This is a genomic window from Streptomyces sp. NPDC058665 (assembly GCF_042714995.1).
Taxonomy (GTDB): Bacteria; Actinomycetota; Actinomycetes; order Streptomycetales; family Streptomycetaceae; genus Streptomyces.
Window position 1 is genome coordinate 1 of the sequence record NZ_JBHXRX010000023.1, and the last position, 53,142, is coordinate 53,142.

At 70.0% G+C, this 53,142-nt stretch carries 59 protein-coding genes and 3 pseudogenes (1 of these 62 only partly in view); 27 read left to right on the top strand and 35 right to left on the bottom strand.

Features of this window, described 5'->3' with window-relative positions:
• Nucleotides 1-116 precede the first annotated feature (116 nt).
• Nucleotides 117-533 carry a MerR family transcriptional regulator gene (locus ACFWV8_RS16825; RefSeq protein WP_384202030.1) on the bottom strand — a complete coding sequence of 139 codons (417 nt, stop codon included), beginning with the start codon at nucleotides 531-533 and terminating at the stop codon, nucleotides 117-119.
• Nucleotides 534-615: 82 nt separating this feature from the next.
• Here ACFWV8_RS16825 and ACFWV8_RS16830 point away from each other — a divergent pair, with 82 nt between their 5' ends.
• Entirely contained in the window at nucleotides 616-1,716 is a 1,101-nt protein-coding gene (locus ACFWV8_RS16830) for an alkene reductase (protein WP_384202033.1), read from the top strand.
• An 18-nt stretch (nucleotides 1,717-1,734) separates the two neighbouring features.
• Here ACFWV8_RS16830 and ACFWV8_RS16835 read toward each other — a convergent pair whose 3' ends face one another.
• Nucleotides 1,735-2,973 (bottom strand): lactonase family protein, encoded by a 1,239-nt coding sequence (locus tag ACFWV8_RS16835; protein ID WP_384202036.1) that lies wholly within the window; start codon nucleotides 2,971-2,973, stop codon nucleotides 1,735-1,737.
• 104 nt (nucleotides 2,974-3,077) lie between these two features.
• Entirely contained in the window at nucleotides 3,078-3,995 is a 918-nt protein-coding gene (locus ACFWV8_RS16840; RefSeq protein ID WP_384202039.1) for a hypothetical protein, read from the bottom strand.
• A 473-nt stretch (nucleotides 3,996-4,468) separates the two neighbouring features.
• Between ACFWV8_RS16840 and ACFWV8_RS16845 the strand changes: the two genes are divergently transcribed.
• Both ACFWV8_RS16845 and ACFWV8_RS16850 read left to right on the top strand, forming a co-directional pair.
• Nucleotides 4,469-5,566: an N-acetylmuramoyl-L-alanine amidase gene (locus tag ACFWV8_RS16845; protein ID WP_384202041.1), complete on the top strand. Its 1,098-nt coding sequence runs from the start codon at nucleotides 4,469-4,471 to the stop codon at nucleotides 5,564-5,566.
• Nucleotides 5,567-5,820: 254 nt separating this feature from the next.
• Nucleotides 5,821-6,873 carry an aldo/keto reductase gene (locus ACFWV8_RS16850; RefSeq protein WP_384202044.1) on the top strand — a complete coding sequence of 351 codons (1,053 nt, stop codon included), beginning with the start codon at nucleotides 5,821-5,823 and terminating at the stop codon, nucleotides 6,871-6,873.
• A gap of 115 nt (nucleotides 6,874-6,988) precedes the next feature.
• On the opposite strand, the gene ACFWV8_RS16855 is transcribed toward ACFWV8_RS16850, so the two are convergent.
• A complete protein-coding gene (locus ACFWV8_RS16855; RefSeq protein WP_329377313.1) occupies nucleotides 6,989-7,555 on the bottom strand; it encodes an NAD(P)H-dependent oxidoreductase in 567 nt (188 codons plus the stop codon).
• A gap of 85 nt (nucleotides 7,556-7,640) precedes the next feature.
• Between ACFWV8_RS16855 and ACFWV8_RS16860 the strand changes: the two genes are divergently transcribed.
• From ACFWV8_RS16860 to ACFWV8_RS16885, 6 genes are all read left to right on the top strand, one after another.
• On the top strand, nucleotides 7,641-8,153 hold the full coding sequence (locus ACFWV8_RS16860; RefSeq protein ID WP_384202047.1) for a MarR family winged helix-turn-helix transcriptional regulator: 513 nt from the start codon (nucleotides 7,641-7,643) through the stop codon (nucleotides 8,151-8,153).
• A gap of 117 nt (nucleotides 8,154-8,270) precedes the next feature.
• Complete coding sequence (locus ACFWV8_RS16865) at nucleotides 8,271-9,122, top strand: aldo/keto reductase (RefSeq protein WP_384202049.1); 852 nt, start codon at nucleotides 8,271-8,273, stop codon at nucleotides 9,120-9,122.
• Nucleotides 9,123-9,207: 85 nt separating this feature from the next.
• Nucleotides 9,208-9,447 carry a DUF2630 family protein gene (locus tag ACFWV8_RS16870; RefSeq protein ID WP_384202051.1) on the top strand — a complete coding sequence of 80 codons (240 nt, stop codon included), beginning with the start codon at nucleotides 9,208-9,210 and terminating at the stop codon, nucleotides 9,445-9,447.
• A gap of 110 nt (nucleotides 9,448-9,557) precedes the next feature.
• Nucleotides 9,558-10,436 carry an amidohydrolase family protein gene (locus ACFWV8_RS16875; protein WP_384202054.1) on the top strand — a complete coding sequence of 293 codons (879 nt, stop codon included), beginning with the start codon at nucleotides 9,558-9,560 and terminating at the stop codon, nucleotides 10,434-10,436.
• Nucleotides 10,437-10,536: 100 nt separating this feature from the next.
• Nucleotides 10,537-11,754, top strand: a complete 1,218-nt coding sequence (locus ACFWV8_RS16880) for a cysteine desulfurase-like protein (RefSeq protein ID WP_384202057.1) — start codon at nucleotides 10,537-10,539, stop codon at nucleotides 11,752-11,754.
• Between the two features lie 28 nt (nucleotides 11,755-11,782).
• On the top strand, nucleotides 11,783-12,265 hold the full coding sequence (locus ACFWV8_RS16885) for an AAA family ATPase (RefSeq protein WP_384202059.1): 483 nt from the start codon (nucleotides 11,783-11,785) through the stop codon (nucleotides 12,263-12,265).
• Nucleotides 12,266-12,430: 165 nt separating this feature from the next.
• Here the strand turns inward: ACFWV8_RS16885 and ACFWV8_RS16890 are convergent, their stop codons facing one another.
• Nucleotides 12,431-13,003, bottom strand: a complete 573-nt coding sequence (locus ACFWV8_RS16890) for a CGNR zinc finger domain-containing protein (RefSeq protein ID WP_384202062.1) — start codon at nucleotides 13,001-13,003, stop codon at nucleotides 12,431-12,433.
• Between the two features lie 99 nt (nucleotides 13,004-13,102).
• Between ACFWV8_RS16890 and ACFWV8_RS16895 the strand changes: the two genes are divergently transcribed.
• From ACFWV8_RS16895 to ACFWV8_RS16905, 3 genes are read left to right on the top strand one after another with little or no spacing between them, the layout of a single operon-like run.
• Complete coding sequence (locus tag ACFWV8_RS16895; protein ID WP_384202065.1) at nucleotides 13,103-13,795, top strand: haloacid dehalogenase type II; 693 nt, start codon at nucleotides 13,103-13,105, stop codon at nucleotides 13,793-13,795.
• A 29-nt stretch (nucleotides 13,796-13,824) separates the two neighbouring features.
• Nucleotides 13,825-14,805 (top strand): aminoglycoside phosphotransferase family protein, encoded by a 981-nt coding sequence (locus ACFWV8_RS16900; protein WP_384202068.1) that lies wholly within the window; start codon nucleotides 13,825-13,827, stop codon nucleotides 14,803-14,805.
• Between the two features lie 50 nt (nucleotides 14,806-14,855).
• Nucleotides 14,856-15,998: an AI-2E family transporter gene (locus tag ACFWV8_RS16905; protein WP_384202070.1), complete on the top strand. Its 1,143-nt coding sequence runs from the start codon at nucleotides 14,856-14,858 to the stop codon at nucleotides 15,996-15,998.
• Nucleotides 15,999-16,202: 204 nt separating this feature from the next.
• Here ACFWV8_RS16905 and ACFWV8_RS16910 read toward each other — a convergent pair whose 3' ends face one another.
• A complete protein-coding gene (locus ACFWV8_RS16910; RefSeq protein ID WP_384202073.1) occupies nucleotides 16,203-16,820 on the bottom strand; it encodes a DUF998 domain-containing protein in 618 nt (205 codons plus the stop codon).
• 155 nt (nucleotides 16,821-16,975) lie between these two features.
• Here ACFWV8_RS16910 and ACFWV8_RS16915 point away from each other — a divergent pair, with 155 nt between their 5' ends.
• Both ACFWV8_RS16915 and ACFWV8_RS16920 read left to right on the top strand, forming a co-directional pair.
• Nucleotides 16,976-17,536: a DinB family protein gene (locus tag ACFWV8_RS16915; RefSeq protein WP_384202076.1), complete on the top strand. Its 561-nt coding sequence runs from the start codon at nucleotides 16,976-16,978 to the stop codon at nucleotides 17,534-17,536.
• Nucleotides 17,533-18,093 (top strand): exonuclease domain-containing protein, encoded by a 561-nt coding sequence (locus tag ACFWV8_RS16920; RefSeq protein ID WP_384202077.1) that lies wholly within the window; start codon nucleotides 17,533-17,535, stop codon nucleotides 18,091-18,093. The genes ACFWV8_RS16915 and ACFWV8_RS16920 overlap by 4 nt, the downstream gene beginning before the upstream one ends.
• 88 nt (nucleotides 18,094-18,181) lie before the next feature.
• On the opposite strand, the gene ACFWV8_RS16925 is transcribed toward ACFWV8_RS16920, so the two are convergent.
• A complete protein-coding gene (locus tag ACFWV8_RS16925) occupies nucleotides 18,182-19,111 on the bottom strand; it encodes a MerR family transcriptional regulator (RefSeq protein WP_384202327.1) in 930 nt (309 codons plus the stop codon).
• 349 nt (nucleotides 19,112-19,460) lie between these two features.
• Here ACFWV8_RS16925 and ACFWV8_RS16930 point away from each other — a divergent pair, with 349 nt between their 5' ends.
• Nucleotides 19,461-21,017, top strand: coding sequence for a carboxylesterase/lipase family protein (locus ACFWV8_RS16930; RefSeq protein WP_384202080.1), 1,557 nt, complete (start codon nucleotides 19,461-19,463; stop codon nucleotides 21,015-21,017).
• A 22-nt stretch (nucleotides 21,018-21,039) separates the two neighbouring features.
• On the top strand, nucleotides 21,040-21,879 hold the full coding sequence (locus ACFWV8_RS16935) for a tetratricopeptide repeat protein (protein ID WP_384202082.1): 840 nt from the start codon (nucleotides 21,040-21,042) through the stop codon (nucleotides 21,877-21,879).
• 42 nt (nucleotides 21,880-21,921) lie between these two features.
• Here ACFWV8_RS16935 and ACFWV8_RS16940 read toward each other — a convergent pair whose 3' ends face one another.
• Nucleotides 21,922-22,428 carry a DUF6624 domain-containing protein gene (locus ACFWV8_RS16940; protein WP_384202084.1) on the bottom strand — a complete coding sequence of 169 codons (507 nt, stop codon included), beginning with the start codon at nucleotides 22,426-22,428 and terminating at the stop codon, nucleotides 21,922-21,924.
• A gap of 425 nt (nucleotides 22,429-22,853) precedes the next feature.
• Between ACFWV8_RS16940 and ACFWV8_RS16945 the strand changes: the two genes are divergently transcribed.
• The 3 genes from ACFWV8_RS16945 to ACFWV8_RS16955 all read left to right on the top strand — a co-directional run bounded on the left by ACFWV8_RS16945 (nucleotide 22,854) and on the right by ACFWV8_RS16955 (nucleotide 25,128).
• Complete coding sequence (locus ACFWV8_RS16945) at nucleotides 22,854-23,378, top strand: hypothetical protein (RefSeq protein WP_384202087.1); 525 nt, start codon at nucleotides 22,854-22,856, stop codon at nucleotides 23,376-23,378.
• Nucleotides 23,379-23,458: 80 nt separating this feature from the next.
• Nucleotides 23,459-24,370 (top strand): hypothetical protein, encoded by a 912-nt coding sequence (locus tag ACFWV8_RS16950; RefSeq protein WP_384202090.1) that lies wholly within the window; start codon nucleotides 23,459-23,461, stop codon nucleotides 24,368-24,370.
• On the top strand, nucleotides 24,367-25,128 hold the full coding sequence (locus ACFWV8_RS16955) for a hypothetical protein (protein ID WP_384202093.1): 762 nt from the start codon (nucleotides 24,367-24,369) through the stop codon (nucleotides 25,126-25,128). The genes ACFWV8_RS16950 and ACFWV8_RS16955 overlap by 4 nt, the downstream gene beginning before the upstream one ends.
• Before the next feature lie 22 nt (nucleotides 25,129-25,150).
• On the opposite strand, the gene ACFWV8_RS16960 is transcribed toward ACFWV8_RS16955, so the two are convergent.
• On the bottom strand, nucleotides 25,151-25,522 hold the full coding sequence (locus ACFWV8_RS16960; protein ID WP_384202330.1) for a VOC family protein: 372 nt from the start codon (nucleotides 25,520-25,522) through the stop codon (nucleotides 25,151-25,153).
• Nucleotides 25,523-25,566: 44 nt separating this feature from the next.
• The gene (locus ACFWV8_RS16965; protein ID WP_384202096.1) at nucleotides 25,567-26,346 is read right to left on the bottom strand and encodes an oxidoreductase; all 780 of its coding nucleotides are present in this window, start codon (nucleotides 26,344-26,346) and stop codon (nucleotides 25,567-25,569) included.
• Nucleotides 26,347-26,427: 81 nt separating this feature from the next.
• On the opposite strand from ACFWV8_RS16965, the gene ACFWV8_RS16970 reads away from it, so the two are divergent.
• Nucleotides 26,428-27,015 carry a TetR/AcrR family transcriptional regulator gene (locus tag ACFWV8_RS16970; RefSeq protein WP_384202099.1) on the top strand — a complete coding sequence of 196 codons (588 nt, stop codon included), beginning with the start codon at nucleotides 26,428-26,430 and terminating at the stop codon, nucleotides 27,013-27,015.
• 211 nt (nucleotides 27,016-27,226) lie between these two features.
• Here the strand turns inward: ACFWV8_RS16970 and ACFWV8_RS16975 are convergent, their stop codons facing one another.
• From ACFWV8_RS16975 to ACFWV8_RS17000, 6 genes and pseudogenes are all read right to left on the bottom strand, one after another.
• Nucleotides 27,227-27,484, bottom strand: a complete 258-nt coding sequence (locus tag ACFWV8_RS16975; RefSeq protein ID WP_384202352.1) for a hypothetical protein — start codon at nucleotides 27,482-27,484, stop codon at nucleotides 27,227-27,229.
• Between the two features lie 246 nt (nucleotides 27,485-27,730).
• A pseudogene (locus ACFWV8_RS16980) lies at nucleotides 27,731-27,934 on the bottom strand (hypothetical protein); the annotation flags it as partial.
• A complete protein-coding gene (locus tag ACFWV8_RS16985) occupies nucleotides 27,874-28,230 on the bottom strand; it encodes a PadR family transcriptional regulator (protein WP_384202102.1) in 357 nt (118 codons plus the stop codon). The gene ACFWV8_RS16985 and the pseudogene ACFWV8_RS16980, both read right to left, overlap by 61 nt.
• 85 nt (nucleotides 28,231-28,315) lie before the next feature.
• A complete protein-coding gene (locus tag ACFWV8_RS16990) occupies nucleotides 28,316-28,789 on the bottom strand; it encodes a DinB family protein (protein WP_384202105.1) in 474 nt (157 codons plus the stop codon).
• Nucleotides 28,790-28,938: 149 nt separating this feature from the next.
• Nucleotides 28,939-29,529, bottom strand: a complete 591-nt coding sequence (locus ACFWV8_RS16995; RefSeq protein ID WP_384202108.1) for a TetR/AcrR family transcriptional regulator — start codon at nucleotides 29,527-29,529, stop codon at nucleotides 28,939-28,941.
• A gap of 131 nt (nucleotides 29,530-29,660) precedes the next feature.
• Nucleotides 29,661-30,524 (bottom strand): DMT family transporter, encoded by an 864-nt coding sequence (locus tag ACFWV8_RS17000; RefSeq protein WP_384202333.1) that lies wholly within the window; start codon nucleotides 30,522-30,524, stop codon nucleotides 29,661-29,663.
• A 240-nt stretch (nucleotides 30,525-30,764) separates the two neighbouring features.
• Here ACFWV8_RS17000 and ACFWV8_RS17005 point away from each other — a divergent pair, with 240 nt between their 5' ends.
• Complete coding sequence (locus tag ACFWV8_RS17005) at nucleotides 30,765-31,493, top strand: YoaK family protein (protein WP_384202111.1); 729 nt, start codon at nucleotides 30,765-30,767, stop codon at nucleotides 31,491-31,493.
• A 13-nt stretch (nucleotides 31,494-31,506) separates the two neighbouring features.
• Here the strand turns inward: ACFWV8_RS17005 and ACFWV8_RS17010 are convergent, their stop codons facing one another.
• A complete protein-coding gene (locus tag ACFWV8_RS17010; protein ID WP_384202114.1) occupies nucleotides 31,507-32,013 on the bottom strand; it encodes a Dps family protein in 507 nt (168 codons plus the stop codon).
• A 357-nt stretch (nucleotides 32,014-32,370) separates the two neighbouring features.
• Between ACFWV8_RS17010 and ACFWV8_RS17015 the strand changes: the two genes are divergently transcribed.
• A complete protein-coding gene (locus ACFWV8_RS17015) occupies nucleotides 32,371-33,432 on the top strand; it encodes a PP2C family protein-serine/threonine phosphatase (RefSeq protein ID WP_384202117.1) in 1,062 nt (353 codons plus the stop codon).
• Nucleotides 33,433-33,550: 118 nt separating this feature from the next.
• Here the strand turns inward: ACFWV8_RS17015 and ACFWV8_RS17020 are convergent, their stop codons facing one another.
• Nucleotides 33,551-34,243: a TetR/AcrR family transcriptional regulator gene (locus tag ACFWV8_RS17020; protein ID WP_384202120.1), complete on the bottom strand. Its 693-nt coding sequence runs from the start codon at nucleotides 34,241-34,243 to the stop codon at nucleotides 33,551-33,553.
• 86 nt (nucleotides 34,244-34,329) lie between these two features.
• On the opposite strand from ACFWV8_RS17020, the gene ACFWV8_RS17025 reads away from it, so the two are divergent.
• Nucleotides 34,330-35,457 carry an FAD-dependent oxidoreductase gene (locus ACFWV8_RS17025; RefSeq protein ID WP_384202335.1) on the top strand — a complete coding sequence of 376 codons (1,128 nt, stop codon included), beginning with the start codon at nucleotides 34,330-34,332 and terminating at the stop codon, nucleotides 35,455-35,457.
• A gap of 31 nt (nucleotides 35,458-35,488) precedes the next feature.
• Here the strand turns inward: ACFWV8_RS17025 and ACFWV8_RS17030 are convergent, their stop codons facing one another.
• Together ACFWV8_RS17030 and ACFWV8_RS17035 are read right to left on the bottom strand one after the other, a co-directional pair.
• Nucleotides 35,489-36,493, bottom strand: a complete 1,005-nt coding sequence (locus ACFWV8_RS17030; RefSeq protein WP_384202121.1) for a hypothetical protein — start codon at nucleotides 36,491-36,493, stop codon at nucleotides 35,489-35,491.
• Nucleotides 36,494-36,664: 171 nt separating this feature from the next.
• Nucleotides 36,665-37,378, bottom strand: a complete 714-nt coding sequence (locus ACFWV8_RS17035) for a type 1 glutamine amidotransferase domain-containing protein (RefSeq protein WP_384202123.1) — start codon at nucleotides 37,376-37,378, stop codon at nucleotides 36,665-36,667.
• Between the two features lie 211 nt (nucleotides 37,379-37,589).
• Here ACFWV8_RS17035 and ACFWV8_RS17040 point away from each other — a divergent pair, with 211 nt between their 5' ends.
• A complete protein-coding gene (locus ACFWV8_RS17040; RefSeq protein ID WP_384202126.1) occupies nucleotides 37,590-38,183 on the top strand; it encodes an ABATE domain-containing protein in 594 nt (197 codons plus the stop codon).
• Between the two features lie 8 nt (nucleotides 38,184-38,191).
• On the opposite strand, the pseudogene ACFWV8_RS17045 reads toward ACFWV8_RS17040, so the two are convergent.
• A pseudogene (locus tag ACFWV8_RS17045) lies at nucleotides 38,192-38,323 on the bottom strand (IS5/IS1182 family transposase); the annotation flags it as partial.
• A gap of 535 nt (nucleotides 38,324-38,858) precedes the next feature.
• Between ACFWV8_RS17045 and ACFWV8_RS17050 the strand changes: the two are divergent.
• Complete coding sequence (locus ACFWV8_RS17050) at nucleotides 38,859-40,067, top strand: S8 family peptidase (RefSeq protein WP_384202129.1); 1,209 nt, start codon at nucleotides 38,859-38,861, stop codon at nucleotides 40,065-40,067.
• Between the two features lie 242 nt (nucleotides 40,068-40,309).
• A complete protein-coding gene (locus tag ACFWV8_RS17055; RefSeq protein ID WP_384202132.1) occupies nucleotides 40,310-41,110 on the top strand; it encodes an NAD(P)H-dependent oxidoreductase in 801 nt (266 codons plus the stop codon).
• Nucleotides 41,111-41,153: 43 nt separating this feature from the next.
• On the opposite strand, the gene ACFWV8_RS17060 is transcribed toward ACFWV8_RS17055, so the two are convergent.
• From ACFWV8_RS17060 to ACFWV8_RS17125, 14 genes are all read right to left on the bottom strand, one after another.
• The gene (locus ACFWV8_RS17060) at nucleotides 41,154-41,912 is read right to left on the bottom strand and encodes a carboxymuconolactone decarboxylase family protein (protein ID WP_384202135.1); all 759 of its coding nucleotides are present in this window, start codon (nucleotides 41,910-41,912) and stop codon (nucleotides 41,154-41,156) included.
• A complete protein-coding gene (locus ACFWV8_RS17065; RefSeq protein WP_384202137.1) occupies nucleotides 41,909-42,889 on the bottom strand; it encodes an NAD(P)-dependent oxidoreductase in 981 nt (326 codons plus the stop codon). Before ACFWV8_RS17065 ends, ACFWV8_RS17060 begins: the two co-directional genes overlap by 4 nt.
• Nucleotides 42,876-43,265 (bottom strand): carboxymuconolactone decarboxylase family protein, encoded by a 390-nt coding sequence (locus ACFWV8_RS17070; protein ID WP_384202139.1) that lies wholly within the window; start codon nucleotides 43,263-43,265, stop codon nucleotides 42,876-42,878. Before ACFWV8_RS17070 ends, ACFWV8_RS17065 begins: the two co-directional genes overlap by 14 nt.
• The gene (locus ACFWV8_RS17075) at nucleotides 43,262-43,672 is read right to left on the bottom strand and encodes a cupin domain-containing protein (RefSeq protein ID WP_384202142.1); all 411 of its coding nucleotides are present in this window, start codon (nucleotides 43,670-43,672) and stop codon (nucleotides 43,262-43,264) included. Before ACFWV8_RS17075 ends, ACFWV8_RS17070 begins: the two co-directional genes overlap by 4 nt.
• Entirely contained in the window at nucleotides 43,669-44,649 is a 981-nt protein-coding gene (locus ACFWV8_RS17080; protein ID WP_384202145.1) for an NAD(P)-dependent oxidoreductase, read from the bottom strand. Before ACFWV8_RS17080 ends, ACFWV8_RS17075 begins: the two co-directional genes overlap by 4 nt.
• Nucleotides 44,646-45,506, bottom strand: a complete 861-nt coding sequence (locus ACFWV8_RS17085; RefSeq protein WP_384202148.1) for an SDR family NAD(P)-dependent oxidoreductase — start codon at nucleotides 45,504-45,506, stop codon at nucleotides 44,646-44,648. Before ACFWV8_RS17085 ends, ACFWV8_RS17080 begins: the two co-directional genes overlap by 4 nt.
• Nucleotides 45,507-45,585: 79 nt before the next feature.
• The gene (locus ACFWV8_RS17090; RefSeq protein ID WP_384202151.1) at nucleotides 45,586-46,404 is read right to left on the bottom strand and encodes an N-acyl homoserine lactonase family protein; all 819 of its coding nucleotides are present in this window, start codon (nucleotides 46,402-46,404) and stop codon (nucleotides 45,586-45,588) included.
• Nucleotides 46,401-47,342 (bottom strand): DUF6282 family protein, encoded by a 942-nt coding sequence (locus tag ACFWV8_RS17095; RefSeq protein WP_384202154.1) that lies wholly within the window; start codon nucleotides 47,340-47,342, stop codon nucleotides 46,401-46,403. The genes ACFWV8_RS17090 and ACFWV8_RS17095 overlap by 4 nt, the downstream gene beginning before the upstream one ends.
• 40 nt (nucleotides 47,343-47,382) lie before the next feature.
• The gene (locus ACFWV8_RS17100) at nucleotides 47,383-48,588 is read right to left on the bottom strand and encodes an ABC transporter ATP-binding protein (protein WP_384202157.1); all 1,206 of its coding nucleotides are present in this window, start codon (nucleotides 48,586-48,588) and stop codon (nucleotides 47,383-47,385) included.
• Nucleotides 48,585-50,297, bottom strand: coding sequence for an ABC transporter permease subunit (locus ACFWV8_RS17105; protein ID WP_384202160.1), 1,713 nt, complete (start codon nucleotides 50,295-50,297; stop codon nucleotides 48,585-48,587). Before ACFWV8_RS17105 ends, ACFWV8_RS17100 begins: the two co-directional genes overlap by 4 nt.
• Before the next feature lie 5 nt (nucleotides 50,298-50,302).
• Nucleotides 50,303-51,346 (bottom strand): extracellular solute-binding protein, encoded by a 1,044-nt coding sequence (locus tag ACFWV8_RS17110; protein WP_384202163.1) that lies wholly within the window; start codon nucleotides 51,344-51,346, stop codon nucleotides 50,303-50,305.
• A 290-nt stretch (nucleotides 51,347-51,636) separates the two neighbouring features.
• Complete coding sequence (locus ACFWV8_RS17115; protein ID WP_384202165.1) at nucleotides 51,637-51,963, bottom strand: DUF1048 domain-containing protein; 327 nt, start codon at nucleotides 51,961-51,963, stop codon at nucleotides 51,637-51,639.
• 1 nt (nucleotide 51,964) lies between these two features.
• Nucleotides 51,965-52,321 carry a DUF1048 domain-containing protein gene (locus ACFWV8_RS17120; protein WP_384202168.1) on the bottom strand — a complete coding sequence of 119 codons (357 nt, stop codon included), beginning with the start codon at nucleotides 52,319-52,321 and terminating at the stop codon, nucleotides 51,965-51,967.
• Complete coding sequence (locus tag ACFWV8_RS17125; RefSeq protein ID WP_384202170.1) at nucleotides 52,318-52,644, bottom strand: PadR family transcriptional regulator; 327 nt, start codon at nucleotides 52,642-52,644, stop codon at nucleotides 52,318-52,320. Before ACFWV8_RS17125 ends, ACFWV8_RS17120 begins: the two co-directional genes overlap by 4 nt.
• Before the next feature lie 145 nt (nucleotides 52,645-52,789).
• Between ACFWV8_RS17125 and ACFWV8_RS17130 the strand changes: the two are divergent.
• Nucleotides 52,790-53,142 (top strand): annotated as a pseudogene (locus ACFWV8_RS17130) (IS630 family transposase) (it continues 780 nt past the right edge of the window).

The window sequence follows — 53,142 nt, forward strand, 5'->3', positions numbered from 1 at the left end:
TGTCGGAGTCGTGCGAGTACGTCCAGTACGAGCACGATCCTCCGCCTTGCGATGCACCGCACCAGACGCCGCGGGCCCCGCCTTGCAGGCGGACGACGCTACTTCGAAGACAAGTCCTAGGCCCCACCCGATGACGGTGACGAACCGGACGTGACCGATGCCTCTGGCGTGACCGATGAGCCGGACGCGGCCACGATGACGTCGTCAAGGACCTCCCGCGTACGGACGAGTTCGGCGATCTGCGCGTCGATCCTGGCCCGCTGCCGCGTCAGGTCGGCGACGAGCCACGGCGTCGCCGCCTCCGACGGACCGCCGTCCTCGTCCCGCATGCACGGCAGCAGCTCGGCGATCTTCCCGCTGCACAGCCCGGCGGCGAACAGCTCCTGGATACGGATCACCCGGTCGACCGCCCGCTCCGGATACGTGCGATGGCCCGAGGGCGTACGGGCCGAGACGAGCAGGCCCTGCTCCTCGTAGTAGCGCAGCGAGCGTTCGCTGACGGCCGTCCGCCGCGCCAGTTCGCCGATCTTCACGCTTCCTCCCGGGGTCCGCACCGTCGCCGCGACGGTGGCAGGGATTGAACCTGACACCAGTGTGAGGTCCTACGGTCCCGCCATGACGAAAACGACGCTTCTCGCCCCGTATTCCCTCGGCCCCCTCCGCCTCCCCAACCGTATGGTGATGGCCCCCATGTCCCGCCATCGCGCGGCCGTGGACGGCACACCCCTGCCGGTCGTCGCCGACCACTACGCGCAGCGCGCCAGCGCGGGGTTCATCGTCACCGAAGGCATCTGGCCCAGCAGCCGGGGCCAGAGCGGCTGGCGGCTCCCCGGCCTGGAGACGGCGGCGCACATCGAGGGCTGGCGGGCCGTGACGCAGGCGGTGCACGCCGCAGGGGGCCGGATCATGGCCCAGCTGATGCACGGCGGCCGGCACGGACACCCGCTGTCCCGGATCGACGGTGACATACCGAGCGGCCCGTCCTCCGTACGGGTCCCGGGCCCCGTACATGTACGCGACGGCGGCAAGGCCGACCCCCTCCCGCCGCGCGAGATGACGCACGACGACATCCGGCAGGCCGTCGAGGACCACGCGCAGGCGGCCAGGAACGCGCTGGCGGCCGGCTTCGACGGGGTCGAACTGCACGGCGCCAACAGCTACTTGATCCACCAGTTCCTCGCCGACAACACCAATCTGCGTAACGACGGCTACGGCGGTACGGCCGAGGGCCGGATCCGCTTCCCCGTCGAACTGATCACCGCCGTCGCCGACGCGATCGGAGCCGGGCGGACGGCGCTGCGGCTCTCCCCGGGCAATCCCCAGTTCGGCATGGCCGAGGCCGACCCGGCCCCCGTCTACCACGCGCTCCTCGACGCCGTCGACGGCCTCGGTCTGCTCTACCTCCATCTCACCGACAACGACACCTACCCGGCGCTCGCCGATCTGCGCCCCCGGTGGCACGGACCGCTTGTCGCCAACATCGGTGAGAACCACGACCCGACCACCCGCGAAGGCGGCGAGGCGGTGCTCGCCGACGGGCTCGCCGACCTCGTCTCGTACGGCAGGTCCTTCATCGCCAATCCGGACCTTCCCGAGCGCTTCGCCGTCGGCGCACCTCTCAACACCGTCGACGAGCGGCACCTCTACACCCACGGGGCCGAGGGCTACACCGCCTACCCGGCGCTGTCGCAGGAGCTCTGCTCCGCCGGCAGCTGACGACGGCGGCCCCGTACCTCAGAGCGGCAGCACGCAGACGGCGACCGGAGACGCGAACGGGTCTCCCGCCGGGGCCAGTTGGCCGCTCGCCTGGTCGACGTGGAAGACCGAGACGGTGTTCGACCGCTGGTTGGCGGCGAACAACAGGGCCCCGTCGGGGGAGAGGGCGAGCTGCCTCGGATAGTCACCGCCGACAGGCACCGTGTCCAGCAGCCGCAGGCCGGCGCCGTTCTCCTCCACCGCGAAGCGGGACAGGCTGTTGTGACCACGGTTGGCGAGGAAGACGAACGCTCCGTCGGCCGTGATCACCGGCTGGGACGGGAAGCTGCTCCCCGCGCCGCCGGCGCCGGTGGGCAGCGGTTCGCCGGGAGTGAGGGTCCCGCTGTCCGCGTCGTAGCCGCAGACGGCGATCGTGTTGTTCAACTCGTTGGCCAGATAGGCGAATTGGCCCGACGGGTGGAAGACGAGATGCCGCGGCCCCGCGCCCGCGGGAAGCGTCGCGTAACTGACCTGGGTGAGCGTGCCCGCCGTCTCGTCGATGCGGTAGGTGTAGACGCTGTCGGTGCCGAGGTCGACGGCGAGCACGTGGCCGCCGTCCGGGGCGGTGACGATCTGGTGCGCGTGCGGGCCGTTCTGGCCGGGCCCCGGGGCCGGTTCGGAGTGGGTGACCAGATCGGTGCGCTCGCCCAGCGCGCCCGATGACTCAATGGGGTGGACGGCGACGCTGCCGGAGCCGTAGTTCGCGCTGAGGAGCCAGCGTCCGCCGGGGTGCACGGACAGATGGCAGGGCGAGGAGCCGCCGGTGCTACGGGTGCCGAGGACCGTGTGGCCGCCGTCCTCGCCCAGCGAGATCGCGGTGACGCCGCCGTCCTGGCGCTCGTTGACCGCGTACAGGGTCGTGCCGTCGGGGTGGACGGCGAGGTACGAGGGGTCGCCGACGCCCTGGAGGGTGCCGGTGGCGGTGATCTGCCCCGTACCCGTGTCGTACGAGGCGAGCCCGATGCCCGGACCGCCGCTGGAGGTGTACGTACCGATGAACAGCGGCCCCGTGGCGAGGGATCGCCGGGGGCGGGTCGCGGTCCGGCCCGGGGTCCGGCTGGTCGCGGTCGCCGTGGCGGCGGGCACCGAGACCGTCGCCACGGCCGCCGCCAGTATGCCGACGACCCGGCGGCGGCTCGGGCCGGCGGCCGGCTTCGCGGCCGGTGCGGTTCCTCCGGTCGCCGTCTCTGATTCTGTTCCTGTGCGGTCGTTTCTCATGCCGGGCACCTCGTGTGACTCGTGGGGGGTGGAGTGCTTGCCGGTGTTGTGGCAGACACCCTTCCGCCATCCGGCCCTCGTCGGCAAGAGCCCGATCGACGCCGTCAGTCGCGGAGCGCCAGGGCGTCGCCCATCACGATCACCGGCCGCTTCGCCGGGTCCAGCTTGCGCAGGAGGTCGACCATCCGCGTCCTCGACAGCGAGACGCAGGCCTGGGTGGGTCCCTCGTGGTCGACATGGATCCAGACGCCGCCGCCCTTGGTGGCCCCGAGGGGGCGGGTCTGGTCCAGCGGGGTGGTCCCCGATGCGCGGTTGTAGTCGATGGCGACGACGTAGTCGAAGGAGCCTTCCAGCGACTCGCCCAGGAACCCGGTGCCAGGGGACTCGAAGTACTCGCTCTCGTCGTACGGGAGCCTGGCCCCCGGGTCGGGGAGCCGGCCTCCTGCGTCGCCGAGCGTGAAGACGCCGATCGGCGAACGCAGGTCGTCCGCCTGGTGGTTGTGCGTCCAGCCGCGCAGCGCGTTGTGCGCCGGCCAGCGGTTGGTGACGGGCTCCCAGCCCGTGTCCGCGTCCCGCTCGTACAGTACGACGCCGGACTTCGGCGAGTTCCGGCCCTCGCCGCTGACCACGAGCGCCTGACGGCTGGCGACGGGGACGCGGGAGCGGGTGAGCGGGCCGAGACCGGGGATCTCACGGACCAGGGCCGCTTCCACGGGCTGCCCGGCGAGCCCGCGGGCCGCTTCGTTCGCCGAGCCCCGTCGCCCGGGGGCGCCCTCCAGGCGGCCCCCTTCGGCCGACTTGCTCTCCGTGGCCGGGCCCTCCTTGCTCCCGCCTTCCCTGGTCCCGTCCTCTTTCGTCCCGCTGTGGGAGGATCCCGCCCGCGCGGCCCGGCTCTCCGTACGCTGTTCGGCGCCGGGCGCGGGCCCCGGCTCGGCGCATCCGGCGATGACGAGACATGTGCAGAGCGAGGTGAGGGCCAGGGCGCCTCTCGCGAGATGGAGAGCGCGGGGGAGAAGGGGCATGGCGAGCCTTTCGTGGGTGCTTTCAGACGGTCCGTCCTCGTCCGACGCGTTTCTCCGCGCTATGAAACGCGATCATCGTCTGATCCGACCGCCCCACGATGCGCGATCAGACAGGGTTCCGAAGATTTCCCTCGTACTGCCTAACGGCCCGTCAGAAGTCATGAGCGGAAACGCGTCTTCGTGATTTCCGGCTCTCAGGGGCTTCCGTCATTGGTGCGAGCAAAGGTGGTCGAGGGTGATTGGTCACCTCGCGGGCGATTCGCGGACCCGCGTAGTTTCACGCGACGGAAAAGCCGCCGAATAGGTTGCCCGACGGGGTTGTCGGGGACATGGCGGGATTGCTTGTCTTGATGCGTCGAGGACAGTCGACGCGCGTCAACTCCGCCCCACCGGACTGGCGTAAGTCGGTTGCGCGACACGCCTGTTGTCGTTGAACCCGGGAGATCGTTCCCCCACTTCCCAAGGAGATCGACATGGTTGCCCAGTCAGAACCCGGCCGTCGAACGCTGCTGAGGGGCGGTCTGACCGCTACGGCCGTCAGCGCCCTCGGACTCGCCGCGAACGGACCGGCCCACGCGGCTCCGGTGCGCACGGACAGCCGTGCGAAGGCCGGTTCGCCGCTCGCCGCCCCCGAGCCGCGCGTCTACACCACCGCGGAATGGGGCGCGCGGCCCCCGAACCAGCAGATCGTCGTACTCGACCGGGTGCCGACGTACATCGTCGTGCACCACACCGCGGAGCCCGGCAACAGCGAGGACTACTCGCTGGAGCACGCGATGGCGATCTGCCGGTCTATCCAGAACTTCCATATGGACGGCCAGGGTTGGGGCGACTCCGGCCAGCAGTTCACCAACTCGCGCGGCGGGTACGTCCTCGAAGGCCGGCACCAGAGCCTCGACGTCGTACGCGGCGGTACGCAGCATGTGCAGGGCGCGAACGTGGGCGGCCGGAACAGCGAGGTCATCGGCATCGAGAACGAAGGCCTCTACACGGAGGTCGACGTACCGGCCGCGCTCTGGGACTCCCTCGTCCCACTCGTCGCGTGGATCGCCACCCAGTACGGGCGGCCGGTCACCGACATCATGGGCCACCGCGACTTCAACTCCACCGAATGCCCCGGCGGCGTGCTCTACGGCAGACTGCAGGAGCTGCGCGACGCGGTCGCGGGCGTGCTCGGTGTCGCACCGGCCGACCGGCCCTCCGTCTGGCCGCTGCTGCGCCCGGGATCCGCCGGCCCCCAGGTGCGCGCAGCGCAGTACCTTCTGCGTGGTCGCGGCTTCTCGGACGTACCGGTCGACGGGGTCTTCGGCGCCGCCACCAAGCGCGCGGTCGTCAAGCTGGCCGACGTGCACAACGTCGAGAGGCACACCTGCGCGGCCATGGTCCGGAGCGGCACGGACGAGACCGGCTACCTCGGCTCCGACATCTGGCCGCTGATCACCCCGAAGGTCAGGGCGGGAGAGAACGCGGACATCGCGAAGGCGGTGGCCACCCTGCACCGCGCGGGCGCGGACAGGGCTCACTCGGCCGGCGTACTCACCCCGACGGACTGGAAGCGGCTGCTGGCCTGATCGCCGGCGATCCATCGCCGGCTCGAACTGTCCGCATACCAGGGGCCCTTCGGCGGCAAGAGTCACTTCTTGCCGCCGAAGGGCCCCTTTCGGATGCGCCGGCAAGTGACGGGGCGTCAGATGTCTGTCTTGTTGCCGGCCCGGACAAACTCGCCGACGTTCGGCGGTCCGGGGGAGACTGTGCCCGCTGATCCGCATCACTGATCCGCATCAGTGATCGACTTCACTGATCGACTTCTGCCAGGGAGCGCACGATGACGGAGTACCGGAACCTCGGCCGCACGGGTGTGAAGGTCAGCCCTCTCTGCCTGGGCACGATGATGTTCGGGGCCCGAGGCAACACCGACCACGACGACAGCGTCCGGATCATCCACCGGGCGCTCGACTCGGGCATCAACTTCGTCGACACCGCCGACGTCTACTCGGCGGGCGAGTCGGAGACGATCGTAGGCAAGGCGCTGGCCGGCGGTCGCAGGGACGATGTCGTCCTCGCGACGAAGTTCCACGGCGCCCTCGGCGACGGCCCCAACGAGCGTGGCAACTCCCGGCGTTGGATCATCCAGGAGGTCGAGAACAGCCTGCGCAGGCTGAAGACCGACTGGATCGACCTCTACCAGGTGCACCGGCCCGAGCCGGACACCGACTTCGACGAGACGCTGGGCGCGCTCAGCGATCTCGTTCACCAGGGCAAGATCCGCCACATCGGCACCTCCACGTTCGAGCCGTCGGCGATCGTCGAGGGGCAGTGGATCGCGGAGCGGCGCGGCAGGGAACGGGTCGCGACCGAACAGCCCCCGTACTCCCTGCTCGCACGCGGCATCGAGCGCGAGATGCTGCCCGTGGCAGAGCGGTACGGACTCGGGGTGCTGTCCTGGGGTCCGCTGGCCGGTGGCTGGCTGTCCGGCCGCTTCCGCAAGGGCGTCGCACAGCCCGAGTCCAGTCGCTCGGCCCAGCAGACGGAGCGCTTCGACATCAACTCCGCAGAGAACGCGGCCAAGCTGGACGCGGCCGAGAGCCTCGCGCTGCTGGCTGAGGAGTCGGGGCTGACCCTGGTGGAACTGGCGGTGGCCTTCGTCATCGAACACCCGGCGGTCACCTCGGCGATCATCGGGCCCCGGACGTACGAGCAGTTGGAGAGCCAGTTGCGAGCGGACGAGGTACGCCTCAGCCGCGATGTGCTGGACCGCATCGACGAGATCGTGCCGCCGGGCACCAACCTCTCGGGACGGGACGCCGGTTACGTACCTCCGTCGATCGCCGACCCGTCCCGGCGCCGCAGGTCCGCAGCCCCGGCCCGGACCTACTGACCCGCCTCGGCACCGGCCGCCGGCGGCGTGACGAACGCCTGACGAGCGCCGCGGCAGCGATGAGTCCGGCAGATCACGAGGGCTGGTCCGCCGGACTTTCTCCCGAGCGGTGTCGTCAGGCGTCGGTACGGACCGTCTTGAGCGCCTTGGACCAGCTGACGAGCTGGTCGAGCGTGGTGTCCAGGGCCGCCTTCTGGTGGTCGCCGGGCTTGAACGTGGAGAAGTTCTCGAAGTCGCCGAAGAGCGAGAGCGCGACCTGCGCCCGCACGGTGGCCACCTGGAGCTCGGACATGATCAGACGCAGGTGCTCGACGGCGCGCGTACCGCCGACGCTGCCGTAGCTGACGAAACCGGCGGCCTTGTTGTTCCACTCGCCGTAGAGGAAGTCGATGGCGTTCTTCAGGGCGCCGGAGGTCGAGTGGTTGTACTCGGGAGTGACGAAGAGATAGCCGTCGAAGGAGGCGATCTTCTCGGCCCACGCGAGGGTGTGGGCGTTCGCGTACTGGCCCATGGACGGCGGGACGGCCTCGTCCAGGTGCGGCAGCTTGAAGTCGGCGATATCGACGAGTTCGAACTCCGCGTCGCCGCGCTGAACGGCGATCTCCTGCGCCCACTTGGCGACGGCCTCGCCATTACGGCCAGGACGGGTGCTGCCCAGAATGACCGCGATCTTCAACGTCATGGGGTGCTCCAAACTTGATACATCAACTGACGATGCCAATCCTGCTCACGCTTGAAGTCTCAAGTCAAGCGGCTACGATGCTCCCATGACTGATGAGCTCCCCCCGGCGGACGACACGCCGTGGCTCTCCGAGGCCGAGCGGGAGTCGTGGGTGCCGTTCAGCGGAATGCTCCTCGGTCTGGTCAGCGCGCTGGACGCACAGCTCCAGAGCGACGCCAGGATCAGTTTCTTCGGCTATCTGGTCCTGGCCGGCCTCTCTGAGGCCCCCGGGCGCACCCTGCCCATGAGCGACCTGTCCGTCCTGGCGCACGGCTCCCTGTCGCGGCTCTCCCACGCCGTGTCCACGCTGGAGAAGCGCGGCTGGGTCCGCCGCAGCCCCTCGCCGGAGAACGGCCGCGTCACGGTCGCGACCCTCACCGACGCCGGTTACGCCAAGGTCGTCGCCACCGCGCCCGCGCATGTGGAGGCCGTCCGCAGGCTCGTCCTCGACCCGATCGACGCGGACCAGCTCCGCGCGCTCGGCACGATCTCCACCGTCATCCGCGACTCGATGGGTTCGCCCTGCGACTGGCCGCCCCGCCCCCGCACCGCCGGGTGACCGGACGCTCCGTCGCGGTTGACAGGCGGCGCCCTGGTGAGAGCCTTGAAGGGGCACGGGACGACGACCGGTTCGCGTGGCCGTAAGGCGCGACGACTGCCCGAGGAGGGGAGCGCGATGGGACCGACACCGGGCGTCCGTTCCGTCCCGCTCCCCTCGGGAGAACACGTTCCCGTGCTCGGACAGGGCACCTGGGGCTGGGCACAGGACCCGGCGCGCCGCGCGTCCGAGAAGGAGTCCCTGCTGCTGGGACTCGACCTCGGCCTCACGCTGGTCGACACCGCCGAGATGTACGGGCAGGGCGCCGCGGAGGAACTGCTGGGCGAGACCCTCGCGGGCCGCCGCGACGAAGCCTTTCTGGTGAGCAAGGTGCTGCCGTACAACGCGAGCCGTACCGAGACCGCCGGCGCGTGTGAGCGCAGCCTGAAGCGCCTGCGCACCGATCGCATCGATCTCTATCTGCTCCACTGGCGGGGCTCCGTGCCGCTGGAGGAGACGATCGCCGCCTTCGAGGAACTACGGCAGGCGGGCAAGATCCACCACTGGGGAGTCAGCAACTTCGACCCGGCGGACCTGCGGGATCTCGCGGAGGTGACCGGCGGCGACGCGATGGCCACGAACCAGGTCCTCTACAACCTGACCCGGCGCGGAATCGAGTACGACCTGCTGCCCGGCTGCCAGGGAAGGGGCATCCCGGTCATGGCCTACTCGCCGGTCGAACAGGGACGGCTGCTGTCCGCCCCGGCGCTCGAAACCGTGGCCCACCGCCTCCGGGCCACACCGGCGCAGGTGGCCCTGGCCTGGGTCCTTCGCCGGAGTGACGTGATCGCGATCCCCCGGGCCGGCCGGCCGGATCACGTACGAGAGAACCACGCCGCGCTCGCACTTGACCTGACCGACGACGACCTGACCGAACTCGACGAGGCTTTCCCGCCGGCCCGGGGCCCGGTGCCGCTGGAGATGCTGTGAGCGGCGGCGGCCGGCAGGGCGGCGGACACCGAGGCGGCGGGCAATCCCGGCACCGGCGGAGGTCCGGACACCGACGGAGGTAGTGATGGCCGACGACATTCTGCGGACGATCGACACGCTGGTCGCGGAGGAACGCCAACTCCGTGACCGGGCCCCCGGCAAGGGCCTCGCCCCGGAGGAACGCGCACGGCTGAAGGTGCTTGAGGAGCGGCTGGACCAGTGCTGGGACCTGCTGCGGCGGCGGAGGGCCGGGGCGGATTCCGGCGAGGACCCGGAGCGGGTCGAACCCCGCCCGGTCGCCGAGGTCGAGTCGTACGAGCAATGAGCGCACCCGGGGAGACGGGTGCGGCGGCCGCAGGCCGGGGGAGAGGGGCCGCGGAACCGCCGATCGTCCGCCAGGCGCGGACGACGACATAAAGGAAAGGGCGGCCCGTCATGGCAGCCAGCACCCACGACCGGCCGGCCGGCAGCCCCCGGCTCGACACGCACCAATACTTCTGGAGCCTCGACCAGATCGCCCGGGGTCATTTCCCGTGGATGCCTGCGAGGGGTGTGCTGCGCGAGGACCACTCTCCCGAGCGTCTGGAACCTCATGTCAGGGCCACCGACGTGGGCGGCACGGTGGCCGTCCAGGCGGCGGCCAATCTCGAAGAGACCCTGGCCCTTCTCGACATCGCGCGGTCCACCCCCTTCGTACTCGGAGTGACGGGGTGGGCGGACCTCTCGCGGCCGGACGCCGCCGACACGCTCGAAAGCCTCGCCGCCGACGAGAACCTCCTCGCCCTGCGCCCGATGCTCCACGACATCGAGGACCCGAGGTGGGTCACCCGGCCGGAGGTCCGTACCAGCCTCGGCACACTGAGCAACCTCGGCCGCCGCTTCGAGGCGCTCACCCGCCCGAAACACCTGCCGGCCCTCTGCGAAGCCATCGACGCCGTCCCGGAACTGCCCGTCGTGATCGACCACCTCTCCAAGCCCCACTACGAGTGGGACGCGGACGAACCGTGGCGTACGTGGATGGCACGCTGCGCCGAACGCCCCGCCACCTACTGCAAGATCTCCGGCATGCTCACCGAGGTCGGTCCCGTCTGGCACGCCGACGACTTCCAGCCGTACGTCGACTTCCTCTTCGAGACGTTCGGGACGGACCGCGTGATGTTCGGGAGCGACTGGCCCGTCTCCCGCCAGCGCCTCGAATACCCGGACGTCGTGGACCTCACGGACCACCTCGTGTCAGGTCTCTCGCCTGAGGAGGCGGAGGCGTTCTGGCGGGGGAACGCGGAGAGGTTCTACGGAGTCGACCTGACGCCGTAGGCGTCGGGTCCGGGAGGCGGCTTTTCGGGAGGCGGTTGCGGGCGTGATGTCAGACGCGTCTGCGATGATCGGCCCGGAGCGCGAGCCCGGAGGGGGAGCAGTGAAGGATTCCGAGACGTACGACGTGGACGCGGTACGTGCCCGCTTCCCCGCCCTTCGAGCGGGAGTCGCGCACTTCGACGGCCCCGGCGGCACGCAGATGCCCGCGCCGGTCATCGAGGCGATCACCGGCGCGCTGAGCAACCCGCTGTCGGTCAGGGGCTCCGTGGCGCCGGGAGAGATCAACGCCGAGACGATCGTCCGCGAGTTCCGGCGGGCGATGGCCGACCTCTTGGGCGCGCGGGAGACGGGGATCGTCGTCGGGCGCAGCGCCACCCAGCTGACGTACGACTTCTCCCGGGTACTGGCCCGGAGTTGGGCGCCCGGCGACGAGGTGGTGGTGAGCCGGCTGGACCACGACTCCAACATCCGCCCCTGGGTACAGGCCGCCGACCGGGCCGGTGCGGTGGTGCGCTGGGCGGACTTCGATCCGGCCACGGGCGAGCTGCCCGTGGCGTCCGTGGGTGCCTTGCTGACCGATCGCACGCGGCTGGTCGCGGTGACCGCCGCGTCGAACCTGATCGGGACACGGCCGGACGTGGCGGCCATGGCCGAGCTGGTCCACCGGGCGGGCGCGCTGCTGTACGTCGACGGGGTGCACTTCGCCGCGCACGCCCTCGTGGACGTCGAGGCGCTCGGCGCGGACCTTTTCGTCTGCTCGCCGTACAAGTTCTTCGGCCCGCACCACGGCGTGCTCGCCGCTTCCCCGCACCTGCTGGAAACCCTGCGACCGGACAAACTGGCGCCGTCGGCCGACGCGATACCGGAGCGCTTCGAGCTCGGCACCCTCCCGTACGAGGCCCTCGCGGGCACCCGCGCCGCCGTGGACTTCCTCGCGGGTCTCGCCCCCGGCACGGCCGGAGACCGGCGGGAGCGTCTGCGGTCCGCCTACGCGGCGATCGAGGTTCACGAGACGGCGCTGGGCGAGAGGATGGAGGAGGCGCTGTCCCAACTCGGCGGCGTGACACGGCACTCCCGCGCGACGCTTCGAACCCCGACGACGCTGCTCACGTTCAACGACCGCAGCGCGTCCGACGCCTACCACTTCCTCGCCCGCTCCCAGGTCCACGCTTCCGCGGGCTCGTTCTACGCGCTGGAAGCATCCCGCCATCTCGGCCTGGGAGACACGGGCGGCCTGCGGGTGGGCCTGTCCCCGTACAACAACGCGGACGACGTCGACCGACTGATGACGGGCCTGTCGGCGTTCCTCCGCGCCTGAGCCGCTAGCGGGACGAGAGTGGAGAGCTGTGACTTCGGCCGAGCACCCGACGCTGATCCTTCTCTGCGGGCTGCCCGGCTCCGGAAAAACGACATCGGCCAAGCGCCTCGCCGAGATCGTTCCGGCGGTGCGGTTGTGTCCGGACGAGTGGATGACCGATCTCGGGCTGGACCTGTATGACGAACCGGCGCGGGATCGTCTGGAGAAACGCCTGTGGAGCCATGCTCAGGAACTGCTGGGGCTCGGCCGTAGCGTGATCCTGGAATACGGCTTCTGGGGGCGCAGGGAACGGGACGAGAAGCGCCTGGCCGCCCGTGAACTCGGCGTCCCGGTCGAGCTGCACTACCTCACGGCCTCGCTCGACGAGCTGAGTGAGCGGATTAAGTCGCGTACGGCAGAGGGAACGTGGGGAGCGGTCCCGGTCACCCGCGACATGCTCGAACAGTACGCGGAGCAGTTCGAGGCCCCGACGGACGACGAACTGGCCCTCTTCGACCGGCCTCCATCCTAGGGTCTGTCGTTTGGATCTTGCTGGGCTCGCGGTCCCTGGCACGCACGCTCGCCACGTTGTCGTCGGTCGCCATGGCTCCGCCATGTCTCCCTCCTTCGCCTTGCGATCGCACGCACCAGACCCCGCTCCCTGATCCGGCCTGATCCAAACGACAGACCCTGGCCGTCAGGCGGTTGAGCCGGGCGCGTGGACCTCGGCGGCTGTCGATGCGCGTCTGCGGGCTCGGTAGGCCGCCGCCTTCACTCGGTTGCCGCACTCGTCCATGCCGCACCAGGTGCGGCGGGCGCCGCGGGAGCGGTCGAGGTAGATGCGGGTGCAGACGGCGCGACCGCACTCCTTGAGGTGGGCGTCGGGGTCCGCGAGCAAGACCACAGCGCTTCTGGCGATGTGGGAGAGGACCGCGCGGAGGTCTCCCGACATACGCAGTCCCGTGTCGTCGAGCCTGATCGAGGGCACCGGTCCGGCGGCCATGTCGTTGACGGTCTTGAGGCCGCCCGGATCGAAGGACCGGCCGAGCACGCGGTCGAGAGCGAGCTGGTAAGCCGCTTCGCGTAGTGACAGCGCGGACTCGAAGGCCGCGGGGTCGGCGGTCACACGGTCCGGGAGCCCGTCGCATTCGGCCACCCACCGCTCAAGGTCCCCGGGCGCGGCCAAGCCGTCGAGGGGCATGTCCCGGCGAGAAACCACGGTGCCCGCCAGATCGAGGGCCGGGTCGCCGCTCACGTACGCGAAGTCCACGTCACCATCTTGACCGGTGACGCGACCGATGACAAGGTCGTCACCTGCTGAACCGGTAACGCAGGCCACTCATGACCCACGCCATGAACGGGAGACCGTATGACCGAGATCCGCGACATCGAGGTCGTCGTCTTCGACGTCCTCGGCACACTCGTCGATGAACCCGGCGGGCTTCGCGCCGAGATCCGCGAGGCGCTGCCCGCGGCCGACGATGCGGCCGTCGACGGGCTCCTCACCCTGTGGCAGCGGCATGTGGAGGCCGAACAGCAACGCGTCGCGCGGGGGGACCGCCCGTACGCCAACAGCGAGGCCATCGACGCGGAGGCCGCTCGACGGGTGTCCGACCGGGCCGGACTCACCGATCCGGCGGCCATCGCGCGGCTGGCCACGGCGGGGCAGCGCCTGCCCGCCTGGGGCGACACCGTGGCCGGCCTCGAACGACTCGCGGAGCAGCTCCCCGTCCTCGGGCTCTCCAACGCCGGCCGCACCGCCCTGCTGCGCCTGAGCGCCCACGCCGGTCTGCGCTGGCACCAGGCGCTCTCCGGCGAAGCCGCCGCGGCCTACAAACCCGCCGCCGAGGTCTACCAACTCGCCATCGACACGGCGGGATGCCCACCGGAGCGCGTACTCATGGTGGCGGCCCACGCCTGGGACCTCCGCGGCGCGCAGGCGACCGGCATGCGGACGGCGTACGTGCACCGCCCGGTTGGTGATCCGCCGACGAGCACGGACACCTTCGACGAACGGTTCAAGGCACTGGACGACCTGGCCACCGCGCTGGAGGCGAGGTAGGGCGCCGGGCCGGGCGGTAAGGTGCGGGAATGATCGCGGTACCGGACACCTTCGCGCGAACCACGGTCGAGCGCGAAGGCGCACCGGGAGCGGCATGGCTCGCCGAACTGCCCCGGGTCGTGGACGAGTTGCTGGGGCGTTGGGAGTGCGTCCCGGACGGCGACGTCATGCACGGGGGAGTCGGGATCGTCGCCCCGGTGCGGCGGCGGACCGAAGGGGCTGCCGTGATGAAGGTGTCATTCCCGCATCCCGGCAACGTCCATGAACCGGACGCCTTCGCGGCGTGGCGCGGGCACGGAGCTGTTCTGTTGTACGCGCGCGACGACGAGAACTTCGCGATGCTGCTTGAGCGCGTGCACTCGTCGACCCTGGCGGAGGTCGGGGACGGGGACGAGGTGGCCAGCGTCGCCGGGCGGATCAGCCATCGGCTCGCCGTCCCCGCGCCGCCCGGCCTGCCCCGCCTGTGCGATCAGGCCGATGCCTGGGAGGAGCAACTGCGTAAGGACGCACGAGAGTTGCCCCACACCTTCTCGCGCCACCTCCTGGACGCGGCTTTGGCGACGGTCCGCGAACTGGGCCGCGTCCAGCCGGACATCCTCATCCACGGCGACCTGCACGCCAGGAACATCCTGCGCGCCGACCGCGAGCCGTGGCTGGCCGTCGACCCCAAGGGGTACGTGGGTGACCCCGCGTACGACGCGGGCACGCTGCTCAAGTCACGCGCCCTGGCACTCCTCGCGGCCGACGACCTGGGCAGGGCCGCCCACCGTGTCCTCGACGTGTTCACCGAGACCGCGCGGCTCGATCGCGTCCGCGTCCGGCGCTGGGCGCAACTCCACGCTGTCCAGGCCGCGTTCTGGGGCCGCCGCCATGGCTTCCGTATCGCCCGCGGCGGCCCGGGACTGACCCGGCTCACCGGCTTCGCCGACCACCTCGCGGAGCTGCTGACCGCGGGTGAGACCCGTGTCCTCGGACGCACCGGTCTCGCTTCGGACACACACCCCAACTGAGCTGCCCTGTGCGGCAAACGGGTGGTGGGGAAGCCCATAGGGTGATCCCCATGTCTGCCACGTTGAGTTCCGCAAAGTCACGTGCCGCGCTCCGCGCGTCGGCCCGTATCTCCGTCGAGTTGCTGGTCATCCTCGTGGTGGCCGCGGCCGCTCTCTGGGTTCTGGGGCAGATGTGGTCGGTCGTCTGGCCGCTCATCGTCGGTCTGCTCCTGACCACGCTGACCTGGCCCGCGGCCCGCTTTCTGCGGCGGCACGGGTGGCATTCCGCCCTGGCCGCCTCAGTCGTGATGCTGCTGTTCTTCCTGGTCGCCGCAGGCGTCGTGGCGCTGATCGCCGTTCCCGTGGCCTCCCAGTCGGGCGAGTTGACGAGCGGCGTGAGCGACGGCATCGAGAAGGTGCGTGACTGGGCCTCGGGGCCGCCGCTGAACATCGGGGAGGATGAGATCACCGGCGCCCTCGACAGCGCGGCGGCCCGTGTCCAGGGCAGTGTCGGCACCGTGGTCAACGGGATCGTCACGGGCGTGAGCACGGTGGTCAACGGTGTCGTCACCGCCGTCCTGGCGCTCTTCCTGATGTTCTTCTTCCTCAAGGACGGACCGAACTTCCTGCCGTGGCTGACCCGTCAGCTGCCCGGCAGGCTCGCCACCGACATCCCGGTGGTGTTCGCCCGCAGTTGGGACACCCTCGGCGCGTTCGTGCGCTCCCAGGCGTTCGTCGGCCTGCTCGACGGTGTCTTCATCGGCCTCGGCCTGTGGATCGTGGGCGTACCACTCGTACTCCCGCTGGCCGTACTGACGTTCATCTCCGCGTTCGTGCCCGTCGTCGGCGCCCTGTTCGCCGGACTGGTCGCGGTGCTCATCGCGCTGGTGTCGAGCGGCCCGACGGACGCGCTGATCGTGCTGGGGATCATCATCGTGGTGCAGCAGCTCGAAGGCAATGTGTTCCAGCCCATGATCCAGAGCCGGGGGCTCGGCCTCCACGCGGCGGTGATCCTGCTGGCGGTGACGCTCGGTGCGAGCCTGGCGGGCATCGTGGGCAGCCTGCTGGCCGTACCGGCAGCGGCGTTGATAGGGGTGGTCTGGGCCTACGTACGCGAACAGCTCGCCGACGACGTACCAGCGGATCCGGCAACCGGCGAGCCCGCACCCACGGTCCCTCCGGCCGCGACCGGTGACCCTGTCCCGACGCCGTAGAGGCGGAGATCCACCGTCCGGCCGATCGCACCGCGACCCACTCAGCCCGACACCGCCGCCGCCCCCACACATGGACGTGAGGGGGCGGCGTTGTTCGCTCCGTGTCAGTTCCGGGCGAGACAGAACGGGTGCCCTGCCGGATCGGAGAAGACGAGCGCTTCGTCATGGACCGGCGGCTCTGAAGCTGCCGTTACGGAGCCGCCGTCACGGACCTGCCGTTACGGGACTGTCGCGCCACACCCGGCAGGAGACCGCCACCACCAGTGGCCACACGGCCTGAACGAACGTCACCACCCGCTCCGCGACCCCCGGCGCGTGCCCGTTCTGCAACTCGACCGCGAACCACGCGGCGCCCGCGCACATCAGTACGCTCGCGGCGACCGACACCTTGAAGTTCAGGGCCCACGGCACGTTCCTCCCGCCGCCTTTCCCGCTTCGCTTCGCGGCCAGAGCGGGCCAGACCGCGAGCAGCACAAAGCCGGTGCCGGCCACCAGCCCGTGCTTCAGCGCCCCACCACTGATGGGCGCCGGCACCAACGTCAGAGCCATGGCGGACAGCCCGCCGCCGGCCAGCGCGAGCCGCCCGAGGAACGCCGCCTCCCGCAGCCCGTGTGCCGTGGCCAGGTACGACGCACCCAGCACGATCAGTACGCCTGTCATCAACCAGTAGCCGCGGGCGCCGTAGGAGGCCAGCACGCTGAGTGTGTCTCCCGCGGGGTCGTACGCCGGTCCTTGCAGCCGTTGCGCAATCGTCCAACCGCCGACCAGAAACACAGGGGCACCTGCCGAGGAGAGCAGGACCCACCAGGGGGCACGTCGCATCGCCCCACCGTAAACACCACTGGCCCCCTCCTCCCGATGACACACACTCGGCGCACAACACGTCCCTATCCTGGCGGAAGCCGTACAAGCACACCTGTTCGGCAAGGGCGTAAAGCGCTCGCGGGTCCGGGGCGTCTCAGGCGAACATGGAACGTATGAGTGACCAACCCGCACGATGGACCAAGGCGACCGTCTACCCCGACATGTGGGCCGACCCGGACGACGACCCCCGCAACAGCGAAGGAGTCAGTCCGGACGGCGAGCTCGCGACGCTCCAGGAATTCCTGACGGACTATCGCACGACCCTGCGGATGAAGTGCGAGGGCCTGGACGCGGAGCAACTCGCCCGTCGCTCGGTTCCGCCGTCGACGATGTCGCTGCTCGGCCTGCTCCGCCACCTCGCCGAGGTGGAACGGGACTGGCGCAACTGGATCACCGACGGTGATCCAGTGCCGAAGATCTACGGCGACGGGGGAGCGGACTTCCACGGAGCGGTCGCGGATGAGGCCGAAGTCGAAGCCGCGTACTCCGCTCTGGCGCGGGAACAGGCCGCGACCGACGCCGAGCTGGCCGAGCACCCGGATCTGGGCGAACGCCTGGGGAAGGACGGCATCGCGGTCCGGGAGCTGATGGTGCACAGGATCGACGAGTACGCCCGCCACTGCGGGCACGCGGATCTGCTGCGCGAGTGCGTCGACGGACGAGTGGGGCAATGACGGGGGAGCGCCTGCTGAACGTGGTCGATGTCGAGGCGACGTGCTGGGAGGGACAGCCGCCGCCCGGACAGGTGAGCGAGATCATCGAGATCGGACTCACGGTGGTGGACCTGCGCGCGGGCGAACGCCTCGCCAAGCACCGGCTGCTGGTACGCCCGTCCCGGTCGAAGGTGAGCCCGTTCTGCACGGAGCTGACAGGGCTGACGCAGACCGAGGTGGAGGAGGGCCTGCCGTTCGCCGAGGCGTGCCGGACGCTGGCCGCACAGCACCGAACGGGCCTGCTGCCATGGGCGAGTTGGGGTGACTACGACCGTAACCAGTTCACCCGCCAGTGCCGGCGGACGGGTACGGAGTACCCCTTCGGCCACCGTCACACCAACGCGAAGGTCGCCTTCACCGCCTCCTACGGCCTGCGGCGACGCCCCGGTATGGCCCAGGCGCTGACCGTGGCCGGCCTCCCGCTCGAAGGACGCCACCACCGGGGTGACGACGACGCGTGGAACATCGCCGCACTGGTACTGGATCTGGCCGGCCGCGGAGACTGGCCTGTCGACTAGGGTTGCTGGCCGCGCTGGACGAGTTCGGGGTGGCCAGCCAGGCCGAACGAGGACAGACAGACCTTGACCCGCCTGCTCACCCAACTGTTCACGCACCACCACACCGGAGGTCTTCGGGTGAGTCTTGGGCGGATAGTTCTTCCGCCAGTTCCATACAGCGCAGGCGGGCTGGGGAGAAGTCGTAGGGCATCTTGCCGATGGCTTCGAACACGCTCATGGAGTCGGCCTTGCGCCTGCCGGAGCTGAGGTCGGTCTCGTCCTCGCCGTCATCGGCGGTGGCAGGGTGCAAAGTGTCCCAGGCGTCGAAGAGGGCATCGTCGGCCTTATCCAGGCCGGATTCCTCGATGACGGCGTGCAGGGCGCTTTCGAAGGCGTGCCGTTCGACGGCCACTTGAGCCACCCGTGGATCATCGACGGCGACGCTGTCATCGAATGCCTCCTCGGCGTCATCGATGCGGTCGGAATCCTCCCGCAGAGTGGGATGCGTGGCCAGGGCGATGAAGCGGGTGGCCTGGACGGCCGCGCCGAGCGGGCCGAAGATCCGCTCAGTGACCAGCAGAGTGTCCAGGTCCGCCTGACGCAGGGAGCCCTCGGGCAGGTTCTTGAGGCGTTCGGTGACGAAGTCGGAGAGCAGGCCCATCCGGCTGCCTTCGGTGCGCATCCGCTGCACGGCGGTCCGTTGCCGCCGCAGTTCCGCCTCCTGCTCGGTGAGGGTTTCCTCCAGCCGCTCCAGGATGTCCGCGATACCTTCTCCGCTGTCAGCACCGGCGGAAGCCGCGCCGGTGGTAAAGGCGTCACGGATGTCGTCCAGGGCGATCCCGGCGTCGGCCATCTTGCGGATCCACAGCAAGCGGATCATGTCCTCGTACCCGTAGCGGCGGCGGTCATCGCCGCCCCGCTCAGGCTCGGGGAGCAGGCCGATCTCGTGGTAGTGGCGAATCGCCCGTGGCGTGCTGCCGACGAAGGCCGCCGCGTCACCGATCTTGACCTGGCGGGGTGGCATGAAGGACGAATGCATGAGCAGGGACCCTTTCCTCAAGGCATCGGGACGTAAGTCCACCGGACCACATGCCGCTACGGAAGATGCAACCCGTACACACCGCTCCGTGCCAATGGCAGGAAATGAGCCCTTCCTTTGTAGTGACCGCAGGGCCGTCGTTTCCTGCTGGGGCATCCCCACGATGGCAGGCTGAGGGCCCTCCGCCGTTCCGTAGAACCACTGCCGACCGGCCGGAGCCCGCACCGCGCAGGAAGCTGGTCGCGCTCTCCTCCAACTCGGGCCAGGCCGAGACCTCGGCCCGGTCGGACGACTCGCCACCGACTAAATCGGTTCGCCCGCGCCCCGGTTCAGTGGGACGATCCGCGGCATGTCCGTTGCCGCGCCCCAGTCGTCCAACTCCCCGTCCGATCCGGTCGTCCGCACGTCGGCCGGGCCGGTGCGCGGCTCACGGGAGGGGAGCCTGGCGGTCTTCCGGGGGATCCCGTTCGCCGAACCGCCCGTCGGCGCACGGCGGTTCGCCGCGCCGCGCGTGGTGCGCGGATGGGACGGGGAACGGGACGCGCTCGCGTTCGGACCGCCCCCACCGCAGGCCGGGTTCTTCGGCATGGACGGGTCGGCGCGGGACGCGGCAGGGCACGACTGGCTGACGGTCAATGTCTGGTCGCCCGACCCGGGCCCCGGCGCGGGCCTGCCGGTGATGGTGTGGATCCAGGGCGGCGCGTACGTGATCGGCATGTCCGGGCTGCCCGAATACGACGGCGGTCGCCTGGCGCGCGAGGGCGGCGTCGTGCTGGTGACGTTCAACTACCGTGTGGGGATCGAGGGCTTCGCCCAGATCGAGGGAGCACCGGCCAACCGGGGACTGCTCGACCAGGTCGCCGCGCTGGAGTGGGTCCGTGACCACATCCGCGCCTTCGGCGGGGACCCTGACCGGGTCACGGTCTTCGGCCAGTCGGCAGGCGGCGGTTCGGTCGCCGCGCTGATGGCGATGGGGCGTGCACGGGGGCTCTTCCACCGGGCGGTCGCGCAGAGCGTGCCGGGCACGTTCTTCTCCCCGGACCTCGCCTCCGACGTCGCCGCCGCCTGCGCCTCGGAACTGGGACTGAAGCCCACGACGGCCGACCTGTCGTCCGTCGACCCGGTCCGGCTGTCCGGCGCGGGCGACGCCCTCACGGCCAAGCTCGCTCAACGGGTGGGGAGTTGGGGGAAGGCCGCGCACCGGCGGATCCCGTTCGCGCCCGTGGTCGACGGCGATGTCCTCCCCGTCACCCCGTGGCAGGCACTGGCCGACGGCGCAGGCCGGGACATCGAACTCATCGCGGGCCACACACACGACGAACACCGCCTGTTCGGCCTGATCGACGGCACGCTCGGCCAGGTGTCCGGGGAACAGGCGTCGGCCGCCCTTCAGATGTACGCTCCCGGCCCGGACGGCCCACGACGCTACCGCGAGGCTTTCCCGTCGGCCGACCCGAACGAGCTGTACGAACTGGTCCACGGGGACTGGCTGTTCCGCATGCCGTCTCTCCACCTCGCGGAGGCCCAGATCGCGGGCGGTGGCCGCGCCCACGTCTACGAACTCAACTGGCCCGCACCCGGCATGGGCGGCGCGCTCGGCGCCTGTCACGGGCTGGACGTGCCGCTCGTCTTCGGCAACCTGGACGCCGGCCAAACCGCCGGGCTGATCGGCGACGGCCCGTCGCCGGAGGCGGAGACGCTGTCGGCGCGCATGCGCGCCGGGTGGACCGCGTTCGCCGCCCACGGCGACCCTGGCTGGCCCGCGTACGACACCACGCAGCGCCTGACCCGACTCTTCGACTCCCAACTGGCCGTAGCTCCCTACCCGGAGGAGCTCTCCCGGCTGCTCTGGGAGGACCATGTGTTCCCGGCCCTGTCAATGGTCCGTCGGCCGGGTCACGAGTGAGGCGAGAACGCGAGGCGCGAACATGGACTTGAAACGATGGATCGCGATGGGACTGGGCGTCCTCGCGGACAGCCGCGAGGTCGGCAGGCTGCTGAAACAGCACCCGGATCGGGTGCGGGCGGGCCGTGACTGGCTGCTGGTCGAGGAGGAGCAGGACAACGACTCCCGCGAACTCCGGCACCTGGCCCTGTGGCGCAGACGGACCTGGAACGCGGCCGACGCCGTGGAACCGTACGAGCGACTCGTCGCCGTCCGGGAGCGGGCGTGGGGCGCGGACCATCCCCTGGTCCTGGACACCCGGCTCGGCCTGGCTGCCGTGCGCGCGGAGGCCGGTGATGTGGCCGGGGCCGGTACGACGTACGAGCACCTGCTGTCCGACATGGTGCGCGTACTCGGCGAGGAGCACCCCCGGATCCCATGGGTCCGGCGAAACCTGGCGCACTGGCGGAAGACGAAGCACTGGGTACCGCCGCCACTGCCGAGGATGAACGACCTGGAGGGCCGGGCCCGCGAGGACGCGCTGCGCGACGAGCCCCACGACACGGCGGTCATGCGGCACCTGGCCCAGGTGCGCTGGCGCCAGGGCGACGAAGTCGGCGCCGTGGAGGCGTACGAGCACGTGCTGGCGGAGCGCCTACGGGCGTGGGGCCCCGACCATGACGTCGTGCTGGTCACCCGGCTCACGATGGCCGACATGCGGGCGGAGGCCGGCGATGTGGCCGGGGCCCTGGAAGCGTACGAGAACCTGCTGGCGGACATGGTGCGGGTCCACGGCCCGGAACACCGCGGCACACGATGGACGCGGCACAAGTTGACCCAGTGGCGGGGCCTGTCCGGCGGATCATCGCTCCACGGCAGATGAGCCCTGGGCAATGATCCGCAGGATGCGACGGGGAGCCGGTCGTCAGGCCACGGCGAACTTGGCGACGTACTCGTCGAAGGGCTCGATGCCGACTTCCGCACGGAGTTCGTCCATGCGCTCCGGCTCTTCACAGGGCCACGGCACCGGTGCCCCGTCCTTCACGCCGGCGATCTGAGTGCCGTAGATCTGCCGACGGCCCTCGTTGACCAGTGTGCGGTCGCGCAGAAAGGCCAGCTCGCGCCCGTCGGCCAAGCCTGCCGACACCGCTTGCTCCATGAGCAGGAGGGCGCGACGCTGGACGTCGAGCTGCCGGTCCGCGTGCTGGGCGATCAGCCACGCCGCGCGTGCGGCCTCCTCACCGACCATTTCCGCCGTCGGCCAGCCGAACTCGTCCATGATCTCGCCGAGTCGGTCACCATGCCGCGCGGTCAGCCGACGCCACGCCAACTGCTCGGCTGGGTCATCGCTGTTGGCGCGGATCGAGGACTGTTGATCGGCCGCGGCCATGTCCGTGAGTTCAACGGTCAGTGCGGCAACGATGTGCGCCACTCTCAACTCCCGGTTCAGATCGGTGCGCTGTACTCGCTGCCCGCAACCCTATGGGCGCATATCGGGTATAAAGATCATTCCGGAGAAGGGCGACAGGCGCCTCTCCGCACCCGGATAATGGATCTACACCATCGACCAGTCGATACGACCCTCCACGCCGGTCTCAGCCCGGACGGCAGGTCTCACACGCGTGCGTGTCCGACCAGGAACGCCTTCGGCGGAGCCGTACGCGTGCTCCAGCTCATGCCATGGAACGCGGTTCAGGCCCTTGAGTATCGTCCCCAACGCGTCCTCCGGAATGGCGTTTCCTTCTCACCGCACAAGCCGCGCAGGGGCGCCGCACCTGTGTTCCCTGGCACCCGCACCACAATCCCACACCGCACCTGGGTAGAGTCCACACCCAACACCCCAGCCGAGGAGCCCTCATGAGCACGCAGGAAAACAACACACTCAAGTCCCAGTACGCGGAACAGGTCGCCGCGGACCTTGAGCGGAACACCGTGGAGCAGGAGCGTATCCGTGGCGAAGTCGCCTCCCTGCAGGCGCGGTTGAGTGGTCTGGAGCAGGACCATGAATTGCTGGTCGGCGTGCGCGCGGCACTCGGCGGTACCGGCACCGGCACCCGTACGGGCAAGAAGTCGCCCGCACCGGCGAAGAGCTCGTCGGCCAAGAAGCCCGCCCGGCAGAAGCCTGCCCGGCAGAAGGCCGCCCCGCTCACCGAGCTGATCCACGAGTACCTGACCGAGCAGTCGGAGCCACGTACGGCCGGCGAGATCGCGAAGGCGCTCACCGACGCGCACCCGGACCGCAACCTGAATGACAACCTCGTGCGCACCACGACGGAACGCCTGGTGGCGCGCAGCCGCGCCGAGCGCTCGAAGCAGGGCGCCACCGTCCACTACACGGCGGCCAAGCAGGACGACTCCGCGAGCACCCCGGCTACCGCCTGACGCTCGCCCCGGGCCCTTCGCGGCTGTGGCGGTCTCGTCCCTGACCTGCGCCTACCTCACCCTCGTGCTGTACTGACCAGATGAAGCCCAAGCACAAGCGGGCGTTTCGCACGCGCGCCGAGCGGCACGGCAAGGCGGCTTCCGGCAGCGCCATCGCCGAGCAGGCCGAGCACGTACGCACCAGGGTGCGGCTCATGATCGAGATCACCGCGCGGGCCGGGTCGTACCGGAAAGGCCTGGTCAAGGCCGCCGAGCGACTCAGCCCCGAGGAAGCGGTGATCCTCGCCGATCTGGAGGCGCACGGGCTCCAGGTACCGCAGCTCCGCGACGTGCTGCGCGGCGGACACGTGCTCGTGGACGATCCGCGGCTGTACGAGAAGTGGCGGCGCTCCAAGGGCAGCCATCCGCGGCTCTCCAGCCACCACCGCGACATCGACAAGAAGCTCTACCCCGACATCGGGATGCACGGGCAGGTCGTACGCGAGAAACTGCACGGCCGTACGGTTCAGGGCACCTGGGTGCAGCTGGAGAAGACCCCGGCCGCGTTCGGCGGGCCCAAACTGCCCCGCCCGAGCGACCTGCGCCACCTGATGGACTATGTGGTGTACAAGCTCACCGACAGTAACGTCGGGCCCTGGGGCCTGTCGCGGATGACCGAGCGGCGCCCGCTGTATCTCGCGCCGGTTTTGGCCGTCCCCACGTCCCTGACGCCGCCGATCGCGCGGTCCCTCACCCAGGCGCTGCGCCGGATCGAGGCCAACGACGACTTCACGGCCGCGTCGCAGGAACTGGCGGCCCGGTTCCCGCCGCCCGACCGGCCGGAGCTGGCCGGTGAGCTCGGCCAGGCGCTGTCCGAGAGGGCCGGACGGGGCCTGTTCGGCAATTCCGACGTATGGGTCACGCAGACCCCGTCCCGTACCGCCGCCGCCGTGCTCCGGGAGAGTCGCGCGGCGCCCGCCGTGGACGGGTGGCCGACAGGAGGTTCGTCATGAGCGAGGACCGGAACGGCGCTTCTTCGGAGTCACAGCCGGGGCCGGGCGAGGCGTCCGTTCCCCCGGGGCTGGTCACGGCCGTGGTGGATCTGGTGAACACCGGGCCGGTGCTGCTCGGCGCGTACACCATCGCCGAACTCACCGCCGTGGACGCGATCGTGGACTTCCTGGAGGCCCGCCCGTCGGAGGACGAACTCACCGAGGCCGTCCGCTCGTTGGCCGCGCGCCAACTCCTCCTGGCGGGTTCATCGGGCGAGGAGGTCCAGGTGCGCGGAGACCTGGGCATCGCCGTCGCGTTCCAGCAGCGGGCCAGGAAGGTGCTCGACGCCCGTACGACCGGAACGGAGCCGGGCGAGCCCTGGCGGATCCTGCTGCTTCCCCAGCCTGAGAAAATCTGTCTGAAGGTCAGCATCGACGCGCTCGGCGTCCACCAGATCGGCCTCTACAAGCTCGACGAGGCCCTCCGTACGCTCACCGACTGGCTTCCCCGGGGCCCGTCGGCGGACAACGATCAGCCAACGGACGCCGATGCCGTGCTCACCGGGTCGGAGCGTTCCGCGCTGGTCACCGTCACCGAGTACACAGCTGTGGGATCGGCCGAGACGGCGGGCACCAGCACCGACCTGATCCTGGCCCGGAACGAGGGGCGACTGCACGTCCTGTCCCGGGACCCGCGCGACCGGGAGAGGCTGGTGCCGGCCGCGGAGGACGGCAGCGACGGCGTCCGCGACAGGCTGGCGGACCTCCTGGCGGCGTAACCGCGCCTAGGCCGCCCCGGGATCAGGCCGAGCGTACGCAGAAGGGATGCCCGGCCGGGCTGGCGTACACCCGGGAGCCCGGCTGAGCCGAGGCGACGACGCCGGTGACCGGCCGCAGTCGTCGGCCGCCGGAGTCGAGGACCCGCAGGTCGGTGGCCGCCGCGTCATCCGTTACGAGGTCGAAGTGCAGCTGCTGGGAAGCGCCGTCGGGCCACTGCGGCGGCACATGCCCAGGAGCGTGCTGGACGACGATCACGGGGAACCCGTCGACCCGCAGGAAGTGGTGGTTCTCCGTCCTCGTGGGCGGGCCGCCGCCGAGCAGACCGTGCCAGAAGGAGCTCTCGCTCTCCAGGTCCGCGGCGTCCAGGATCAGTGATGTGAGGCCGATGGTCATGGTGGTCACGTTCTCTCTCCTCGATTCCCGTACGGGGGCGCGGTTCAGACGACGGGGATGATGCCGCCGTCGACCCGGAACTGCGCGCCGGTGAGCCACTTGGCGCGGCCGGAGGCGAGGAACGCGATCATCTCCGCGACGTCCTCCGGGCTGCCCGGACGCCCCATCGGTACCTTCAGCCGGTCCACGAGCTGCCGCTTGACGTCGTCAACTCCCACGCCCTGGCTGTCGGCCATGTGCTGGAGGTGGTCGGCCGCCCCCTCGGTGACGACGAAGCCCGGCAGAACGCACACCACGCGCACCCCGTGCTCTCCCACCGCCGTCGCCAACTCGCGGCTGTAGGCGTTGAGTGCCGCCTTCGACGCGGCGTACGACGCCTCGGCGGGCTGGGGGAGTCGGCTGGCGATGGAGGAGACATGCACCACGACGCCGGAGCCGCGCTCGACCATCCCGGGAACCAGGGCCCGGTCGAGCCGGACGGCGCCGAGCAGGTTCATCTCCAGGTCCGCGAGCCAGGACGCGTCGGGCCGCTCAAGTGTCGGTATCGGTCCGGTCGCGGCTCCGGCGTTGTTCACCAGGACATCGACGCCCCCGACGGTGTCCAGTACGCGCCGCCCCAGCTCGGCCACCCCCTCCGCGGACCGCAGGTCGGCGGGGATGAAGGTGGCGGGCAGGTCCTCCGGGGGTGCGGTGCGCGAGGCCGTCAGCACGGTGGCGCCGGCGGCGGCGAAGCGCCGGGCCGTCGCCCTGCCCAGCCCCCGGCTGCCCCCGGTCACCAGCACGCGCAGACCGCTCAGTCCCTCGTCCTCGTTCACATTCGGCATGTGCCTTCCCTCCCAGTAAAGTGAACCCGACTCCGGAAACAGTACACGCAACCTGAACCCGATTCACCTTATGGAGGACCGTTGCCGTCGCCACGCCCGATGCGCGCCGATGCCCGCCGTAACCGCGAAGCGCTCCTGGCCGCCGCACGCCAGGCCTTCCTCGCCGGGGACGCCGACGCCCACGTGGAGGAGATCGCCCGGCGGGCCGGGGTGGCGGTCGGCACGCTCTACCGTCACTTCGAAACGCGGGAGGCGCTCGTCGCCGAGGTCTACCGCCAGGAAGTCGCCGACCTCTGCTCTGCCCCCGGCCAACTGCTCGCGCGACATGCGCCGGACGAAGCCCTGCACGCCTTTCTGCTCCTGCTCGTGGAGCACTCGGCGATGGGCAAAGGCATGGGGGAGGCGTTGGAGAGCATCATGACGACCGACTCGCCGATCTTCGACGACGCACGCGACGAGATGGCCCGCGCCCTCGACGAACTGCTCGCAGCCGGCGCCGCCGCCGGACTCGTCCGCGGCGATATCGACGGACGCGTTGTCCTGCGCGCCCTCGGGGGCATCTGCGGGATGCGCGCGAAGGGGTGGAAGGACGACGCGGTGCGCATCGTCGCGATCCTGTACGACGGTCTGCGCTACGGCGCGGCGAATCACGGCCGGGCCGTGTCCTGAGACAGCGCCGCCCTTCGCGATGCTCTTCGCGCGGGCGGGGAGATCCGGGGGAATCCCGCGAGCGGTGATGAGTCCTGCGGCGGCCGGCGGTCGTACTCTCGTCCCCGCCCGTCGCCGCCGAGGTGGCCGCGTTGGGTCTGATCGACGAGTACCGCGTGGCACGCCAGGCCGCGTCCTGAGCAGGCTGCCCCCGCGGCTTGTCGATTCTCGTTCACGACGGTGAGTCGGTGGCGTCCCCCGTTCCTTCGCCGGGTGGCAGCTCCGAGGGGGCGAGAGAGGCGTCCGGAACGGCCTCGGGGGTCTGGTCCGGCGTCACGTTGTCGGGCACTCGGCTCTGCGAGGGAGTGATCGGCGGCACCCGACGCTGCTGGCCCGCCTCACTGGACGAGAAGACCGCCCCGAAGACCAGCACACCGAGGACAACTGCCGTCGCCATACCCCCGATCAGCACCAGCGAGACCTTCCTCATACCCGTACCCGTACCCCTCGGCGGAGGAGAAAGCGGAGGGGGAGGGGGCGGGGGCGGGACAGGACCAGGTGCGGAACCGCCGTCCAGGGGCGGATGCCCACCGCCTTCGTGACCGGTCGCGCTCACGGAAGGGGATTCCTGCCGGACTACGGGTGTGGAGCCGGTGGACCGTGGGCCGAGCTCCGACGCCACGATGTCCGCCGGCGGCCCCAGCCGCTTCAGAACGGCACGGACCGCCTCGGCATGCGCGGCGTCCGCTTCTTCCAGGCCGGCTTCTATGTGTTCGGCGATCTCCTGCCTGAGCTCCGTGCGGCGTTCGTCTCCGAGGAACACGGAAGCATTGTCGAGACGGCGCAGATACTCCTCGACAAGCTGATCTCCTGTTGAGGTCACTGATGACTCCCCTCGCTGCCCAGAAGGCTGTCGACGGTGGATTTGAAAGTCCCCCACTCACCGGCGAAATCAGTCAGTGCGGTTCGGCCCGCGGGCGTCAGCGTGTAGTAGCGGCGCGGCGGTCCGGTCTCGGACTCTTTCCATACGGTGCTCACCCACCCCTCCTTCCGGAGTCGTGAGAGCAGCGGATAGATGGTGCCTTCACTGGTCGCGAGACCGTGGGCGTCACACAGTTCCCGTACGAGCTCGAAGGCGTACTTCTCGTTGTCGCGGAGAAGAGCCAGAACGCAGAACTGCAGGATCCCACGCCGGAGTTGACTCACTCCGGAATGCGCTCCACCAGGAAGTACCATGCAACACAAGGTACCTGCTGCGGGCCGTTACCGCCAGGATCCTGTACCTGCTCAGGGGGCGGGGATCCAGGCACGGACGCGGGCTTCAGCGGCCGGTGGAGCCGTCGGCCTGCTCACGGAGGATGTCGGCGTGGCCCGCGTGGCGCCCGGTCTCCTCGATCATGTGGACCAGAACCCATCGCATCGTGGGGGTGGACGCGGGACGCGGAGGGTGGGGGATGGGGAGGCTCAGATCGGGGCAGGCCGTGATCACCCGGTTCGACTGCTCGACGGCGTCGCGGTAGCCCGCGAGCAGCTGCTCGCTGGTCTCCTCGGGCGCGGGCCGCATGCTGGCGGCCCAGTCGGCGGTGTCCTCGCCCAGGAAGTAGAACCGTTCGACGACCGTCAGGTGTTTGACGAGTCCCAGGAGGCTGGTGCCCGAAGGCACTCCGGGCGTACGGACCTGGGGCTCCGGGACTCCCGTCGCCTTGCCCGCGACCGCGCTCCGCAGGTAGTCGAGAAAGCCGAGCAGCGTCGTCCTCTCGTCGGCGTCGGCGCGCGGGGGCTTGGTGTCGGTCATCCGGATCCTTCCTCATCTCCCGGAAGCGTTCACCGGGGCATGGGCCCACGATGCCCACGCTCCCCGCCATCGGCAACCTTCCTTGCCGGACCGGCAAGGAGCGGACCGAGTCGGATCCCGGTGCGGGGGCGGTGCCGCCGGTGACCCGGTCAGGACGGTTGGCGTAGTCCTGCCACAAGCAGCGCGACCAGGCGGCGCGCGTCGTAGCCGGGGTCGCTGTCGGCGCCGATACAGAGGTTGCCGATGCCACGCATGAGCTGGAGCGCCTCGAAGCCGGAGCGGATCTCACCGGAGGCGACGGCCGCGTCCAGCAACTGGCTGCACACCGGCACGAGGCGGTCGAGGAAGTACGCGTGCAGCGTTTCGAAGCTGGCGTTGTCGGTCTGCAGCGCGGCTGCCAGGCCGTGCTTGGTGACCAGGAAGTCGACGAAGAGGTCGACCCACTCTTCGAGGGCCGCGTGCGGCGTCGGACCGGTCGCCAGAAGGACCGGACCGGCTTCGGCGCAGGCGTCGACCTGATGGCGGTAGACGGCGATGACGAGGTCCGCCCGGGTGGGGAAGTGGCGGTAGATCGTCCCCATTCCGACCCCGGCCCTGGCCGCGATGTCACGTACCGGCGCTTCCACACCCGAGGTGACGAAGACGGCGGCGGCGGCCTCCAGCAGGGCCTGGTGGTTACGTCGGGCGTCCTTACGCCTGGACCCCGCCGCGCTGCCCGTACCCTGATCGCTGCCGCTCACCGTCGGCGCTCCTTCCGCGCAACAGACCGGAACCACGGTCCGTAGCGATTCCGGAGTGAAGTTCCGTTTCGTCTATGATGACAGACCGGGTGAGCGGCGACCAAGCCCCCCAGGACCCCTCACGCTGTCGGTCAGCCGGAGACTTCGCGGGTGAGGGGGATGGCTCGGGAGAGGTAGACCGTGCTGATGACGATGAGGGCGACGCCGCCGAGTTGAGGGAGGAACCACCAGCCCGTTCGGATGTGTTCGGAGTAGAGCGCGACACCGAGGACGAGGCTGACGGTCGCGTCGCCGATGGTCAGGGCGGGCTGTGAGGCGGCGATGGGTCCGGCCTGGAGGGCGTTCTCAAGGAGGAACACCGCCGCGATCCCGCAGGCCACGAATCCGTAGGTCTGCCAGGTGGTGAGGAACGCGACGAAGCCGTCCTCCGAGAAGGTGTTGGCCGCGGACTTGATCAGCGCGGCGGTGAGCGCGTTGCCGATGGCCGCCGCCGCTCCGATGAGGGCGGCTCTGCGCGCGCCGGACGGGAGGCGGATCGAGAGGAGCACCGCGAGCCCCATCGCACCCAGGCACAGGGCGATGGCGATGATCCACGAGGCCATCGGGGCGTGGGTCGTGCCGGGGCTCGGGGCCGCTGCGGCGACGGCCAGGGCGAGTCCGGCGACCAGACAGGTGATCGCGTACCAGCCGGTCGCGGGCAGGGAGCGGTGCAGGATCGGCAGAGCGATCAGCAGCGCGAATGGCAGTTCGAGGATGAATACGGGCTGGGCGAGGGACAGCGGACCTTCGATGAGCGCGAGTGCCTGGAAGAGCGCCGCGCAGGCCACGGCGCAGATACCGAGCATCCATACGGGCTGACGGACCATGTCCAGCAGCAGCCGGAGACGGAACGCGTCGCCGCGTGGCACCACGAGGGCGGCTTTGCGCTGCAGCACCGTGCCCGTCGCATTGCTCGCGGCTCCCAACAGCGCGAAGAGAACGCAAAGGATCGTCAGGTCGGGCTCCCGGATATGGGCGGCGGCCTTTACGGGCCCTGAAAGATGGCGGGGAGTTGATCCGCCCTCAGCATCACCGACGCCGCGTGCCGGCGCCCGCTCCACCGGCGCGGACCCGTCCGCCGTTCACCCGAACGACGGCCAAGGAGCCGGGCCCCGGGCCGGACGTGGTCACGTGTCGGAGCCGGTCATGCCGGTCGGTGTCCGTCAGGGTTGTCGGAACGTCGTGGAGAGAGGCACATGCGACAAACCGTGAGCGAGGTCCGGGAGGTGCTGGTTCCCGATCTGTCGGGCAGGCACGGCCCGTTGCCGCCGCTGCTGCTGGTGCTGACCGTGGTCACCGGTCTGGTGGACGCCTTCAGCTATCTCGCACTGGGCCGGGTTTTCGTGGCGAACATGACCGGCAACATCGTCTTCCTCGGCTTCGCCCTGGCGGGTGCTTCGGGGTTCTCGGTGGTGGCGTCCGTTCTGGCGCTCGCGGCGTTTGTCGCCGGTGCGGTGGCGGGAGGGCGGCTGGCTCACCGGGTGCCGAGGCACCGTGGCAGGCTGCTGTTGTCCGTCACCGTGGTGCAGACCGTACTGCTGCTGGCGGCGTGGGTGATCAGCCGGGTGGCGGATCCCCCGTTCGACGGCGGGGTCCGGTGGGCGCTGATCGTGCTGCTCGCGGTGGCCATGGGCGCGCAGAACGCGGTGGTGCGCTCCCTGGCTGTGCCCGATCTGACCACGACAGTTCTGACGATGACGGTCACCGGTATCGCGGCCGACGGTCGTCCGGGCGGCGGCAGCAGGTCCAGGGCGGGCGTGCGCGTCCTGACGGTGGCGGCCATGTTCCTCGGTGCCCTGGCCGGTGCGGCCCTCATCGTCCGCGGGAACACGGACGTTCCTCTGCTGTGTTCGGCGGGTGTGGTGGCCGCTGTCGCGCTCGCGCTGGTGCCGGTACGGCGGGCGCGCGGGTCCTGGACCGGTTGAAAGGACCCGGAGTTCAGATGGTCCGGTTCTCCGCGCCGACCATCCAGGCGTGCTTCTCGAAGCCGTCGATGATGCTGTGCAGGAGGTCGGCCGTCGAGGGGTCTTCGCGGTCGACCTGGTCGTGGTACGTACGCACGGTGTCGACGGCGGCCCGCAGACGCGCGGTGAAGAGGTCGACCACGGTGCCGACGCTCTGTTCGCCGGCCGGGTACTGGGGCAGGGTCGTGGTCGCCGCCACGGTGTCGGAGCGCCCGTCGGGGACCGCGCCCAGGGCCCGCATGCGTTCGGCGATGGTGTCGGCCGCCTCTCTGGCGTCGTCGACGATCTGGTCGAGCTGGAGGTGCAGGTCCCGGAAGTTGTGGCCGACGACGTTCCAGTGGGCCTGCTTGCCCTGGATGTTGAGCTCGATCAGGTCGACGACGATCTGCTGAAGTGCCTGGGCGAACTGCGGGGAAGCCTCGAACCCGGTGATGTCCTTGTCGGCTCGTCTGGAGGACCCGGGGGCGGCGGAAGCGGTCATGGCGGCTCTCCTTGGGGGCGGGACCGGCGGCAGGCATGAGTTGGCGGCTCCTACCGAGATTACGAAGAACCGCCCCTGGCGCCACTCGGCCACCGCCCGACACGGCCGCGAACCAGGCCGTATCGGCGCGGCTGGAAGGATGCCGCCCGGGAGGCTCACACGTTCGGCCGCGTCCGTCCGCACAGCACGGGCGTCCGGTCGTACCGACCCGTCTGTGGTGAGACTTCCCGTCCTGTTTATCCTTGTTTGTGGCTGTACGGTGAGGGCATGCCGTTGGTCGCTGTGTGGAGGCGCGGGTCTGAGTCGTTGTGGCGTGACCGGACGGTTGTGGGTGCGGCGCTTGTCGCGCTTGTGGGGATGCTGATGGCCGATACTTTCGGCGGGTCGACCGTGCGGCTGGGTGGGATCATGCTGGCTCTGCCGGCTCTGGCGGCGGTGTTCGCCGGGCCGGTGCCGGTGGTGGTGATCGCGGTGGTGATGTTGCCGGCGTATGTGGTGACGCTTTCCGTGAACGGACATCTGAACTGGGAAGATGCGCCGGTTTCGCTTGCGACGGCGTTGCTTGTCAGTGTGGCGGCGGTGGGTGCGGCGAGGGTTCGGGAGAAGCGGGCGCGGGAGTTGGAACAGTCGCGCCGGGTCACGGCCCGGACGCAGGCGACGTTGTTGCGTCCGTTGCCCTCGAGGCTGGGTCCGGTGGAGATCTCGTCGGCGTATCTGGCGTCGGACGCGGAGTCGACGATCGGCGGGGATGCGTACGCGTGTGCGGTTGTCGACGGCCGGCCGCGGGTGATTGTGGCGGATGTGCAGGGGAAGGGGCTGTCGACTCTTGAGGTGGTGCTGTTTCTGCTGACCGCTTTCCGGGAGGCGGCCCGGCAGGGTGTGGTGCTGGATGATCTGCCGGCTTTTCTGGACGACGCGGTGCGTCGTGATCTGGCTCGTACGGGGGACGTGGCGGGTGAGGGCGGCGGCGAGGGACAGGCGTCGGAGGCGGGGCAGCGGAGGCGGGAGTGTTTCGTGACGGTGGTCGTCGCCGAGGTGGTCGGTGAGGGTGAGGCGGTACGGCTGGTCAACTGCGGTCATCCGGCGCCGCTGCTCCTGAGCGGGGGCCGCGTGCGGGAACTGCCGGCGTCCAGGCCCGCGCTGCCGGTCGGGCTGCTCGACCTCGAAGTCGATCCTGTGCGGGTCGACACCCATCGTCTGGACGCGGGTGACACCCTTCTGCTCTACACCGACGGTCTTGTCGAGGCCCGTGACGAGGCCGGCGACTTCTACCCGTTGGCGCAGCGTATCGGTGCCTGGGTGTCCCGCACCCCGGGCGCCTTGCTGGACGCCCTCCAGACCGACCTGCGCCATTACGCCCGCCTTGAGGACGACGTCGCGATGGTCACGGTGCGGCGCTCCACGGAGCCCGGGGCGTGACGCGTGGGCCACGGCCGGGATGTCGGGAACGGTCCGGCGGCTGGGCGAGGTCCTCATCGTTGCCGTGGAGGTCCGCCGCGACCGTCCTGGACCGTCGGCCTCCACGTCGGGCGCCGTCTCAGCTGTCTTTGTGCTCGCGGTGCACGGCCTCGATGCCGGCGAGGATGAGGTCGACGCCGGCGAGGAATTGCGCACGGTCGTCGTGCTCACACAGTCGCTTCGCCGCACCCCGCGCCCAGGGGTGTCTGGCGGGGTCGAGTTGGGCCCACCGTGCGGCGACTTCTTCGAGGAAGTCGGCTCGTTCGGTTTCGTGGTCGGCGAGCACGCGGGCGTTCGCGGCGTTCTGCCCGGCGACTCCGAGGATGTAGTTCACGAGTACGCCCGCCGAGTCGAACACGGCCTCTTCGGGCACGTTGAGCGCCTGCAACTGCTCGTTGACGCTCTTGTAGACGTCGAACAGCGCTGATCGCCAGGGCTCCCGGGTGAGTTGCGCGCCGACCCACGGGTGTGCGTCGATCGCGTCGAACAGGCCGCGTGCGAGGGCACGCAGCGCTTCCCGGGGCTCCGCGATGGTGACTTGCCCGGCCACGGCGCGAGCGATGACGTCGTCGGTGGCCGCCGCGAGCAGGTCGCTCTTGTTGGCCACGTGGTGATAGATCGCCCCGTAGCCGGTGTTCAGGTGCCGGGTGAGCGCGCGGAAGGTCAGCGCGGTCTCGCCGTCGGCGTCGAGGATCTCGGTTGCGGCCCGGACGATCAGCTGTGTGGACAGCGCGTCCGTGCGCCGGGCCGCCCGTTTGCCCTTGGTCGTCATGTGCTCATTCTGCCACGGTTGGATTGCCGATCCAAACAGTGCTAGCTTTTTTGGAGTGGCAATCCAATCCGCCCATGGAGAAGAAGATGACGACACCGGTCACGGTCATCGGAGCGGGCCTCGGCGGTCTTGCTCTGGCCCGCGTCCTGCACCTTCACGGCATCCCGGTCACGGTCTACGAAGCGGACGCCTCGGCCACCGCACGCAGTCAGGGCGGCATGCTCGACATCCATCCCTGGAACGGCCAACCGGCGCTCGCGGCAGCCGGGTTGATCGAGGAGTTCCGCGGCCTCGTCCTGGCGGGCCGCGAGTCCTACCGGGTCCTTGACCGGACGGGAACCGTACTGCTCGACCTGCCCGACGACGGGACGGGTTCGCGTCCCGAAGTGCAGCGCGGTCAGCTGCGGCAGCTGCTGCTCGACTCGCTTCCGGAGGGCATCGTCCGGTGGGGACACAAGGTCACCGCTGTGCGGGCCCTCGGCGAGGGGCGCCACGAGGTGCGCTTCGCCGACGGCGGCGCAGCCACCACGAGTCTGCTGATCGGGGCAGACGGGGCGTGGTCACGGGTGCGGCCGGTGTTGTCCGACGCCACCCCGACGTATGTGGGCGTCACCTCCGTCGAGACCTTCTTGTTCGACGGGACCACCCGTCATCGCGCCGCCGCGGAAGCGGTGGGCGCCGGCTCGTTGTTCGCGCTCGCGCCGGGGAAGGGGTTCGTGGCCCAGCGGGAGGGTGACGGGACGCTTCATGCCTACGCGCAGTTCGTGAAGCCGCTCGACTGGCTCGCCGACACCGATCCCGCCGACGCCGCGGCCGTGACGGCACGGGTCGTTTCGGAGCTGGACGGCTGGGCGCCACAGCTCATCGCGCTCCTCACCGACAGCGACACCGCGCCGGTCCTGCGCCGCCTCCACACCCTTCCGGTCGGGCACCGCTGGGATCGAACCCCCGGGGTCACTCTCCTCGGCGACGCCGCCCACCTCGCGCCCCCGAACGGCGAGGGGGCGAATCTGGCCATGCTGGACGGCGCAGAGCTTGGCCAGGCCATCGCCGCGCACCCCGACGACGTCGAGAAGGCGCTGGCCGACTACGAGCAGGCCATGTTCCCGCGAGCCGCTGAAGCCGCGGGCGAGGATGTCTACGACATCATGCTCGGCGATGACGCACCCCACAGCTGGATCGCCATGATGAGCGACGACGAACAGCCGTCATGAGCGGGGCGCCGCCTTGGCGTCGCGAGGCTCCTCACCTGTTGCCCCGCCGCCGCTTCCCACGGCCGGTGAGCCCGGCAAGGAGACTGCGGTAGGCCTCGGGTCTGGCCTGGAGGTCCACCCAGGCGGACAACGTACCCAGCTCAGGGTCCGGCCGGCGGAGGAGGTCGACCGAGGCCTGCGCGAACTGCTGGGTGCTGCCTTGCCGGTCGGCGTCCTTGACCAGCTCGGTCAGTTCGGACACGGCGCGCTGGGCTCTCCAGCGCCGGTCTTGATCCGCGCGCAGCATGTCCCGGTATCTGCCGGCAGGGGCCGCGTCGGCCAGCAGCGGATCCAGAGATGAGCTCAGTTCCCTGCCCGCCTTCGCCGCGCTTCGTGCCTGGGGCCCCGCTTCCACGAGCACCTGGAGGGCGAGGACCAGGGCCGTGGTCCGCGGCCCTGGTCGGGCGGATTCCAGTGGTACGGAGGCCAGTTCCCGGCGCAGGGGAGTCCACGCGGTGCGCACCGCCGCCACGGCCCGCTCGTGGTCTTCGGCCACCGCGTTCGCGGCGTCCCGCAGCAGTCGTGCCCGGCGTACGGCGGCCGGGGCGACGCCGCTCGCCCGCATCACTACGCCGAAACCGCCGCCCGCGATGCCGACGGCCGTCAGGAGCAGACCGCCTCCCGCCATCGTGCCGGAGAGTTCGGCACGTACGCCGCCGGTTTCGGCGGGCACGTCCTCGTCCAGTGAGTACAGCTCACCTCTGTCGGGGCCCTTGGCGACCACGAATCCGGTTTCCCAGCCCAGACCGGAGACCGGGTCGTAGTCCGGTGCCTTCAGGATCGGATCCCTGTCCGGATCACACCGGTACGGTTCCTCGCGCTCGCGCTGCTCGAAGGGATCCGTCCACCGGACCGTGCACGCTCCGTCGGGCTTCTCGTCGACCACATCCAGGTCGAGCTGCCGGAGCTCGGGAAAATCCCCCGTCGACGAGGCCAGGAGTATCGAGCCGCCGACCAGTGCCAGGCCGAGTGCGAGCATCCATCGGAACAACGGCATGCGCCTCATCCGGCTCCCCCTTCGGGTCACGCCGGCCGCGTGCCCGGCACGCACAGCTTGCTCGTCGCCCGAGGCGGCCTGCAAGAAGCCGGTTCGGCAGATCTCGCACGCCCGTCCCTGCCCGATCCCAGCAAGATGCCGGCGCCCGTACTGTCGCGGGGCCCCGCCGGATCAGGCGCGGTCGGCGAGTTCCTTCAGGAGCGCCTCGGCGGCCGGGCCGGCGGACGCGGGGTTCTGACCGGTGACGAGATTGCCGTCGACGGCGATGTACGGGCCCCATGCCGGGCCGGACTCGTACACGGCTCCGGCGCCGCGCAGCCGTGTCTCCAGCAGCCAGGGCGCGTTGTCGGCCAGCCCCACCTGCCGCTCCTCCTCGTCGGTGAACGAGGTGAGCCGGCGTCCCGCGAACAGCCAGGACCCGTCAGAGGCACCGGCGGGCAGAAGAGCCGCCTGGCCGTGGCAGATGGCCGTGACGACCTTGGTGGGGTCGGGAAGCAGCGCCTCCAGGACACGGGCCACGTCCTCGTTGACCGCGAGGTCCTGCATCGGGCCGTGTCCGCCGGGGATCACCACGGCGTCGTAGTCGCCGGGCGAGACGTCCTCAAGCCGGACGGGCGACTCCAGGAAGCCCGCCGCTCCGGCGAGGTACGCGCGGAGTTCCGCCACCTTCGCGGTGTCGCCCCCGTTGGCCTGCTCGGAGAGGCTCATCTCGTCGGCGACCGGTACCCGGGCGCCCGGGGTGGCGAGGGTGATGTCGACGCCGGCCGCCGACAGGATGCGGTGCGGGTCGGCGAATTCCTCGGCCCAGAACCCGGTCGGCCGCTGTGTGCCGTCCTTCTGCGTCCACTTCCTGGCCGCCGACAACACCATGAGCACCGAAGACATGACTACCTCCTGGGGGAGAGAACAAGACTCCCGACGCGTTGCGCGGGAGAGGCACAGGGAGGCCCCTGGTACCCAATGCAAACAACCGTAACACCTTTGCTCATGACGTCTGCGGTCGCGATCCTGCGATGGTGATATGCGTAATCACTTAGAGCATGATGATCGGGATGATGAGGGCGTACGATAGATTCCAGGACGGAGGTGGGGCGGCATGGAGCAGGCACACGCGGACGTGTGCGGCGGGAACGTGTGCCGCAGCTCGGATCTGCTGCTGGCGTTCGTCAATTCAGGCCCTCACGGCAGTGGTCAGGCAGAGCTGCTGGGGGACACCGAGGCGCTGGCTGCGTGGATGACCGGTGCGGGGCTGATGGGGGACTCCGAGGCGATCACGGGCGCGGACGCCGTCGCCGGCCGGGAGCTGCGCGACGCGCTCGCCACCGTCTTCCGCGCCCACTCGGACTGCCCGGACGGGGCCATGCTTCTGTCCGACGCCGAGGAGTACCTCCGGCGGACGGCGGAGCGTTACCCGCTCACCCTGCGGATCACCGCGGAGGGCTGCGACCTCGCGCCGTCCCAGACCGGAATCCTCGGCGCCTTCGGCGCCCTGTTCGCCGCGGCGGCCGATCTGGCCTCGCGAGGCATCTGGGCCCGGATGAAGGTGTGCAAGAACCCCACCTGCCACTCGGGCTTCTTCGACAAGACCCGCAACTCCTCGGGCCTGTACTGCGGTTCGGCGTGCAGCTCACAGGCCGCCCAACGCGCCTACCGCAGCCGCCTGAAGAGCGAAAAGGGTTTGCAACGATGAGCCGTGGCAGGCCAGTTGGAACGAGTGCGGTCGGCGCCTTCGCTCCGCGGCTGTTTCACCAACTTGCCGAAGGCACGCGGGCTCGGCCCGGTGAACGGGGCTGTCCAGGACGGCTCTGACGCCGTGATCACACCAGCCACGGCAAGATCTGCCACTGTCGGCCTGCCTGCCGGGGCCTGCCCGCACCACGGAAATCAGGCGACCGGGCCCGGCACTTCGTCCACGATGACCTCATGAATCAAGACCTGGTGACGTTCCTTCACGCACGGCTGGATGAGGAGGCCGATCTGGCCCCGGCGCTGCGATGGTGACAGCTGTGGGGAGTGGACCGCTCACGGGCACACGGCCCTGACTACCCCCGACGCCTCTAAGACGGATCTACGGGACAGACCTTGACCGTCGCAAGCAGTCCTCAGCGGGCACCCATCGGCGAACTCCGCCGTCCGCGCTCCCGGTTCGCCGATCTCGAAGATCGCGCGACGGGCGCGTTGCCCCTGTGTGACAGGGGATTGACGGAGTGTCAAATCTGTGTCGCGGTCATGACATCATCCAGGAACGCTTGTTCCGCCCGGACGCCCGAGGTCATCGTCGTGGTGCGGCCTACGACCCCGTACGCCGTACCCACCCCCGGCGCGTGACCATCAAGCGCGCCACCGTCCGAGGAGGACCCTCTCGATGGCAGCAGTACGCGACAAGCGGCGGGCCGCCGTGGCGATCACCACCGCGGCGACCCTGGCGGCGGTAATCGGCGCGGGCCTGGCCGCACCCGCCCAGGCCGCCCCGGCGGAAGGCAGGATCCTGCACGCCGGTGCGGCCGAGGCAGTGCCCGGAAGCTACATCGTCACCCTGAAGCAGACGGCCGGACTCAAGGCGTCAACAGCCCAGGGCAAGAAGCTGATAGCGGGTTACGGGGGCCAGATCAAGCGCACCTACACGTCGGCGCTCAACGGCTACGCCGCCACCCTCAGCAGCGACGAGGCCAAGCGGCTCGCCGCGGACCCCGCGGTCGCGACCGTCGAGCAGGACCAGAAGGTCCACTCGACCGCCACCCAGACCAACGCGCCCTGGGGTCTGGACCGGATCGACCAGCCGAACCTGCCGCTGAACGGCACGTACAACTACCCGGACTCGGCGGGCGGCGGCACGACCGTCTACGTTCTCGACACCGGCGTGCGCATCACCCACCAGGAGATCAGCGGCCGGGCCTCGTACGGCTGGGACTTCGTCGACAACGACGCCACCGCCCAGGACGGTGCGGGCCACGGCACCCACGTCGCCACGACCGTCGCCGGCACCACCTACGGCGCGGCCAAGAAGGCGAAGATCGTCGCCGTGCGTGTCCTCGGCAACAACGGCTCCGGTACGACCGCCGGAGTCATCGCCGGTGTCGACTGGATCACCGCCAACCACGTCGCCTCCTCCGTCGCCAACGTCTCGCTCGGCGGCGGGCCCAGCACCTCGCTGGACGACGCGGTGCGCAGATCCATCGCGTCCGGCGTCACGTACTCCATCGCGGCCGGCAATTCCGGCGCGCTCGCGTCCAACTACTCGCCCGCCCGGGTGTCGACCGCGATCACCGTCGGCGCCACCACCAGGACGGACGCGCGGGCCACGTACTCCAACTACGGCCCCACGGTGGACATCTTCGCGCCCGGCTCCAGCATCACGGCGGGCTGGAACACCTCGGACAGTGCCACCTACACCGGTGACGGCACCTCCTTCGCCGCGCCGCACGTGTCGGGCGCCGCCGCGGTCTATCTGACCAACCACCCGGGCGCGTCCCCGGCGGCCGTCGCCACGGCGCTGGTCAACGGCGCGACGTCCAACGTCATCACGGGCGTAGGGACCGGGTCCCCGAACAAGCTGCTCAAGCTCGTCCCGTAACGACAACCGCCGCACGCCGCACGACGACCGGGGATCCGGGTGTGGGACAGAACGTCTCCCACGCCCGGGTCCCCGGCCCGCGTGAGGCGCTCACACCGGTGCGGTCCGCACGGACAAGTCTCCGGGTGGCCCACCCTAATATACTAATGGTAGGTTACTGTTGGTAGATAAAGGCGAGAGGGCAGGATGCGCGACCTCGCCGTCACCACCGACGAACGACACGACACGAAGAAGGAAGCGTCATGACGATCGCACATCCGCCGAAGCCGGGCTCCGCCCTGTGGGTGTACGCGCACCCCCGTGGAGGCTCACTGAACGACCGCCTCTTCCGGGAGGGAACCCAGGCACTGTCCGCGCGGTACGAGGTGATGACGTCCGACCTGCACGCCCAGGGTTTCGATCCCGTACTCAGCGGCCGTGACCTCGGAGAGTTCGCCGACAAGCCGGGGAACATGGCCGAGCAGGCGGGCGAGGCGTACGCGCGTGGGCAGTTGCCTGCCGAGGTGCGCGAGGAACAGGCCAAGCTCGCGGCGGCGGAGCTGCTGATCGTGCAGTTCCCCCTGTGGTGGTACGGGCCTCCGGCGATCCTGAAAGGCTGGCTCGACCGGGTGCTCACGGCTGGGTTCGCCTACGGCGACCTCGATGCCGAGAACGGGTTGCCCCTCCGCTACGGCGACGGCGGCCTCGTTGGACGCAGGGCGCTCATCGTCGTGACCGCGGGCGAGGACGCACGCTCCATCGGCCCGCGCGGCATCAGTGGCGACCTCGACTCCCTGCTCTTCCCCCTCACCCACGGCACTCTCTGGTACGTGGGCATCGAAACGCTCGACCTGCACGTGATCCACGACGCCGACACCCTGGACGCCGCCGGCGTCGACCGCGAGGCCCAGCGCCTGCGGGACAGGCTCGGGACCGTCGAAGCCGAGCCGGCCCGGCGGTTCCGGCGCCTGCGCGACGGCGACTACCACGGCACCCGCGCACTGCACGAGGCGCTTCTTCCCGGCCGCACCGACCTCGGCATCCACCTGGCACACGACGGATGACCCTGCCGCGCAAGTGACGCACACCGCCGGCCGGCCCCGTTGTTCACTCGTGGGCGGCGCGCAGTTCCTCCTCCACGATGGGCGCGGCCACGGTCGCGGTGTGGATGCCGATCACGCTCGCGATCTCCAGCACCTCCATGATTTCCCCGGTGGTCGCACCGTGCCGTACGGCGTTGCGCAGATGGAGCTTCAGCCCGGGGGCGTACAGATGGGTGGCGGAGGCGTCGAAGGCGACGTAGATCAGCTCCTTCACCTTCGGTTCCAGTACTCCCTTGTCCCACGGGACGGAGGAGAATCCCAGGTACGCCTCGAACAGTTCGGGGTCCACCTCCAGCAGGCCGTCCCAGAACTCGTGCCAATAGCCGCGCCGTTCGGTGAAGTCATCGCGGAGCCGGCGGCGCCGTTCGTCCAACGGCGCCGGCCCGGTGCGCAGTCCCTCCTCGGTGAGGACCTCCAGCAGCAGCGGGACACCGATGTTGGTGGCGTGGATACCGAGCGTGCTGGTCAGCTCCAGCACCTCGACGAGTTCCTCGGCGGTCGCGCCGTGGGCGATGGCGGCCCGCACGTGCTGGCGGATGCCGGGCTCGTAGAGGTGGGTGGCAGCGGCGTCCACCGCGATGTAGATGAACTCCTTGACCTTCGGCGGGAGATGGTCGCTGCGCCAGGGGACGGCGGAAAACCGCAGATAGGCTTCGAGGAAATCGGGATCGAGCCGCAGAATGCTCTCCCAGGCCGGGCCCCAGGTCCCACGTATCCTGCGGAAATCGTCCTTGACCTGCTGCTGGCGAGTGGTGAGCGTCATGAAGGGCCGCCTTCCGTCGATACGTTCGCGGGTCGTCGTAGTTCATCCGCCTCGGCGTTGTCGTGAGCCTCCTGCTCGGCGCTCTCCCGCGACTCCTCCAGCCAGCGCACGATCTCGGTGTGGTCGGCGTCGATGGGCAGTCGGCCGGCGGCGCGTTCCCACAGGGCCACGGCGGCTTCGCCGAGGACGGACGGGGTGCCGGTGGCCGCGGCGAGACCGGTGGCCGTGCGCATGTCCTTGAGCATCAGCCGCAGCGCGAAGCCCGAGTCGAAGCCGCGGCCGAGGACGAACCGCGGCCATTTGACCTCGGTGGAGCCGCTGCGCCCGCTGGAGCCGTTCACCGCCTCCAGCATGGTCGCGGGGTCCAGTCCGAAGGCCGCGCCGGTCAGCAGCGCTTCGGAAGTGATCAGCAAATGGGTCGCGGACATCAGGTTGTTGAGGGATTTGAGCGCGTGCCCCGCGCCGGCCGGACCGACGTGCGTCACCTTGGAACCGAGCACGTCGAGCAGTGGCCCGGCCTGCGCCAGTTGCTCCTCGGTGCCGCCCGCCATGATGGTGAGCGTGCCCTGCCGGGCGCCGAGGACCCCGCCGGAGACCGGGGCGTCCATCAGGCTCACCCCGTGTCCGGTGGCCGACGCGGCCAGTTCCCGGGTCCGGGCCGGTTCGGACGAGCCCATGTCGATGACGAGAGTGCCTGGCTCCAGCCGGCTGATCAGGCCGTCGCCGAGCAGGGCGCGGTCCACGGCGGTGGAGTCGGGCAGCATCAGTACGACGGTATCGGCGCCCCGTACCGCCTGCTCGGCGCTGTCCACCACCTCGACACCGTGCTTACCGTCGGCGAGCCGGGCGCGGGTGCCGGGGGCGGTGTCGTATCCGCGCACCTGGTGACCGGCGGCGGCGAGGCGGCCGGCCATCGGGGCGCCCATGCTTCCCAGACCGAGGAAACCGATCACCGCCGCGGGCTCAGGGCCGGTCACGGAGTTCCTCCAGGACGCTGTCGGCGACGCGGAACGCTTCCAGCCCGGCAGGGGCACCGCAGTAGATGACGGTGTGCAGCAGGCTTTCGCGGATCTCGGTCTCCGTGCAGCCGTTGGTCACGGCACCGCGCACATGCGCGGCGAGTTCGTGATTACGGTTGAGTGCGGCCAGGATGACCAGGTTGAGCATGCTGCGGGTCTTGCGGTCCAGCCCTTCGCGGCTCCAGAGCCCGCCCCAGCAGAACTCGGTGACCATCTCCTGTACCGGCAGGGTGAATTCGCCGGCCGCGGCCATCGAGCGTTCGACGTGGGCGGCGCCCATCACCTCTCTTCGTATGCGCAGGCCCTCTTCGTACCGCTGGTTGTGCTGACTCATCGGGTGCTCTCCTTCGGTGTCCGCCCGCCGGGGCCGTACAAGGTGTCGGTGACCGGGGCCAGCCACTCGGTGGTGCCCAGCGAGATCGCGAGATGCAGCAGAAAGCTGTCGGGCCCGGCGCCGTGCCAGTGGGTCTCACCGGGCGGTATCCAGACGGTGTCGCCCGTCTCCAGCGGCCGGGGCTCGTCGTCCGTCGTGCCGATCCAGCCGTGGCCCGCGGTGATGTGGAGGATCTGACCGCGCTCGTGCCGGTGCCAGTGCGTGCGTGAACGGGGCGCTAAGAAGACCTGGTTGATGGTGGTCCCGTCGGTCGTGGGCAGCACGGGGTCGGTCCAGACCGTGCCGTCGAAGGTGCTTTCGCGCCGTTCGGACGGGGCGCCGGTCACCCGGCCGCTGACGATGATCATGCGGTCTCCTCCGCGTCCGTACCGATGCCGGTCACCGCGCCTGAGCCTGCGCCCGTGTCCGCGCCCCTGTCCGTGTCGTACAGCCGTACGCCGCCGGCCAGGTCGCCGATGGCGTCGGTCACCCGGTTGCTGATCCGTTGTCCGTAGCCGAGTCCGGCGGCCAGACCGAACGAGGCCAGTGGGCCTGACGCGTTGAGCGTGGGGACGCCGAGCTGCCGCAGATGTTCGACGTAGAGCACGACGTCCTTCATCATCAGGTCGCTGGTGAGGCCGCCTTCGAGGTAGTCGTCGCGGATGATGTGCGGAAAGCGGTTCAGGGTCGCGAAGTTGACACCGCTGCCCGCGTTCAGGACGTCGAGCAGCTTCGCCAGGTCCAGTCCGGCCTTGCGCCCGGCGACCATGACCTCGGCGGTGGCGGCGAGCGCGGAGGCGTTGAGGAAGTTGTTCAGCAGCTTCGCCGAGTGTCCGGAGCCGGGCGTCCCCATGGAGAACACCTGGGACGCGAACAGACCGAAGAGCCAGGCCAGTTCGTCCAGCAGCCGCTGGGGCCCGCCGGCCGTCACGGTGAGGGTGCCGCGCTCCGCGGCGGCGGCGCCGCCCGAGACTCCCGCGTCGAGATAGGTGACACCGCGTTCGGCGAGTGCCCGGTGCAGACGGATGGTGGAGGCGGGCGCGGCCGTGCTGAGATCGACCACGATCTGCCCCGGTCTGCCGTGGGCGAGGATGCCGTCGGCGCCCTCGACCACCGCCTCCACGACGGTGGAGTCCGGCAGGGACAGCAGCAGTACGTCGGCGCGGCGCGTCACGTCCGCCACCGAGGCCACCGGTGTCGCGCCGGCCGCCGCGGCCCGTGCGGGATCGCGGTCATGGCCCAGAACCACCTCGCCGCCGTCGGTGATGCGCCGGGCGATCCGGCCGCCCATGTTGCCCAGTCCGATGAAACCGACCACCCGCCCGGCCGGTTCGGCCCCCGTCATCGCGGGACCGCCGGGGTCCAGGCGCCGGCTCCGCCGGAGGGGCGCACCGTGTTGACCACGCCGGCCCCGCCGTCCGCCGACACCGTGGTGCCCGTCACGAAGGCGGCCTCGTCGCCGAGCAGGAACGCCACCACCGCCGCGATCTCTTCCGGGGTGCCGACCCGGCGCATCGGGGTGGTGCGGGCGCGCCGTTCCATGTCGCCGCCCGCTCCCGGACCGGAGGCCGCGGCGAACAGGCCGGACGGTACGAGTCCCGGCGCGACGGAGTTGACGCGGACACCCCGCGGGGCGCCGTAGACGGCGCCGCCCTCCACCAGCCCCCGGACGCCGTACTTCGACGCCTGGTACGGCAGGAGGTCGTCGCTGCCGCGCAGCCCGGCGATGGAACCGGTGATGACGACGGAACCGCCCGTGCCCTGTTCCCGGTAGCGCCGGAACGCGGCACGCAGGCCCAGGAAGGGGCCGCGCAGATTCACGGCGATCACCTGGTCGAAGTCGTCTGCGGACAGATCCGGCAGTGGTTCGAGGGAGCCGACGACACCGGCGTTCAGGTGGTGCAGGTCGATACCGCCGAACCGCTCGACGGCGGTCCTGACGTAGCGTTCCACCCCCGCTTCCTCGGAGACGTCGGCGGTCACCGCCACTGCCTCGCCCGGCAGTTCCCGGGCGACCTTCTCGGCGCCGGCGGCGTCGCGGTCCACCACGACGACGCGGGCGCCGTCGTGGGACAGCCGCCGGGCACTCGCGGCACCGATGCCGCTGCCGCCGCCGGTCACGACCGCGACCTTTCCGCTCAGCGGGCCTGGCGGCGCCGCTCCGGCCCGCGGGGGGCCGCCTTCCGGTGGGCTGGAGAGCATGACAGTGCCTGCCTTTCTGATGAGTTGGGAGAGAGCCGCCGTGTGCCGCCGCGGTGATGTGGACGAGCGGGGGCGCCGGTCAGGCGATGCGGTACGCGAGACCTTCCGCGCCGCGTACGGCGATGAACCGCCTGGCGACCTCGGGGTCATGGCCGGGAACGAGGACCTTGCCCGGTCCCGAGGAGAGTTCCGCGAGCAGATCGAAGCCGCGGTACATGGCGGGCAGGTCCGCGACGAAGGCGAACGGCCGGTCCCGCTCCAGTTCTTCGTAGTAGTGGAGGGAGTCCGACGCGAGAACGGCCTGGCCTCCGGGAGTGTCGACCAGGACCACCGACTGGCCCGGTGTGTGCCCGCCGACGACCAGCACCTCGATCCCCGGAGCGACGGTCGCGCGGTGGTCCACCAGGGTGGTACGGCCCTGCCGGTGGATCTCCGCCAGATGCGCCGTCTCCTCGGGTTCGGCGGAGTGCGCGAACTGGGCACGCCGCGCGTACGGGCCGGTCCAGAAGTCGAACTCCGCCCGCGCGATGACGACTTCCGACTTGTCGAAGGCCGAGAGATTGCCGATGTGGTCGTAGTGCGCGTGGGTGATGACGACCAGCGGGCCCTGCTCTGGCCGGACGCCGAACCGGCGCAGCGCCTCGACGGGGGAAGCCAGTGCGGTGCGCAGACGTCGCGCTCCGGCCGCCGGGCCGAATCCGGTGTCGATGACGACGGTGCGGTGGCGGTTGCGTGCCACCCAGACGTAGTAGTCCATGTCCAGCGGGCTGTCGGGCTCGCCGTAGACGGCGTGGTTGAGGTAGATCTCCGCGCGGGAGCCGGTTCTGGTTCCGTAGCGCAGAGCCAGTACCTCGTAGACCGAATCGGCCGAAGTCCGCGCTGTCGGGGGGCCGTTCACGGGAACAGCGGCCCGGCCGCGTTGCCGCCCGTCATCCGGACGATGTCGGCTTCGGGCACGCCCGCGTCGAGGAGGGCGCGGACCGCCCGGCGGTAGAGAGTGACGGGCAGGGGGTTCACCTTCTGGCCGGAGTCGGACGACAGCACGGTCTGCTCCGGGCCCGCGGCCCGGATGAAGGCGAGCAGTTCGCCGAGGTCGCGGCGGCGTTCCGGGCGCCCGAAGTACATCACCGCGCAGTGTTCGATGAAGACGCCCCGGCGTGCCCACTCCGCGGCCTGTTCGACGGGGGCTCCGACCACGAAGCAGGGGTGGTTGACCACGATGCGCCGTACTCCCGCCTGTTGGGCGGCGTCGATGAGTATGTGCGCCTCGTCGACGCCGAGGTGACCGCACGTCAGCACGGCGTCCTCACCGGCGATGACATCGAGGATGTCGCGCACCTCGGGGAGTACGGTGCCCTCGCCGTCCGTGATCCGGATGACCTCGTTGGGCCGCAACTCGACCTCGCTGGTGGGAAAGCCGGTGTCGTGCTCACGGTGGTGGTCGATATGAGCGGCCGAGGAGAGCGTGGGAAACCACACCATCCGTCCGCCCATCCGCAGCGCCAGCTCCACGGCGTAGGGGTTGAGACCGCCCACGGTGCGGTTCAGCGCGATGCCGCCGAAGACCTGGACACCGAGACCGGCGAGTCCCTCGGGCCGCAGGGCCAGGATGTCGGTGACCATGCTGTGGTGATGGGACTTGGCGACGATGGCCCGGAAGCCGAGGGAGTCAGCGTCGCGGGCGGCGTCGAGAATGGTCATGCGCCGGGGGAAAGGGCTGGGGCCCGGGTGCTGGTGCAGGTCGACGGCGCCGCGCAGCAGCGCGTCCGCCTCGTCGTCGGGTGTCAGCCGGTCGCCGTCGAGCCCGGGGCCCAGCAGATCGTTCGGTGTGCTCATGGGAACTCCTTGGTGCTCGTGGGAACTCCTTGGGTAAAGCTCAGGGCCTGACGAGGACCTGGTCCTCCGGCCGCCAGTGGGCGATGACGGTGTCGCCCGCCCGGACCTCGGGTGTGGCGCCCGCCGGCCGCACGGCGCAGCCGGATGTCCCGTCGCCGTAGGTCAGCTCGACGCGTTCGTAAGTGCCGTAGAACGACACGTCGGCGACGTGCGCCTCCGCGGTGTTGCGGCCGGTCGGGACGTCATCGGGTTTGGGGGTGACTCCCAGGAGTTCGGGCCGGACGACGAGTTGGAGAGAGGCCGCGGGCGCGGCGGGCGGGTCCGGGGCCCGCCAGTTCTGGTCCTGCCACCGGTAGACGCCGGCTTCGTAGGTCCCGGCGAAGAGATTGGACTCGCCGAGGAACTGCGCGACGAAGTGCGTTCCCGGCTCCCGGTAGAGGGCGGCAGGGGTACCGACCCGTTCCAGGCGTCCCTCGTGGAAGACCGCGATGCGGTCCGACAGCGTCATCGCCTCGTCCTGGTCGTGCGTGACGAAGACGAAGGTGAGCCGCAGTTCGTCGTGCAGGCGCTTGATCTCGCGCTGGAGCGACTGGCGCAGTTTGCGGTCCAGCGCGCTGAGCGGTTCGTCGAGCAGCAGGACACTGGGGGAGAACACCACGGCACGGGCGAGCGCGACGCGCTGCTGCTGTCCTCCGGACAGTCTGTCCGGGCGGCGGGTCTCCAGACCGCCCAGGTCGGTGAGTTCGATGACCTCGGCCACCCGCCGGGCCGTCTCCTCCTTGCCCACCTTGCGTTCGCGCAGCGGGAAGGCGATGTTCTGAGCGACCGTCAGATGTGGGAAGAGGGCGTAGTTCTGGAAGACCATGCCGAAGTTCCGCCGGTGCGGGGGGAGCGCCGACACGTCGCGGCCGTTGAGCAGGATGCTGCCTTCGGTCGGTCTGGTGAAGCCGGCGATCATGTTGAGGGTGGTGGTCTTGCCCGAACCGCTCGGTCCCAGCAGGGTGATGAACTCGCCCGGGGCGATGTCGAGGCTGACGTCGTCCACGGCGTTGCCGCCGGAGCCGTACTGCTTGGTCAGCCCGACGAGTTCGATCCGGCCGCCCGCGGTGGAGAGGCCCGGCTCGGGGGTACCGGGCTCGGGTGTACGGGGCTCGGCTGCACCGGGCGCGAGGGTAGCGGCGGCGGGCTCGCCGCCGCCCGGCTCGTACGGAGCCTTGGCTGTCTTGCCGAAATCGGGGAACTTCACCGTTTGCCCGCCTTTCCGCGGCGTACGCCCGCTATCTGGGCGAGCAGGATCGGGATGCTGACCAGGAGGACCATCACGGTGGAGGCGGCCGAGATGGTGGGGTCGATCTGGATGGTCACGCTGTTGAACATCTGGACCGGGAGGGTGAAGGCGCCGGGAGCCTGGAGGAACAGGGCGACGACGACCTCGTCCAGTGAGGTGACGAACGCCAGCACCGCGCCGGACAGGATGCCCGGCAGCGCCAGCGGGAGAGTGATCCGGCGGAACACCGAGAAGGGTCCGGCGCCCAGGCTCGCCCCGGCGCTGCGCAGCCGTGGGTCCATACCCTGCAGCCGGGCGGTGACGGCGATGACGACATAGGGGAGTGCCATGGCGGTGTGCGCGAGCATGATGCCGGCGAGGGTGCCGTTGAGGCCCAGCCGCAGGAAGGCGGCGAAGACCACGAGGGCGACGAGGATGTTGGGCACGATCAGCGGGGAGAGCAGCAGTGCGGTGAGCGCGCCCCGGACGCGCGGGCCGAGCCGGGCGAGGCCCAGTGCCGCCGCCGTGCCGAGCGTGGTGGCCGCGACGGTGGTGACCAGCGCGACCTGGAGCGAGTTGACGATCGCTTCGGTCCAGGCGGGCGAGGTGGCGAGGTTCTCGTACCAGCGCAGCGACCAGCCGTCGGGCGGGAAGCGGAACGTGGTGCCCGAGGAGAAGCTCATCGGGATCACCACCAGGGTGGGCGTCGCCAGGACGACGGCCGCCAGCCCTGTGTAGATCTTGAGCCAGGGCCGCATTCCGGTCCCGCGTCCGTCGGCAGGCCGGCCCGCACCGGCCACGCCGTGCCCGGCGAGTGACGCCTGGTTGCCGGTGAGCCGGCGGGCGAGGCCGAGGACGACGAGGGTGACGACGAGGACGAAGATCCCCATCGCGCCGGCGCCGCCGAAGTCGAGTTGGTCCCGGGTCCGCACATTGATGATCTGCGCGATCATGGCGTTCTGCGGCGAGCCGAGCAGCGCCGGTGTGACGTAGAAGCCGAGGGCGAGTACGAAGACCAGGGAGGTGCCCGCGACCACCCCGGGCATGGACAGCGGCAGATAGATCTTCCGGAAGGCCCGTGCGCGACTGGCGCCCAGGCTCTGGCCGGCGTCCAGCAGCCGCCGGTCGATGTGCTGCATCGCGCTGTACATCGGAAGCACCAGGAAGGGCAGCATCACCTGGGTCATGGACACCGCCACGCCTGTGGTGCTGCCCAGCAGGGTGACGTCGCCGAGACCGAAGGGCCGCAGCAGACGCTGCACCACGCCACCGTCCTGCATCAGCACCAGCCAGGCGTAGTTACGGGCCAGCATGCTCGTCCAGAACGGGACGAGGACCAGCGTCACCATGAGCGCCCGCGCGGCGGGGCCGACCAGCGTCATGGCGTAGGCGTAGGGGTAGGCGATGACGAGTCCGACGACCGCCACCACCAGCGCCACCAGCAGGGTCCGCCCGAGCACGCCCAGGGTGTAGCCGTCGGTGAAGAGCCTGGCGTAGTTGCCGAGTCCGGTGTCGGGCTCGGTGACGCTCTGGAACGCGACGTTCAGCAGCGGCAGTACGAACAGCAGCGTCAGGGCGATGAGCGCGGGCAGCAGGAGCAGCAGCCCGGAGGCGCGTTCCCGCCCGGGGGTCCCCCGCGCGAGACGCCGCGTGGGCGGGGCCGGGCGCGGGGTGACTCGGGTCGTCATGGGGGTCAGCCGACCTTCCATTCGGTCCAGCGCTCAAGCACCTCGTCCGTGTGCTCGATCCACCACTCCTTGCTCTGCTCGGTCAGCCGGCCCCGGTCGGGCAGGAAGGCGTTGAAGGACTTCTGGCGGTCGGAGTAGTCGACGGAGTTGATGTCGATGTCGACGCGGGCCGGGGCGGTGCCGGTGAGCTTGGCGTACTCCTTGGCCTGCTCCGGTTCGACGGCGAACGCGATGGCGTCCTGCGCCAGCTTGCTCCGGGGGGAGCCCTTGGGGATGACGAGCGCACCGATGTCGGTGGTGTTGAAGTCCCAGACCGCCTTCAGGTTGGCCCCGCTGTCGGCGGCGGCTATGGCGCGGGCGGTGACGGTGATGACCATGCTCGCCTGCTTGTCGACGAGCATCTGCTGGACCGCCCCGTAGCTCGGGGCGAAGATCAGCCGGCTCTTGATGGTGTCCAGCTTGCGGAACGCGCGGTCCACGTCGAGCGGGTAGAGCTCATCGGGCTTGACGCCATCGCTGACCAGCGCGGCTTCCAGCAGTCCGTTCTTCGGGTAGTCGAAGACGATGCGCTTGCCGGGGAACCCCTTGGTATCGAAGAAGTCCTTGATCGTGCTTGGCTTCTTGCCCGGGAAGAGGTCCTCGTTGTAGCTGAAGACATTGGCGAACCGGTAGGTGGGGACGAAGCAGTCGCCGGTGGTGCCCTTGGGGAAGAGGTCCCGGTCGAGATCGGGATGGTCGAGCTTCTCGTACAACGTGCCGCAGTAGGCGCCCGCGTAGATCCAGCTCATGTTGGCCAGGTCCCAGATGGTCCGCCCCGACTTCACCATGGCGCGGACCTGCGCGGGATCGGCGGGGCTGACGTTCTGGAAAGCGGTGTCGGTTGCCGCGGTGAACGGTTTTTGGAGGGCTGTCTTCTCGTCCTCCTGGAACTGCCCTCCGGTGCTGGCCCAGGTCAGCGTCCGGCCGTCGTCGGATCCACTGCCGGAGCCGCAGGCCGTGAGTGTCAGGGTTCCCGCCGTGACCAGCGCGAGGAAATAGCGTGTCCTCATGATCTAGTGCCGCATCCGGCAACCTTTGCCCTGGAGTTCGCGGGGCGTGCTGGCGTCAGTCGTGTCGTCTTGGGGAACGGTGTCGAGCGGCCCGTCGCCGGAGACCTGCTCGCCGGGGGCGTTGCTGGTGTTGGCGGGGCTGAGCCAGGTTTCACCGGCGGGCTCGACCACCTCGGTGGACAGGATCTGCGGCGGCTTCTGGTGGCCGGTCGGCCCGCGCTTGTTCCCGCTGCTCCGAGGTGAACGAACTGCGTCTGTGGGCTATGCCCACAGGCATGAGGCGACGGGTGCTACTGCTCGGCCGTGCCGGGTTCCCCTCTGATGGACTCCTGGTAGACGTCCGCGAAGGTCTGTGAGTCCTTGACCAGGTCGTCGCAGAACGCGGCGACGTCGTTGCCGATGAGTTGCAGAACTCCCTTGTCCGAGGCGGCGCCCTCTTCGAAGAAGTCGACGATCCCGGGGAGCAGGGGCCCGTCCAGCATGTCGATCGGTCCGACCTTGAACAGGTACTTCTGCATCTCCTTGTAGACGATCTGGTAGTCCGGCGGGAGCGCCTTGACCCGAGCGATGTGCGCCCGCCACTGCTTCTTGCCTTCGATGATGTCCTGGATGCCCACGTCAGCCTCCCAGCCGGCTCAGTTTCCTTGCGACGTTCCTGTTCAACTGTTCGCGCCACCGGTCGCGATAGGTCCGAGCCCCTTCGCCACCGGCCAGCGCCGTGCAAAAGCCTCGGATGTCGTCGCCGAACACCTCGTGGACGCTCTGCCCGTCCGCCGCTGCCACTTCGAGCAGCCCCAGGGCCGAGTCGAGGATCGGCATCAGATTGCGGCCGGTGAAGTCCCCATAAGGGAAGAGGTGGGCGATGATCTGTCCCCACGCCGCTCGGTAGTCGTCCGGCAGGGCCTCGGCCCGGGCTGCGAACGACTTCCATTCCCTGGTGAGATCACTGCCTGTGATGGTCGCCCAGAAGTTCATCTCCCGCCCTCCTTGAGCTTGTTGATGCGTGATGACACGTACTGCCATTTCGCCCAGAACTTCGCGAGTTCCTCACGTCCGGCGTCGTTGAGCGCGTAGAACTTGCGCGGCGGACCGACCCCGGACGGTCGCTTTGTCACCTGGACGAGTCCGTTCCGCTCCAAGCGCAGCAAGATCGTGTACACCGTCCCCTCGGTGACGTCGGCGAAGCCGAACTCGTTGAGCTGACGGGTGATGGCGTACCCGTAGGTTTCCTCACTGTCGATGATTTCGAGCACGCACCCTTCGAGCGTGCCCTTCAGCATCTCCGTCAGGTCGTCCATCGCGAGTCCTCCTCAGCTCTATCGGTACTCGGTACTACCGACTACCGCTATACGGTATCACCGAGTAGTGGAGGGTGGCGGTGACCGGCGAACTGCGAAGTCCGGGTGGCTGTGCCGGGCGGCGCATGATCGTCATCCTGTCCGGGTGGCGGAACGAGTACGTGTACGCGAGATCGATGATGACGAGGGTCGGCGGCTGCTGCGGATCATCCGCAGGGGCACCAGGTCGGTAGTGACCTGGCGGCGGGCCCAGATGGTGCTGCTGTCCGCGCAGGGTATGCCGGTGGCGGACATCGCCGAGGTGTCGTTCACCAGCGACGACCGGGTACGGGATGTGATCCACAACTTCAACGCCGACGGCTTTGCCTCCCTGTATCCGAAGTACTCCGGCGGTCGGCCGAAGACCTTCACGCAGCCCGAGCGGCGTGAGATCAAGAAGATCGCCAAGTCCAAGCCGACCGAACATGACCTGCCGTTCTCGACCTGGAGCCTGACCAA

Excerpts from the sequence above, each read along its gene's own strand:
- ACFWV8_RS16830 (WP_384202033.1), top strand. The coding sequence starts at position 616 with ATGACGAAAACGACGCTTCTCGCCCCGTATTCCCTCGGCCCCCTCCGC.
- ACFWV8_RS16835 (WP_384202036.1), bottom strand. The coding sequence starts at position 2,973 with ATGAGAAACGACCGCACAGGAACAGAATCAGAGACGGCGACCGGAGGA.
- ACFWV8_RS16840 (WP_384202039.1), bottom strand. The coding sequence starts at position 3,995 with ATGCCCCTTCTCCCCCGCGCTCTCCATCTCGCGAGAGGCGCCCTGGCC.
- ACFWV8_RS16845 (WP_384202041.1), top strand. The coding sequence starts at position 4,469 with ATGGTTGCCCAGTCAGAACCCGGCCGTCGAACGCTGCTGAGGGGCGGT.
- ACFWV8_RS16850 (WP_384202044.1), top strand. The coding sequence starts at position 5,821 with ATGACGGAGTACCGGAACCTCGGCCGCACGGGTGTGAAGGTCAGCCCT.
- ACFWV8_RS16855 (WP_329377313.1), bottom strand. The coding sequence starts at position 7,555 with ATGACGTTGAAGATCGCGGTCATTCTGGGCAGCACCCGTCCTGGCCGT.
- ACFWV8_RS16860 (WP_384202047.1), top strand. The coding sequence starts at position 7,641 with ATGACTGATGAGCTCCCCCCGGCGGACGACACGCCGTGGCTCTCCGAG.
- ACFWV8_RS16865 (WP_384202049.1), top strand. The coding sequence starts at position 8,271 with ATGGGACCGACACCGGGCGTCCGTTCCGTCCCGCTCCCCTCGGGAGAA.
- ACFWV8_RS16870 (WP_384202051.1), top strand. The coding sequence starts at position 9,208 with ATGGCCGACGACATTCTGCGGACGATCGACACGCTGGTCGCGGAGGAA.
- ACFWV8_RS16875 (WP_384202054.1), top strand. The coding sequence starts at position 9,558 with ATGGCAGCCAGCACCCACGACCGGCCGGCCGGCAGCCCCCGGCTCGAC.
- ACFWV8_RS16895 (WP_384202065.1), top strand. The coding sequence starts at position 13,103 with ATGACCGAGATCCGCGACATCGAGGTCGTCGTCTTCGACGTCCTCGGC.
- ACFWV8_RS16900 (WP_384202068.1), top strand. The coding sequence starts at position 13,825 with ATGATCGCGGTACCGGACACCTTCGCGCGAACCACGGTCGAGCGCGAA.
- ACFWV8_RS16905 (WP_384202070.1), top strand. The coding sequence starts at position 14,856 with ATGTCTGCCACGTTGAGTTCCGCAAAGTCACGTGCCGCGCTCCGCGCG.
- ACFWV8_RS16910 (WP_384202073.1), bottom strand. The coding sequence starts at position 16,820 with ATGCGACGTGCCCCCTGGTGGGTCCTGCTCTCCTCGGCAGGTGCCCCT.
- ACFWV8_RS16915 (WP_384202076.1), top strand. The coding sequence starts at position 16,976 with ATGAGTGACCAACCCGCACGATGGACCAAGGCGACCGTCTACCCCGAC.
- ACFWV8_RS16920 (WP_384202077.1), top strand. The coding sequence starts at position 17,533 with ATGACGGGGGAGCGCCTGCTGAACGTGGTCGATGTCGAGGCGACGTGC.
- ACFWV8_RS16925 (WP_384202327.1), bottom strand. The coding sequence starts at position 19,111 with ATGCATTCGTCCTTCATGCCACCCCGCCAGGTCAAGATCGGTGACGCG.
- ACFWV8_RS16930 (WP_384202080.1), top strand. The coding sequence starts at position 19,461 with ATGTCCGTTGCCGCGCCCCAGTCGTCCAACTCCCCGTCCGATCCGGTC.
- ACFWV8_RS16935 (WP_384202082.1), top strand. The coding sequence starts at position 21,040 with ATGGACTTGAAACGATGGATCGCGATGGGACTGGGCGTCCTCGCGGAC.
- ACFWV8_RS16945 (WP_384202087.1), top strand. The coding sequence starts at position 22,854 with ATGAGCACGCAGGAAAACAACACACTCAAGTCCCAGTACGCGGAACAG.
- ACFWV8_RS16950 (WP_384202090.1), top strand. The coding sequence starts at position 23,459 with ATGAAGCCCAAGCACAAGCGGGCGTTTCGCACGCGCGCCGAGCGGCAC.
- ACFWV8_RS16955 (WP_384202093.1), top strand. The coding sequence starts at position 24,367 with ATGAGCGAGGACCGGAACGGCGCTTCTTCGGAGTCACAGCCGGGGCCG.
- ACFWV8_RS16960 (WP_384202330.1), bottom strand. The coding sequence starts at position 25,522 with ATGACCATCGGCCTCACATCACTGATCCTGGACGCCGCGGACCTGGAG.
- ACFWV8_RS16965 (WP_384202096.1), bottom strand. The coding sequence starts at position 26,346 with ATGCCGAATGTGAACGAGGACGAGGGACTGAGCGGTCTGCGCGTGCTG.
- ACFWV8_RS16975 (WP_384202352.1), bottom strand. The coding sequence starts at position 27,484 with ATGAGGAAGGTCTCGCTGGTGCTGATCGGGGGTATGGCGACGGCAGTT.
- ACFWV8_RS16985 (WP_384202102.1), bottom strand. The coding sequence starts at position 28,230 with ATGGTACTTCCTGGTGGAGCGCATTCCGGAGTGAGTCAACTCCGGCGT.
- ACFWV8_RS16990 (WP_384202105.1), bottom strand. The coding sequence starts at position 28,789 with ATGACCGACACCAAGCCCCCGCGCGCCGACGCCGACGAGAGGACGACG.
- ACFWV8_RS17005 (WP_384202111.1), top strand. The coding sequence starts at position 30,765 with ATGCGACAAACCGTGAGCGAGGTCCGGGAGGTGCTGGTTCCCGATCTG.
- ACFWV8_RS17010 (WP_384202114.1), bottom strand. The coding sequence starts at position 32,013 with ATGACCGCTTCCGCCGCCCCCGGGTCCTCCAGACGAGCCGACAAGGAC.
- ACFWV8_RS17015 (WP_384202117.1), top strand. The coding sequence starts at position 32,371 with ATGCTGATGGCCGATACTTTCGGCGGGTCGACCGTGCGGCTGGGTGGG.
- ACFWV8_RS17020 (WP_384202120.1), bottom strand. The coding sequence starts at position 34,243 with ATGACGACCAAGGGCAAACGGGCGGCCCGGCGCACGGACGCGCTGTCC.
- ACFWV8_RS17025 (WP_384202335.1), top strand. The coding sequence starts at position 34,330 with ATGACGACACCGGTCACGGTCATCGGAGCGGGCCTCGGCGGTCTTGCT.
- ACFWV8_RS17030 (WP_384202121.1), bottom strand. The coding sequence starts at position 36,493 with ATGCCGTTGTTCCGATGGATGCTCGCACTCGGCCTGGCACTGGTCGGC.
- ACFWV8_RS17035 (WP_384202123.1), bottom strand. The coding sequence starts at position 37,378 with ATGTCTTCGGTGCTCATGGTGTTGTCGGCGGCCAGGAAGTGGACGCAG.
- ACFWV8_RS17040 (WP_384202126.1), top strand. The coding sequence starts at position 37,590 with ATGGAGCAGGCACACGCGGACGTGTGCGGCGGGAACGTGTGCCGCAGC.
- ACFWV8_RS17050 (WP_384202129.1), top strand. The coding sequence starts at position 38,859 with ATGGCAGCAGTACGCGACAAGCGGCGGGCCGCCGTGGCGATCACCACC.
- ACFWV8_RS17055 (WP_384202132.1), top strand. The coding sequence starts at position 40,310 with ATGACGATCGCACATCCGCCGAAGCCGGGCTCCGCCCTGTGGGTGTAC.
- ACFWV8_RS17060 (WP_384202135.1), bottom strand. The coding sequence starts at position 41,912 with ATGACGCTCACCACTCGCCAGCAGCAGGTCAAGGACGATTTCCGCAGG.
- ACFWV8_RS17070 (WP_384202139.1), bottom strand. The coding sequence starts at position 43,265 with ATGAGTCAGCACAACCAGCGGTACGAAGAGGGCCTGCGCATACGAAGA.
- ACFWV8_RS17075 (WP_384202142.1), bottom strand. The coding sequence starts at position 43,672 with ATGATCATCGTCAGCGGCCGGGTGACCGGCGCCCCGTCCGAACGGCGC.
- ACFWV8_RS17080 (WP_384202145.1), bottom strand. The coding sequence starts at position 44,649 with ATGACGGGGGCCGAACCGGCCGGGCGGGTGGTCGGTTTCATCGGACTG.
- ACFWV8_RS17085 (WP_384202148.1), bottom strand. The coding sequence starts at position 45,506 with ATGCTCTCCAGCCCACCGGAAGGCGGCCCCCCGCGGGCCGGAGCGGCG.
- ACFWV8_RS17095 (WP_384202154.1), bottom strand. The coding sequence starts at position 47,342 with ATGAGCACACCGAACGATCTGCTGGGCCCCGGGCTCGACGGCGACCGG.
- ACFWV8_RS17105 (WP_384202160.1), bottom strand. The coding sequence starts at position 50,297 with ATGACGACCCGAGTCACCCCGCGCCCGGCCCCGCCCACGCGGCGTCTC.
- ACFWV8_RS17110 (WP_384202163.1), bottom strand. The coding sequence starts at position 51,346 with ATGAGGACACGCTATTTCCTCGCGCTGGTCACGGCGGGAACCCTGACA.
- ACFWV8_RS17120 (WP_384202168.1), bottom strand. The coding sequence starts at position 52,321 with ATGAACTTCTGGGCGACCATCACAGGCAGTGATCTCACCAGGGAATGG.
- ACFWV8_RS17125 (WP_384202170.1), bottom strand. The coding sequence starts at position 52,644 with ATGGACGACCTGACGGAGATGCTGAAGGGCACGCTCGAAGGGTGCGTG.